A 56,580-nucleotide genomic window follows, 5' to 3' on the forward strand; every position below is an offset into this window, starting at 1 on the left:
CCCCCCTGGGCCCGGCGCGCGTCGCGGCCGCGCCGCTCAGGCGGCGCGCGGCGCGAGCTGCGGCGCGTCCGCCGCGGGCGGCGCGATCGTGGTCAGCGCGCGGCCCGTGTCGCGCCACGCGTCGAGGCCGCCGCGCAGCGCGAGCGCGTTGTCGAAGCCCGCGCGGTTCAGGCGGCGTGCCGTCAGCGCCGCCGTCACTTCGTTCGGGCACGCGCAGTAGATCACGAACTTCTGCGTGAGCGGATAGCGCGCGACGAACGCCTCGAATGCGTGCTCGTCGGGAAACTGCGCGCCCGGAATCGCATACGGATCGAGGCGGCGGTGTTCGGGCGAGCGCATGTCGAAGATCACGGGCGCGGGGTCGCCCTGCAGCAGCTGGTCGAGTTCCTCCACCTCGATGCGCGCGTTGGCGAGCTGGCGGATCAGCGCGCGCCGGCGCGTCCAGCGCACCGCCGCGTACAGCGCGAGCAGCGCGACCACCACCACCAGCGCCACGCGGCCGAGCCGGTTCGCGCCGGCGAACAACCAGTCGATCTGTTTCGAGAACAGCACGCCCACGAGCAGCCCGCAGGCCGCCCACAGCAGCGCGCCCAGCGCGTCATAGCCGGCGAAGGTGCGATAGCGCGTGCCGAGCGCGCCCGCCATCGGCACCGAGATCAGCGACAGCCCCGGGATGAAGCGCGCGACCGCGAGCACGCGCACGCCCCAGCGACCGAAGAAATGCTCGGTTTTACGCACGCGGGTGTCGCGCGACAGCGAGAGCCGGCACAGCGTCTTCAGCGTGCGGCCGCCGAAGCGGCGGCCCGCCACGTACCAGACCGTGTCGCCCAGCAGCGCCGCGACCACCGTGAGCAGCAGCACCGGTACGAGCTGCGCGCCGAGCATGTCCGGATGCAGCGCCGCCATCGCGCCGAACAGCACGAGCGTGGGCATCGCGGGCACCGGCAGCCCGACTGCCGCGGCGAACACGTTGACGAAGACGATGAGCGGCCCGTGGCGGGCGATGAGATCGTGCAGCATGGCGAATCAAATGGATGAGACCGACTGAATGCGCCGATTATCGGCCATTTTCAAGACCACGAAGAGATTGGGGGAAAACCGGACGGACGACGGTGAGCGTGCGCGAAGAACGCACGCTCACCGTGGGGAAGGGGTCAGATAGCGCTGCGGGCGAGCGTGGCGGCGCCGTGGCTTTCGCCCGGCAGCTCGGCGCCGTGTGAACGGATCGCGGCGATCAATTCCGCCGGCGTGATTTCATAACGCACCTCGCGATGAATGCCGGGCTTGCGTTCGTCGACTTCGATCAGCAGCACGCTCTTGCCGTCGCTCGTCGCTTCGAGACGCAGCGAGCGCAATTCGCGGCTGTCGGTCGGGTCGTGTTCGGTGAGCAGGGTCATTGCCCCGGTTGAGCCGGTAGTGCGCATCGAACCTATCCTCGTATCGTTCTTGCCGTAACGTGAAGGTGGGAGAGTCCCTGGTGCAAACAGCTTTGTGCAGTTTAACGCGAACCGGCGACGATTACGGACATTTTCGTGCAGGGTGCGGCGGAACCCCGACCGTGGGCCTTTTCCTTCTGATGTTTCGTGACGATGACACAGTGTCCGTGCACTGCGATTGGGCATCGCGTCGGTGGGGCCGCGTCGCGCATCGCGCGGTGCAGCGCGGCCGCGCGTGCCGATGCCGGGTGCGTGGCGCGCGTGCGCGCTTTCGTTTTCATAACTTCGTCGGTGTGCCGAACCGCATGGTCACGCAAGCGTCACGGCGGAGAAGCGGCGATCGTGTCGCCTGTCGAGATTGCGGGACTGCATGGCGCGCCATGCGATCGGCCTGTGCCGCCCGCGATCTCGATTGGAGAAGTCATGCACGACACGAATCTGCAACACCTCGCCGATAACGCCGCGCTGGACCGTTTCCATCGGCGCCTGCTGATCTGGTGCGCGCTGATGATTGTATGCGACGGCTACGACCTCGCGATCATGGGCGTCGCGCTGCCATCCATGATGGCCGACATGGCGCTGCAGCTGGCCGCCGCCGGGGTGCTGGCGAGCACGGCGCTGGTCGGGATGATGATCGGCAACATCGGCTTCGGCGGACTGGCCGAACGGATCGGGCGGTGCGTGACGATCGTGATTTGCCTCGTGCTGTTCAGCGCGTTCACGGCGCTGGCCGGGCTCGCGGCGGAGCCGTTCGCGTGCGGTGCGAGCCGTTTCGTCGCGGGGCTCGGGATCGGCGGCATGATGCCGAACGTCGCCGCGCAGATGACCGGATACGCACCGCGCCGCGTTCGCGGCACGATGGTTGTCCGGCTCAACTTCGTCGCGATCGCGATCTCGGCGGCGGCCGCCGCCGTGGCGATCGCGCTGATCGATTCGCGCGGCGCGGCCACGCGGCACGCGAAGACGGCGGCCGGCACGGCGTGACGCCAGCGCGTGATCGCGTGATCGCTCGCGCGCTCGAAAAAACGGCCGCCGCTCTCGCGAACGGCGGCCGTCGGGCGAAGCGCGAGCGCGCCGCGCGTCAGACGAGCCCGGTCGCGTAGTACACCGCGATCACGAAGAACACCGCGAGCGTCTTGATCAGCGTGACCGCGAAGATGTCGCGGTACGACTCGCGGTGGGTGAGCCCGGTCACCGCGAGCAGGGTGATCACGGCGCCGTTGTGCGGCAGCGTGTCCATGCCGCCGCTTGCCATCGCGACCACCCGGTGCAGCACGTCCAGCGGGATCTGCGCGGCCTGCGCGCCCTTGATGAACAGGTCCGACATCGCGGCGAGCGCGATGCTCATGCCGCCCGACGCCGAGCCGGTGATGCCGGCGAGCGAACTGACCGACACCGCGGCGTTGACGAGCGGATTCGGAATGCTCTTGAGGGCGTCGCTGACGACGAGGAAGCCCGGCAGCGCGGCGATCACGCCGCCGAAGCCGTACTCGGACGCGGTGTTCATCGCGGCGAGCAGCGCGCCGCCGACGGCCGTCTTGGTGCCGGTCGCGAAACGCGCGCTGACGCGCTTGAACGCGGTGAGCACGACGAGCAGGATGCCGAGCAGGAGCGCGGCCTCGACCGACCAGATCGCGACCACGGTCTTGATCGAGGTGGTGACGGGCGCGTGCACGCCGGGCAGCACCTCGGGCGGCACCGTATACGATGCGCCGCCGTACCACACTGGGATCAGCTTGGTGAGCGCGAAATTCGCGACGCCGACCAGCACGAGCGGCGCGATCGCGAGCGCGGGGTTCGGCAGCGATTGGGTTTCGACGCGCTCCGGCTCGTTGACGAGCGCGGTGCCGTAGCCTTCGCCCTTCGCCATCGCGGCGCGGCGGCGCCATTCGAGATACGACAGGCCGACGATGATGATGAACACCGAACCGATCGTGCCGAGCCACGGCGCGGCCCAGGCGGTGGTCTTGAAGAAGGTGGTCGGGATGATGTTCTGGATCTGCGGCGTGCCCGGCAGCGAATCCATCGTGAACGAGAACGCCCCCAGCGCGATCGCGCCCGGCATCAGGCGCTTCGGGATGTTGCTCTGACGATAGAGTTCGGCCGCGAACGGATAGACGGCGAACACCACGACGAACAGCGACACGCCGCCGTAGGTGAGCAGCGCGCACACCGCGACGATCACCGCGTTCGCGCGCGAGCGGCCGATGTAGCGGATCGCGGCGGCGACGATCGACTCGGAGAAACCCGACAGCTCGATGACCTTGCCGAACACGGCGCCGAGCAGGAAGACCGGGAAATATAGTTTCACGAAGCCGACCATCTTCTCCATGAAGATGCCGGAGAACACCGGCGCGACGGCGGCCGGATCGGTCAGCAGCACCGCGCCGAGCGCGGCGATCGGCGCGAACAGGATCACGCTGTAGCCGCGATAGGCGGCGAACATCAGGAACGCCAGCGCGGCGAGGACGATCACGAATGACAAGAGAGTCTCCTGGTTCTGGTTGTTGTATGGGCGCGGCAACGGCGGACGCGACCCGTCGGCGGCTCGTGCAGGTTTCGTGCCACCGGCCGTCCGGCGGGGTCCGCCCGCCCGCGCGGCGCGCCGCCGGGGCAGGGCGCGGATGATTCTACCGAAAATGTCTCCGGGAAGAGACGACGCGGCGCAAGCCGGCCGCCGCTAAGTGCGCTCCCGCCTTGTGCAGCGTGCCGTGGCGGGCTGTCTCAAAAATGAGATAATCCGTCCCGGTTTGGAGACGACGATGCTGGCGGACGATCAAGACAAGATGATGAACGACTGGGCGGATTGGCCCGCGAATTACGGCGACGTATTGCGGCGCGCGGCCGAGTCGCTGTTCAAGACCTTCGAGCATTCGAGCGCGGGCACGCTGATCGTCGACCGCGACGCGCGCGTCGTGTGGATCAACCAGCGCTATGCGGCGCGCTTCGGCTATGCGGATCCGGGGCAGGCGATCGGGCGCGACTGCGAGGCGGTGATTCCGCAAAGCCTGATGCGCGAGGTGGTGCTCACGGGCCGGCCGATCCTGCTCGACATCATGGAGACCGGGCGCGAGCCGCTCGTCGTCACGCGCCTGCCGCTGAAGGACGAGGCGGGCGTGACGATCGGCGCGATAGGCTTCGCGCTGTTCGACGAGCTGAAGACGCTCACACCGCTGTTCTCCCGCTATCTGCAGGTGCAGCAGGAACTGATCGCGACGCAGCGCTCGCTCGCGCAGGCGCGCCGCGCGAAGTACACGTTCGCGAGCTTCATCGGCACGAGCGCCGCGAGCCTCGAAACCAAGCGGCAGGGACGGCGCGCGGCGCAGGTGGATTCGCCGGTGCTGCTGCTCGGCGAGACCGGCACCGGCAAGGAACTGCTCGCGCATGCGATCCACGCGGCTTCGGCGCGCGCGCTGAAGCCGCTCGTGACGGTCAACGTCGCGGCGATTCCCGACGCGCTGCTCGAAACCGAATTCTTCGGCGCGGCGCCCGGCGCGTATACCGGCGCGGACCGCAAGGGGCGGGTCGGCAAGTTCGAACTCGCGGACGGCGGCACGTTGTTCCTCGACGAAATCGGCGACATGCCGCTGCCGCTCCAGGGCAAGCTGTTGCGCGTGCTGCAGGACAAGGAGTTCGAGCCGGTCGGCTCGAACCGGATCGTGCGGGCCAACGTGCGGATCATCGCGGCGACCTCGGCGGACCTGCCGGCGCTCGTCGACGCGGGACGGTTCCGCGCCGATCTCTACTACCGCCTCAACGTGCTGACGATTCATGCGCCACCGCTGCGCGAGCGCGCGTCCGACATCGAGGCGCTGGTCTACGCGACGCTCGAGGAGCTGGCCGCGCAGCATGGCCGCGCCGCGCATTGCGAACTGACCGACGACGCGCTGCGCGCCCTGTGCGCGCATGCATGGCCGGGCAACGTGCGCGAGCTGCGCAACACGCTCGAACGCGCGCTGATGCTGTCCGAGCATGCGGTGATCGATGCGCGCGCACTCGCGCCTGTCCTGGGCCCCGCGCGCGCGTCGGTCGCGGAGGCGGGCGCGGCCGCGCCGGTCGATGCGGACGCAACGGCCTACGCGGAAGCGTTCGCGGCCTGGGAGCGCGGCTTCCTCGCCGAGGCGCTGAACGCGTGCGACGGGCGGGTCACCGAGGCGGCCGAGCGGATCGGCATCGGCCGCGCGACCTTCTACAAGAAACTGGCGGCGCACGGCCTCGCGCGCTGAGCGCGGCCGCGCCCGTTCCGGGAGACGCGGATGAGACGGATCGGCATCGCATGGTGCGCGTGCGCCTGGTGCGCGGCGCAGGCGTTCGCGCAGGACGGCGCGCCCGAGGCGCTGCGCAATTGGTACGACGATCCGTTCATCGCGCTCTCGCGGTCGTTCGCCGCGTGCCCGACGCCGCTCGGGCCGTTCACGACGCGTCGCCAGATGGAAACCGATGCGCACTACCGCGTCGAGCAGGGCACCTCGTGCTGGCTCGCGCATGAATGCAGCAAGCCGAATTCCTATCTCTACGACGCGCCGATCGCCGCCGCGGCGAAGGCGCGGTTCGCCGCCTCTCCGCTGCTTGCCGGCACGAGCCTCTGGCTGACGATTCAGCGGCGCTTCATTTATGCGGAAGGGTGCGCGGGCGCGTCATTCGACCGCGCCGCATTCCAGCACGGGCTGGAAACGCTGCCCGATGTGCAGCGCGTGTACCTGCGGATTACCGATGATCCGCGCGGCCCCTTGCCTTACCGGACGCATCCCGATCCGAATTGACGCGCGCGCCTGGCCGCATGGCATACTCGCGACGTTCGAAAAGAGATTGACAGGTCAGCCCATGAAACTTTCGCCGGTATCGGCATCCTCGCGGAGTATTACCGTATTGCGGATGTTTTTTTCCATTGCTCTAATGTCGGGGCTTTCGGCCTGCGGCGGCAGCGCGCCGCTGTTCACGTCGGACGGCCGCTCGACGACGCTCGTGCAATGTCCGGCGGGCGGGCCTTGGGAAACCTGCACTCAAAACGCACAGGGTATTTGTGGTGGCGATTTCGACACGATCCAACAATCGGTCGACAATGGAGTCAGGAACCTTCTCTTTGCATGCAAACCAAAAAAAGCGGATTGACACCGGGCTTGCAATGTATGAAAGCCAAAGAAAAAATGCACGGTTGAAGACGTTTTAATTTATATACTTTCTCTATAAATAACGAGACGGAGTTCCACTCTTATGGCGACCTATAGGCAACTGACCGCGCAACTCGAGAAGCTGCAGCAGAAAATCGACAAGGAGCGTGAAAAGGCGATTTCCGACGCGATTGAAGACATCAAGGCGAAGATCGCGGAGTACGACATTACCCCGGAGGAACTGGGTTTCAGGAGTGCCGCGGCGGTCAAGCCGAAGCGCCCGCTGCCGCCGAAGTACCTGAACCCGAAGACGGGCGAGACCTGGAGCGGCCGCGGCCGCGCGCCGGCCTGGCTCGGCAAGAACCGCAACCGTTTCCTGATCAAGGACTGATCCCGAAAACACTCACCTTTGGCGCCTTGAACGACGGTGCGACCGGCAATGCCGCGGGTCGCACCATTTTGTTTTGGGCGGGCCGTCGCACCGGCTGAATCCTTTTTCCGGGCATCCATGATCCGGCGGGCCGGACATAATCCACCGCATATCGCGCTGATTTGACGGGATTTGCGTGCCTTCAGGCGCGCCGCGCGCCAGTTTCGTGCGCAAACCCGCCTGCGCCGATTCGCGCCGGCAACGGTGGGGCGATTAAGCGCTGCACGCTCACTTTCGGGTTTTTTCGGCGACGTCGCGCGAATCCCCGAAAACACTCACCTTGGATCCCGAAAACGCTCACCTTCGCGCGACGCGCGCATGGATCTTGACCTGGCCCGACCGCCGTGCGGGCCACGGATAGGCAGCGTCACGCGCTTCGCCTATGCTTTGGGGGCGGGTATCCGGCCGCGTCCGCCCGCGCGTTCGCCGCCGCGCATGCCATCCGTGTTCTCCCTTTCCCATCCGCTGGAGTGGTCGTGACCGTCCGCAATCTCGATGCGTTGTTTCAGCCGAAATCCGTCGCCGTCGTGGGCGCGTCGTCGCGCGTCGGCAGTATCGGCGCGATGGTATGGGCGCGCGTGCGCGACGGCGGTTTCGGCGGGCCGGTGTGGCCCGTCAATCCGAAGTACGGCAAGCTGGACGGCGAGCGCGTCTATCCGCAGGTCGACCAGCTGCCGCACGCGCCTTCGGTCGCGCTCATCTGCACGCCGCCCGCGACCTGGCCCGGCATCGTGCGCAAGCTCGGCGCGCTCGGCGCGCGCGTCGCGATCATCGTCGGCGAAGCGAAGTCGAGCGCCGGCCAAGCCGCGCTCGAACGCGCGCTCGCGGCCGCCAAGCCGCATGTGCTGCGGATCGTCGGGCCGGGCAGCGTCGGCGTGGTGTCGCCCGTGCTGAACGCGCATTTCGGCGCGCCCGCCTGCACGGTGAAGGCCGGCGGCGTCGCGTGGGTGTCGCAGTCGAACGCGCTGACCAACGCGGTGCTCGGCTGGGCGCGCGCGCGCGGCCTGGGCTTCTCGCATGCGGTCGCGCTCGGCGATGAAGCCGACGTCGACGCCGCCGACGTGCTCGACTATCTCGCGAGCGATCCCGGCACGCGCGCGATCCTGCTCGAACTCGACACCGTCAAATCGGCGCGCAAGTTCATGTCGGCCGCGCGCGCGGCGGCGCGCAACAAGCCGGTGCTCGCGTTGCGCACCGGGCGCGCCGATCCCGGCGACGCGCTGTATACGGCCGCGTTCCAGCGCGCGGGGATGGTGCGCGTCGATGCGCTCGACGATCTGCTCGACGAGATCGAGACGCTGGGCGTCGGCCGCGTCGCGACGAGCGGCGCGGCAACCCTGCTGACGAGCGACGCGGGCGTCGCGAAGCTGGCGGTCGACGCGTTCGACGACGCGGGCGCCGCGCTCGCGCAGTGGCCGCAGACGGCCGTCAATGCGGTGGCCGGCCTGTTGCCGCAGGGCATCGCGGCGGGCAATCCGCTGCTGCTCGGCGACGATGCGCGGCCCGAGTATTTCGGCGCGGTGCTGCAGGCGCTCGCGCCGCATCCGCAGACGGGCACCGTGTTCGTCGTGCACGCGACGTCGCACAGCGCGCCCGTCGACGCGGTCGCGCAGGTGCTGATCGAGGCGCGTCCGTTCGCGCATCGCGGGATCCTCGCGTGCTTCTTCGGCGGGGTGGACGCGGCGACGCGCGATGCGCTGCACGCGCACGGCATCCCGGTGCACACCACGCCGCAGCGGCTCGCGCGCGCCTATGCGCGGCTCGTCGACTATCGGCTCGGGCGCGAGCTGCTGATGCAGACGCCCGAGGGCACGCCGCTGCAGCCGGCCGCCTCGGTATCGGCCGCGCGCGAGGCGGCGCGCGCGGCGCTCGACGGCGGCCGCGCGGCGCTGGACGGCGCGGCGGCGGCGCGCTGGCTCGCGCATTTCGGGCTGGTCGCGGGCGAGGCGGCGAACGACCGCGCGGACGAGGCGATCGTCGACATCGCGGTCGAGCTGTACGACGACGCGAACTTCGGCCCGGTGTTCCGCTATACGGTGCCGCCCGCCGACGGTTATTCCGCACCGTTCGTGGTTTATGGGCTGCCGCCGTTCAACACGGTGCTGGCGCGCGCCGTCGTGCAGCGCTCGCCCTATGCGCGCCGCGAGGCGCCCGAGCCGCTGCTCGCGGCGTTCACCGAGCTGTCGCAGGCCGTGTGCGACGTGCGCGAGCTGGTGGCGCTGTCGGTCACGCTGCGGGTGTTGCCCGGACGCGTGGTGACGGTCGCGCCGCGCGTGCGCTTCGCGGCCGGGCGCAGCCGGCTCGCGATCATGCCGTATCCGCGCCAGCTGGAGCAGAAGCTCGACTGGCGCGGCCGCGCGATCACGCTGCGGCCGATCCGCCCGGAGGACGAGGAGGCGCACAACGAACTGCTCGCGTCGATGACGCCGGACGATCTGCGCATGCGTTTCTTCGGCGCGGTGCGCAGCTTCGATCATTCGCAGGTGGCGCGCATGACGCAGATCGACTATGACCGCGAGATGGCCTTGATCGCGACCGCGGACGACGAGGCGGGCCGCGCGCATACGCTCGCCGTGGTGCGGGCCGTGACCGATCCGGACAACGAAACGACCGAGTTCGCGATCGCCGTGCGCCCCGATCAGAAGGGGCAGGGCCTGGGCCGCCTGTTGATGACGCAGATCATCGACCATGCGCGCTCGCGCGGCACCGCGTGGATGATCGGCGAAGTGCTGCGCGAGAACACGCCGATGATCGCGCTCGCGAAGGCCTGCGGGTTTACGGTGGCGCCGACGGAGGAGCCGTCGGTGGTCGGCGTGCGGATGAAGCTGCAGCCGTGACGGATGGCGTGCGCGTCGAGGTGAGGGTTTTCGGGAGCCGAGGTGAGGCTTTGCGGGAGGTGCGGCCGGCGCTGATGCGCGGCTCACCGCAGCGTGTCGGCGCGGTGGGTCGCTTTCGCGCGCGCCTCGGGCATGCGTCACGCGCGGCGGCGGCCGTAGTCGTCGTCGCGCATGCCCCCGCGCGACGGCGCGGGCCGTCGCGCGGCGGAACTCAGGCGGCGAGCTTGGTCGACGCTTCGTCGACCTGGTCGCGCGAGATCGCCAGTTCGTCGAGCAGCGTGTCCGCGTAGATCGCGCCCGTTTCGCGCTCGAGTCGCGCGATCGTCAGCGCGCAGCGCGCGCCGTCCTTCGGCATCGCGATGAAGCGCTTCACCGATTCGCCGGCCTTGAAGGCGTCGAACAGCGGCCCGCGCACTTCGTCGGGCAGCGTCTTGGTCCATTGATACGGCTTGCCGTTGAAGGTCAGCGTCGGCGGCAGCGCGCGTTCCTTCTTGCTCGCGGTGATGAGGCCGTAGGTGCGCGCGGCTTCGCCGATCTGTTCCGGCGAGAACAGTTCGTCCGGCGTGATCGCGAACTGCTCGATGTGCTGTTCGATCGCCTGCATCGCGGCGGCGCGATCGTCGCGCTTCTTCTGCGCGTGTGCGACGATCTCGCGCAGTTCGTCGGCCTCCTCGGCCGTGATCGTGAAGCTTGCCTGCTTCTGCTGAAGTTCGGAGAAACGCTGGAATTCGAGATCGGTCAGAAGTTTGGCCATGAGATCCGTGAGACGCGCCCGCCGCCGGGCGAGCGGGCGAAGTATTGAAAAGGGCCGCCATTTTAGCGTAACGCGGCGGGCGCGACGTTCGGGCCGGAGGGAGGGGCGGCAGGAGACCTTGCGGCAGGCGTGCGGCTTTGTCGAGCGCGGCGAGCGCGTGGCCGTTGGTCGCGCGCTCGCGTCCCGGCCGCGATCGAGCATGAGCATGAACCCGCGCGGCAGGCGGTCCCGCGGCTTGCCGCCGAGGGTCGCCGGTTGCGCGATTCACGGCCGCCGCCTCAATCCGCGTTGAGCAACAGCCGGTTGAGCGCAGGCGATGGCAAGCAGGCACCAGCCGCTGCCTGCCGTCCCTTCGAACATGAACCCGCCGACCGCCGCCTCAACCCGCGTCGCGCAACAGCCGGTCGAGCGCGCGCGCGATCGCGAGCAGGCGTCGGTCGCTGCCCGCCGGCCCTTCGAGCATCAAGCCGACGGGCGCGGGCGCCTGCGCGACGCGCCCCGCCGGCAGCGACACCGACGGCACGCCCGCGAGCGTCGCCGGGCTGGTCTGCCGCAGCACGCGGGAGAACAGCGCGCCCGCCTGCTCCGGCGCGAGGTCGTGCCGGCTCGCGCTCATGAGCGGCGCGATGCAGGACACCGTCGGCATCAGCAGGCAATCGACGCCGCTATGACGAAATGCCTGGTCGTACCAGTGGATCATCGTGGTGCGCGTGTCGAGCGCGGCCGCGTAGGCCCGGCTCGACGGCGGCGCTTCGAGCAGCCCCTGGAACAGGTTGCGCACGTCGTGGCTCGCGAGCCGCGCGACGAATTCCGCGAACGGCAGCCCGAGCCGGTCCGCGCTGAAGCGCCGCCAGTACGCGTGGGTCTCGAACGCCACGATCGCGAAGCCGCACGCCTCGTCCGCGTCGTGCAGCGCGCGCGCGTCGATCGGCACGAGGCGCGCGCCCGCCTTCGCGAGCCGCGCGTGCGCGTCTTCGACCGCCGCGGCGACGAACGGATCGAAGCCGTCGGCGTAGGGCGTGCCGGGCACGCCGATCGTCAGCCCCGCGAGCGGCGGCGCGGCGGGCTCCGACGCATCGCCGGCGAGCACGCTGTCGAGCAGCAGCAGGTCGTCGAGATCCTGGCCGATCGGGCCGACGGTGTCGCGCGTGTGCGAGAGCGCGAGCACGCCGTCGGTCGAGTAGCGGTGCAGCGTCGGCCGCAGCCCGTAGACGCCGCAGAACGCGGCCGGGATGCGCACCGAGCCGCCCGTGTCGGTGCCGAGCCCGAACGGGATGCCGGCCGCGACGGCGGCCGCGGTGCCGCCGCTCGACCCGCCGGCGACGCGCGCCGGATCGTGCGGGTTGCCCACCGCGCCGTAATGCGCGTTCGCGCTCGTGATGCCGAACGCCAGTTCGTGCATGTTCGCCTTGCCCAGGGGCACCGCGCCCGCGTCGAGCAGCTGCCGCACGGTGGTCGCGTGGCGCGGCGCGGCGAAGCCTTCGAGCGCGGGGCTCGCGCCCGTGGTCGGCTGGTCCGGCGTATAGAGGTTGTCCTTGATCACGAACGGCACGCCGGCGAGCGGCAGCGTGCGGCCCTCGGCGCGCGCCGCGTCGACGCGCGCGGCCGTCTGCCGCGCCAGCGCCGCGTCGACGTGCGTCATCGCGTTGAGCGGCGCGATGCGCGCGAGGCGGTCGAGCGCCGCTTCCGCATGGTCGGCGGCGCGGCTGCGGCCGGCGTTGACGGAGGCGGCGATCGACCGCGCGCTGGCGGTCGAGACAAGGTCGGGCTGAGGTGACGGCATCGATCTCTCTCCAGGTGGCGCGCACCATCCGGATGCGGCGCGCGTTGCGCGTGAACGCAAACCCCGGATCATTTCACATTCCGTCAGATGAAGGCGTTCCTCGACATGGATAAACCGCGCGCGGTGTCGCGCAGGCTCGCCGCGACCGCGTCGAGCGACGGCGCGACGTAGGCGTCGATGCGCCGCAGGTACGGGCAGGTCAGCGCGGCGATCGCATGGCCGGACGGCCCGAGGATCGGGTAGGTGAGATCGGTGACGCCGAAGGTCTGGCGGCTCTCCTGCTGCAGGTGGCCGCGCGCGCGGATCGCCTCGCAGCGGCGCGCGAGCGCATCGGCGTCGAGCGTCGTCTCGCCCTTGACGCGGGTGTGCTCGGCCAGCATGTGGGTGCGCTGGTCGGTGGTCTGGAACGCGAGCATCACCTCGCCGGACGCGGTGTCGACGAGCCCCACCCGCGAGCCGAGCCGGACCGAGATCCCCCAGGTGCCGGGGCCGTCCACCTGCGCGATCACGAGCAGGTTGCCGCGATCGTAGACGGACAGGTGGCACGACTGCTCGGCGGCGTCCACGAAGCGCTGCATCGGCGGCAGCGCCTCGGCGATCAGCCGGCTCATCGGCGGGTGGCGATGCGCGAGCGCGAACAGCTTGAGGCTCAGCGTATAGCGGTCGCCGCCCGGCGAGCGCATCACGTACTGGCGCACGACGAGCCGTTCGAGCATCCGGTAGATCTCGCTCGCGTTGCGGCCGAGTTCCTTGGTGATCTCGGTGCGGGTCAGGCCTTCCTTCTGCTCGGCCAGCAATTCCAGGATGTCGAGGCCCTTGTCGAGCGCGGGCGCGCGGTAGCGCTCGACTTCGTCGCTGTCTTGTTCGTCCTGGTCGTCGGGGCCGGGGGGCTGTGCTTTCGTGGTCTTCATGGGCGTGGGTCAGGGCTAGGGAAAGTCCGGAGTGATGGTGCGCCGCACCTTGCTTGACTTCAAAAAATCCTTCTATGAATAATATGTTCACCCGTGAATGAATTGCATGCGATCCACATAACAATACCGGGGCCATTGCGTAGCGGTTAGGCGTTTCACTCAAGATTACTAAACGCATATAGGAGACAGGCATGACTCCGATCAATCGTCCCCGTTTCTGGGCGGCCTGCGTCGCGCTCGCCTGCGCGCTCGCGGGGCCGCCCGTCCGCGCCGACGCCGGCAAGGTGGGCGTCGACCTGCCCTTGCTGACCTCGCCGTTCTGGCAGTCTTACCACGCCTATCTGCCGCGCTACGCGAAGGCGCTGGGGCTCGACCTGCTCGCGCCCGTCAACTCGAACGGCGATCCGGCGCAGCAGATCACCGACGTCAACACGCTGCTGAACCTCGGCGCGGGCGGCATCGTGGTCGGGCCGCTCGATTCGGCGGCGATCGGCCGGGCGCTCGATGCGGCCGCCGCGCGCAAGGTGCCGGTGGTCGCGGTGGACGTCGCGCCGACCCAGGGCCGGGTCGCGATGGTGGTGCGCGCCGACAACCACGCGTACGGCGAGAAGGCGTGCCGCTACATCGGCGCGCACGTGCCGCGCGGCAAGGTCGTGCAGATCATGGGCGATCTCGCGTCGGTCAACGGGCGCGATCGCTCGGAGGCGTTCCGCGCTTGCCTGAAGGGCTTCCCGCAGCTCGCGCTGCTGGAGATCCCCGCCGCCTGGAAGGGCGATGCCGCCGCGGCCGCGCTCGACAGCCTGCTGGCCGCGAATCCCGACGTGAAGGCGATCTACATGCAGGCAGGCGGGGTCTATCTCGCGCCGACGCTGCAGACCCTGCGCCGCAAGCAGCTGCTGTTCCCGGCCGGCGACCCGCGCCACGTGGTGATCGTCAGCAACGACGGCATTCCTCAGGAGTTCGAGGCGATCCGGCGCGGCGACATCGACGCGACCGTGTCGCAGCCGGCGGACCTGTACGCGAAGTACGGGCTGTACTACCTGAAGGCGGCGCTGGCCGGGCAGACGTTCCGGCCGGGGCCGACCGATCACGGCAGCACGATCGTCGAGCGCGGGCCGGGCGTGCTCGAGGATCAGCTGCCCGCGCCGCTCGTGACGAAAGCGAACGTCGACGACCGGCAGCTGTGGGGCAATACGCTCAAATGAACGCGTCATCGTCCGGCGCGGCGGGCGCGCCCGTCGTCGAGGCGCGCGGCGTCACCAAGCGCTTCGGCCCGCATCTCGCGCTCGCGGAGGTCGAGCTGTGCGTGCGGCCCGGCGAATCGCACGCGCTCGTCGGCCGCAACGGCGCGGGCAAGTCGACGCTGGTGTCGATCCTCACCGGCCTGCGCGCGCCCGACGCGGGCGAGGTGCGGTTTCACGGCGCGGCCGCGCCGCCGCTCGCGGATCGCGACGCGTGGCGCGCGCGCGTTGCGTGCGTCTACCAGCATTCGACGATCGTGCGCGAGCTGAGCGTCGCGGAAAACCTGTTCATCAACCGGCAGCCGCTGCGGCGCGGCGCGATCGACTGGCGCGGCCTGCGCCGCGACGCGCGCGCGCTGCTCGACCACTGGCGCATCGAGGTCGGCGAGGACGCGCGCGCGGGCGACCTGGGCGTCGAGGCGCGCCAGCTGGTCGAGATCGCGCGCGCGCTGTCGTACGGCGCGCGCTTCATCATCCTCGACGAGCCGACCGCGCAGCTCGACGGCGACGAGATCAAGCGGCTGTTCGCGCGGATCCGCGCGTTGCAGCGCGACGGCGTGACCTTCCTGTTCATCTCGCATCACCTGCAGGAGGTGTATGAGATCTGCCAGGCGGTGACCGTCCTGCGCGACGCGCGGCACATCGTCAGCGCGCCGGTGGCGGCGCTGCCGCGCGACGCGCTGATCGACGCGATGACGGGCGAGCGCGGCGGCGTCGCCTCGGTCGATGCGGCGCGCCGCGCGCCGTGCGCGGCCGACGCGCCGGTCGCGCTGCGGGTCGAGCGGATCGCCGGCGACGATTATCGCGAGGTGTCGTTCGAGGTGCGGCGCGGCGAGGTCGTCGGGCTGGCGGGCGCGACGAGCAGCGGCCGCACGGGTGTCGCCGAGGCGGTCGCGGGCCTGCGCGCGCCGCGCCTGGGCGCGATCCGCGTCGACGCGAGCGCGCTGCCGCCGGGCGACGTGCCGGCGGCGCTCGCGCTCGGCGTCGGCTGCGTGCCGAAGGATCGGCATCGCGAAGGGCTGGTGCCCGGCCAGTCGATTGCCGAGAACGCCTCGCTGACCATCGCCGATCGATTCGGCCCGCTGGGCTTCGTGTCGCCCGCGCGTCAGCGCGCGTTCGGCGTGCGCATGATCGAGGCGCTCGGCATCGCCGCGCAGGGGCCGCATCAGCCTGTCGCCGGGCTGTCGGGCGGCAACCAGCAGAAGGTCGTGATGGCGCGCGCGCTCGCGAACGCGCCGCGCGTGCTGGTGCTGATCGATCCGACCGCCGGCGTCGACGTCAAGTCGAAGGCCGCGCTGCTCGCCGTGGTCGAGCAGGTGCGCGCGGCCGGCGCGGCGGTGCTGGTCGCGTCGGGCGAGCTGGACGACCTGCGCGCGTGCGACCGGGTGCTCGTGATGTTTCGCGGCCGCGTCGTCGCGGAACACGCGGCCGGCTGGCAGGACGCGGATCTGATTGCAGGCATTGAAGGAGTCGAACGCCATGAAGCCTGAACTGATGCGTCCCGCGCTTGCCGCGGGGAATCCGACCGTCGGCGCGCGCGGGGCGCCGCGCCGGCACTTCGTGCCCGTGCGCCTGCGCGACCTCGCGCTGGTGCCGGCGCTCGTGCTGCTGATCACGATCGGCGCGCTCGTGAGCCCGAGCTTCCTGACCCGCGCGAACCTGACGAGCGTGCTGGGCGCCTCGGCGGCGCTCGCGCTGGTCGTGCTCGCCGAGGCGCTGATCGTGCTGACGGGCAAGTTCGACCTGTCGCTCGAATCGACGGTCGGCGTCGCGCCGGCGCTCGGCGCGATGCTCGCGATGCCCGCCGCGTCGGCCGGCTTCGGCTTCGAATGGCCGGTCGCGGCGTGCCTCGCGGCGACCGTCGCGGCGGGGGCCGCGATCGGCTGGGTGAACGGCTTCCTGGTGGTGCGGATGCGCCTGAACGCGTTCATCGTCACGCTCGCGATGCTGATCGTGCTGCGCGGCGTGCTGGTCGGCGCGACGCGCGGCGGCACGCTGTTCGACCTGCCGCCCGCGTTCCTCGCGCTCGCGACCCTGTTGCTGCTCGGGCTGCCGCTGTCGGTGTGGCTCGCGGCGGCGGCGTTCGGCGCGGCCGCGTTCATGCTGCGCTATCACCGGCTCGGCCGCGCGCTGTATGCGATCGGCGGCAACCCGGAGGCCGCGCGGGCGGCGGGGATCCGCGTCGAACGCATCACCTGGGCGGTGTTCGTGCTGGGCGGGGCGCTCGCGGCGCTCGGTGGGCTGGTCGTGACCGGCTATGTCGGCGCGATCAACGCGAACCAGGGCAGCGGCATGATCTTCACGGTGTTCGCGGCAGCGGTGATCGGCGGCATCTCGCTCGACGGCGGCAAGGGCAGCCTGCTCGGCGCGCTCACGGGCGTGCTGCTGCTCGGCGTCGTGCAGAACCTGCTGACGCTCGCGCAGGTGCCGTCGTTCTGGATCCAGGCCATCTACGGCGCGATCATCCTCGGCGCGCTGATGGTCGCCCGCATCGCGGGCGCGGATGCGCCGGCATGAGCGCGCCGCCGACCGATCCGCGCCTCCTGCTGTTGTCGCCCGACGACAACTGCCTGATCGCGGCGACCCGGCTCGACGCCGGCACGCGCGTGCTGATCGACGGCGAGCCGGTGGCGCTCGCGCAGACGGTCGAGCTGGGCCACAAGGTCGCGCGCCGCGCGCTCGCGGACGGCGACAAGGTGCGGCGCTACGGCGCGCCGATCGGCCACGTGGTCCGGGCGGTCGCGCGCGGCGAGCATCTGCATACCCACAATCTCGTCAGCGACTACCTGCCGACCTATACGCACGACGCGGGCCAGGCCTTCGTCGAACGGTGACGCGCGGCCGCGCGCCCGAAGGAGGACGCATCATGACCATGGCAGCATCCATCGACGCCCGGCCCGGCGTCGCCGCCGCGATCCTGGCCGGCTATCCGCGCAGCGACGGGCGCAAGGGCATCCGCAATATCGTCGCGGTGGCCTATCTGGTCGAGTGCGCGCATCACGTCGCGCGGGAGATCGTCGCGAGCTTCCGCGCGCCGCCGCGCGCGACGGAGACGCCCGAATGCGCCGCGCCGCCCGTGCACCTGATCGGTTTTCCGGGCTGCTATCCGAACGCCTATGCGGAGAAGATGCTCGCGCGGCTCGCGACCCATCCGAACGTCGGCGCGGTGCTGTTCGTGTCGCTCGGCTGCGAGAGCATGAACAAGCACTATCTGGTCGACGCGGTGCGCGCGAGCGGCCGGCCGACCGCGGTGCTGACGATCCAGGAGGCGGGCGGCACGCTGGGCACGATCGACGCGGGCGTCGCCTGGGTGCGCGATGCGCGCGCGCGGCTCGCCGCGCAGCGCAAGGCGCCGATGACGCTCGACGAACTGGTGGTCGGCACCATCTGCGGCGGCTCGGACGGCACGAGCGGGATCACCGCGAACCCGGCCGTCGGCCGCGCGTTCGATCTGCTGATCGCGCAGGGCGCGACCTGCCTGTTCGAGGAGACGGGCGAGCTGGTCGGCTGCGAGCCGCACATGGCGCAGCGCGCCGCGCGTCCCGAGCTGGGGCGCGAGATCGTCGGGGCGGTGCGCAAGGCCGAGCGCTATTACGCCGCCCTCGGCCACGGCAGCTTCGCGGTCGGCAACGCCGACGGCGGCCTCACGACCCAGGAGGAGAAGTCGCTCGGCGCGTATGCGAAGAGCGGCGCGTCGCCGATCGTCGGCCTCGTGAAACCCGGCGACCTGCCGCCGACCTCGGGGCTGTATCTGCTCGACGTCGTGCCGGACGGCGAACCGCGCTTCGGCTTTCCGAATATCAGCGACAATGCCGAGATCGCCGAACTGATCGCGTGCGGCGCGCACGTGATCCTGTTCACGACGGGGCGCGGCTCGGTGGTGGGTTCGGCGCTCGCGCCGGTGATCAAGGTGTGTGCGAATCCCGCCACCTTCCGCAAGCTCGCGGGCGACATGGATATCGACGCGGGCCGCATCCTCGACGGGCGCGCGACGCTCGACGAAGTCGGCCGCGAGGTGTTCGCGAAGACGCTCGCGGTCGCGAGCGGCGGCGCATCGAAATCGGAAGCGCTCGGTCATCAGGAGTTCATCTTGACGTACAAGGCATTCGAACCGATCGGCCCGGCCTGCCTGCCGGCCGGCGTCTCGCGGGGGCCGCGCGCATGACGGCGGCGGATGCGCGGCCGTCGCCGCGCGCCTCGGCCGCGCTCGGCCCGCGCCGCCCGGTGGGCGCGTGCGGCCTGACGCTGACGGCGCTCGGCCTCGGCACCGCGCCGCTCGGCGGCCTGTACCGCGACCTGTCGGACGCCGACGCGCAGGCCACCGTCGACGCCGCCTGGCAGGCCGGCATCCGCTATTTCGATACCGCGCCGCACTACGGCCACACGCGCGCCGAGCATCGGCTCGGCGCCGCGCTGCGCGCGTATCCGCGCGCCGACTACGTGCTGTCGACCAAGGCGGGGCGTCGCTACGTGCCGCGCACGACGCCCTACGACGGCAGCGAGGGCTGGCGGCAGCCGCTGCCGTTCGAGGCGGTGTACGACTACAGCCATGACGGCATCCTGCGCGCGTTCGAGGACAGCCAGCAGCGGCTCGGCATGCCCGGGATCGACATCCTGCTCGTGCACGATATCGGCCGTCTCACGCATCGCGACCGGCACGCGCACTACTGGGCGCAGCTGACGACGGGCGGCGGCTTTCGCGCGCTCGACGCGTTGCGCGCGTCGGGCGCGGTGAAGGCGGTCGGCCTGGGCGTGAACGAAAGCGCGGTGATTCTCGATGCGCTCGCCGAGTTCGACATCGACTGCGCGCTGCTCGCGGGCCGCTACACGCTGCTCGAACAGGGGCCGCTCGCCGACCTGCTGCCGGCCTGCGCGCAGCGCGGCGTGGCGCTCCTGCTCGGCGGCGCGTTCAATTCGGGCATTCTCGCGCGCGGCGTGAAGGGCGACCTCAAGTACGACTACGGCGCGGCGCCTGCCGCGGTGATCGAACGGGTCGCGCGGATCGAGACGGTGTGCGACGCCTACGGCGTGCCGCTCGCCGCCGCCGCGCTGCGCTTTCCGTATGCGCATCCGGCGGTCGCGACGGTGCTGACGGGCGCGGCGTCGGCGCACGAGGTGCGCGAGAACGTCGAGGCGTTCGCGACGCCGATCCCGCCCGCGTTCTGGGACGCGCTGCGCGACGCGGGGCTGCTCGATCCCGCCGCGCCGACGCCGCGCGCATGAGCATGAACGCGACGGCGCGCTCGATCGACGCGCACCAGCATTACTGGGACCCCGCGCGCGGCGACTACGGCTGGCTCACGCCCGCGCTCGCGCCGCTGTACCGGCCGTATGGGCCCGCCGACCTCGCGCCGCTTCGCGCGGCGGCCGGCGTGACCCGCACGGTCGCGGTGCAGGCCGCGCCGACGCTCGCCGAAACCCACCGGCTGCTCGCGCTGGCGCGCGCCGACGCATCGCTCGCGGGCGTGGTCGGCTGGGCGCCGCTGCGCGCGCCCGACGCGCCCGGCATCATCGCCGCGCTGGCTTGCGCGCCGTGCTTCAAGGGCGTGCGGCCGATGCTGCAGGATCTGCCGGACGACGCATGGATCGCCGATCCGGCGCTCGCGCCCGCGATCGACGCGCTGCTCGCGCACGACCTCGCGTTCGACGCGCTCGTGCAGCCGCGCCACCTCGCGCCGCTCGTCGTGTTCGCGCGGCGCTTTCCGCGCTTGCGGATCGTGGTCGACCACGGTGCGAAGCCGCCGATCCGCGCGGGGCGCGAGGCGTGGCAGCCGTGGGCGGACGGCATCGCGCAGCTCGCCGCGCTGCCCAACGTGTGGTGCAAACTATCGGGGCTCGCGACCGAGGCCGCGCCGGGCTGGTCGGACGCGACGCTCGCGCCCTACGTCGCGCATCTGGTGGCGTGCTTCGGCGCGACGCGGCTGATGTGGGGCAGCGACTGGCCGGTGCTGAACCTGAACGGCGATTACGCGGGCTGGCGCGCGAGCGCGTCGCGCCTGACCGACGTGCTGGGCGGCGCGGCGCAGGACGCGATCTTCGGCGGCAGCGCCGCGGCTTTCTATCGGCTGACAGCGGCCGAGGCGGACGCGCCCGCGCAGTGAATGCTCCAATACTCGTTATGTCGTTGCTGTCATTTCATCGGGAGTCGCAGATGGTAAAAAGACTGGCAGGCAAGCTCGCGCTCGTGACCGCCGCCGCGCAGGGCATCGGCCGCGCGACGGCGGAGCGGTTCGCGCACGAGGGCGCGCGCGTGATCGCCACGGATCTGCGCATCGACGCGCTGCGCGATGCGCCGTTCGAGTCGCGTCCGCTCGACGTGCGCGACGGCGCGGCGATCGACGCGCTCGCGCGTGAGCTGGGCGCGCTCGACGTGCTGTTCAACTGCGCGGGCTTCGTGCACGCGGGCACGGTGCTCGAGGCGAGCGAGGCGGATTGGGATTACGCGTTCGACCTGAACGTGAAGTCGATGTATCGGACCATCCGCGCGTTCCTGCCGGCGATGCTGGAGCGCGGGCGCGGCTCGATCATCAACATGGCGTCGGCGGCGTCGAGCGTGAAGGGGGTGCCGAACCGATGCGCGTACGGCGCGTCGAAGGCGGCGGTGATCGGGCTCACGAAGGCGGTCGCGGCGGATTTCGTCACGCACGGGATCCGCTGCAATGCGATCTGCCCGGGCACGGTCGAATCGCCGTCGCTCGATGCGCGCATCGTCGAGCAGGCGCATGCGCAGCATGCGACCGTCGACGCGGTGCGCGCCGCGTTCGTCGCGCGCCAGCCGATGGGCCGCATCGGCACCGCCGACGAGATCGCGGCGCTCGCGCTGTATCTCGCGTCGGACGAATCCGCATTCACGACCGGGCACGCGCACGTGATCGACGGCGGCTGGTCCAACTGATGCCGGCGGCGGGGCCGCCGGCGCTGCAATCCCTGGAGGGAACACGTCATGAAGTTGCTGCGTTACGGCCCGGTGGGCCAGGAGAAGCCGGGCATCCTCGACGCGCAGGGCGCGCTTCGCGACCTGTCGGCGCGGGTGTCCGACATCGCGGGCGAGGCGCTGACCGACGCGGGCCTCGCGCGGCTGCGCGCGATCGATCCGGCGACGCTGCCGCGCGTGCCGGGCGAGCCGCGCATCGGGCCGTGCGTGGGCGCGATCGGCAAGTTCGTCTGCATCGGGCTGAACTACGCGGATCACGCGGCCGAGGCCGGGCTGCCGGTGCCGACCGAGCCCGTGGTGTTCGCGAAGTGGACGAGCGCCGTGTGCGGGCCGAACGACGGCATCGAGATTCCGAAGGGTTCGCTCAAGACCGACTGGGAAGTGGAGCTGGGCGTCGTGATCGGCAAGGCCTGCAAGGACGTCGACGAGGCGCATGCGCTTGAGCACGTGGCCGGCTATTGCGTGGTCAACGACGTGTCGGAGCGCGAGTGGCAGCTGGAGCGCGGCAGCCAGTGGGACAAGGGCAAGGGTTTCGACACCTTCGGGCCGATCGGGCCGTGGCTCGTCACGCGCGACGAGATCGCCGATCCGCAGCAGCTGGATCTGTGGCTCGACGTGGACGGGCATCGCTTCCAGAACGGCAATACCCGCACGATGGTGTTCACGGTCGCGCAACTGATCGCGTATCTGTCGCGCTGCATGAGCCTGCAGCCCGGCGACGTGATCTCGACCGGCACGCCGCCGGGCGTCGGGATGGGCGTGAAGCCCGCGCCGGTGTATCTGAAGGCGGGCCAGACGCTGCGTCTCGGGGTCGCCGGGCTGGGCGAGCAGTTCCAGCGCACGCGCGCGGCGCGGTAGAGGCCGGGCGGCCGCGCGGCATCGGCATGACGCAGCCGAGGCCGGGCGGCCGCTTGCGCCGTCGCCGCGAACGCGCGGCGGCATGCGCCGTCGGGCGGGACGATCAGCGCGTCGCTTCCGCCGCCGCATGCTCGGCCGGCTTGCCGCCGCGCGTCAGGTAGCCGTAGCGGCGCGCGAATTCCCACTCGTAGCGGCGGCCGCTCGCATCGACGCCGTCATCCCAGTTGGCCGACCAGGTCATGAGCCCCCGGATCGGGTGGCCCGCCTTGTCCAGTCGCGCCAGTGCGCGGATCGCATGCTGCGCATCGATCACATAGCCCGTGGCGGCGGCGTTGGCGTTGCTCGGCAGGCCGATCGCGAATTTATCGGATGGAATCCGCGTGAAGTTGCGCGTACCGGTCACGAGGCTGTCGGTCAGGTAGTACAGGAAATCCTCTCGCGTCGCGTCGTTGCTGCACGCGAGCCAGCCGACGTTGTCGACCCAGACGCCGTCGCCCCCCTGGTTGTAGTATTGCGGCGCGATGAAGTCGTAATAGCCTTCGAGCGCCGTGATGTACGGCACGTAGCGGCCGCCGACGTTCAGATACGGAAATTCCGGCGCCATCGAGATGATGAAGTGCTGGCCTTCCTTGGCGTAGTGGTCCTTGACCGAGCGCAGCGCGGCCGGGATCACCGTCGCGTTGTCGGCGGAGGTGATCGCCGACTGTTCGAGATCGATGTCGAGCCCGTCGAAGCCGTAGGTCTCGACGAGGCGGATGATTTCGTACGCGAGCGCGTCTTCCTGTCCGGCGTGCAGTTCGATGTGCGCATCGGCGCCGCCGAGCGAGATCAGCACGGCGCGCCCCTGTGCGTTGAGCGCGCCGACCTGCGCGCGGAACTCGGCGTCCGAGCCTGTGTAGGGCTTGAAGGTCGGCACGCCGCTGCCTTTCATGAAGGCGACCGCGATCACGTTATAGGCGTCGTCGATCCTGGTCAGCGCCATGTCGGCGAATGCGCCGCCCTGGTAGCCTTGGCCGGGGCTGCTCGCCCAGTTTTGCCAGTAGCCCACCAGGAGGTTCTTGCCGGCCAGGCTCGGCATCTGCGAGGCGTCGTCCGGGGTGAGGTTCTTGAGTTGGCGAAGTATTTGCGGATCCAGCATGGGAATCTCCTAGAGGTGCGCAACACCGTGAGTCAGTACGCGATCCGGCGGCTTCGCGCCGGCGCTGAAGGCCGCGCATCGCGCGGACGCAGTGCCCGCGGCATCCGGACAGCACGAATCGCCCGTCAATGGATTCGAATGCCGGGCGACGGGTTGGGAGTGGCTGTGTTCGTCCCGCCGAAGAGGACGCGGCGACGCCCGGGCTGTGACGCATGGGCGCGAATGCGTGTCGATGGGCGCGCGGCGGCGTGAGGGTCTGGTTGATCGAAACGGCAGTGCGGTTCCGGCCCGTCCAAACCAGTCTCGAGTCGTGCGGAACCGAACAATCGACCGCGGCGTTCACCGGGGCGCTACGCGGCCTTCGCCGATGCCTGGCCCGATGGCGAATTTGCGCAACCGATCGTTGCCCAATTGCCCCGGGGCATGACGTCAGCCGTCTCGATACCGTCAAGGCATTCGAGGCGTGTGCGTGGAGCACGCGGCAGGCCATCGAACCCGACAACGGCTCGTTTGGACATCAAGGCCGCTTTGCCGGTCAACCCAAGGACGACATGCACATGCCGATCGACATCATCATCGCAAGCGAAGCGGACCAGCCGCGGCTGAGAAACTGGCTGTCGGCCTACCTGCGCGAGCTTGGCGCGGACGAGGACTATCCGTACTTCGACGCCTACTGGCAGGCAGGCGAGCCGCGCTGGCCCTATCTCATCCGCGACGCGGGCGAACCGATCGGGTTCGCCTTCGTGCGCGCGCCGGGCGACGCAGGCGTGGATTTCTCGATGGCGGAGTTCTACATCGTGCGCGCGGCGCGGCGCGGCGCGCGGGTTGCGGCGTAGCGGCCGCGCTCGCGTTGTTTCGCGCGCATCCGGGGCGGTGGGAGATCGCCGTCATGCGCGACAACGCGCCCGCCCGGCGATTCTGGCCGAAGGCGATCGCGGCGGCGCGCGCGTCGGCGATCCGCGAAGTCGGGACGGCGGACGGCACGGCCTGTCTCTGGCGGATCGAATCGACGCCCGACGCGGATGCGCCGCCCATGAAACAAGGGGGCCGCGCGGCCCCCTCGTCATGCGTGATGCGCGCTGCGCGTCAGCGTGCCGCGAGCGCCTGATCCAGATCCGCGAGCAGGTCGTCGATATGCTCGATCCCGATCGACAGCCGAACCGTTTCCTCGCGCACGCCGGCCTTCGCGAGTTCGTCCGGCGACAGCTGCCGGTGCGTGGTCGACGCGGGGTGGGTCGCGAGCGATTTCGCGTCGCCGATGTTGACGAGCCGCGTGAACAGCTTCAGCGCATCCTGGAACGCCGCGCCGCCCGTGCGGCCGCCCTTCACGCCGAAGGTCAGGATGCCGGGGCCGCGACCCGACAGGTAGCGCTTCACGAGCGCGTGGTCGGGATGGTCGGGCAGCCCCGAGTAGTTGACCCATTCCACCTTCTCGTGCCGCGCGAGATGCTGCGCGACCTTCAGCGCGTTCTCGCTGATCCGGTCGAGGCGCAGCGCGAGCGTCTCGATGCCTTGCAGGATCTGGAACGCGTTGAACGGCGAGATCGCCGCGCCGGTGTTGCGCAGCGGCACGACGCGCGCGCGGCCGATGTACGCGGCCGGGCCGAACGCCTCGGTGTACACGACGCCGTGATAGCTGACGTCGGGCTGGTTGAGCCGCTTGAAGCGATCAGCGTGCTCGCTCCACGGGAACCTGCCGGAATCGACGATCGCGCCGCCGAGGCTCGTGCCGTGGCCGCCGAGATACTTGGTCAGCGAGTGCACGACGATGTCCGCGCCATGCTCGAACGGCCGCAGCAGGTAGGGCGAGGGCACCGTGTTGTCGACGATCAGCGGTATCCCGTGGCGATGCGCGATGTCCGCGAGCGCGGCGATGTCGGTGATGTTGCCGAGCGGATTGCCGACCGATTCCGCGAAGATCGCCTTGGTGCGCGCGTCGATCAGCGCCTCGAACGAGGCCGGGTCGCGCGGGTCCGCGAAGCGCGTGGTGATGCCGTACTGCGGCAGCGTATGCGCGAGCAGGTTGTAGGTGCCGCCGTACAGCGTGCTCGACGAGACGATGTTGTCGCCGGCCTCGGCGATCGTCAGGATCGAATAGGTGACGGCCGCCTGGCCCGAGGCGAGCGCGAGCGCGCCCACGCCGCCCTCGAGCGCGGCGACGCGCTGTTCGAGCACGTCCTGGGTCGGATTCATGATCCGCGAATAGATGTTGCCCTGCACCTTCAGGTCGAACAGGTCGGCGCCGTGCTGGGTGTCGTCGAACGCGAACGCGACGGTCTGGTAGATCGGCACGGCGACCGCGCGCGTGGTCGGGTCGGGACTGTAGCCGCCGTGGACGGCAATCGTTTCGAGGCGCCACTCGGGGGCGGTCGTGTCGGTCATCGCTGCGCTCCTGTCTCCGTGTTGGGGTCGACCGATTATAGGAGTGCGGCGCGAGGCGCCTTAGCTTGTTTGGTGACTAGCTTATGCCGCGTGCGCATGGATTTCGAGTCAACGTCGCTCTCTGTTTACAACGATGCAACGATCGATGCGCGCGGACGCGGGCGAACCCGGATTCGGATCTATTGTCATCGGCGAAGCGCGGCGATATATATAGCCGATCCTGGTTGTTCGGCGGTCCGGAAACCGGGAAACGGACGGCGTGCACCGTCACGATACGAACCCGGCGGCGCGGCGCGCCGACCGGGCGCGGCGCGGAGACCTGAGGGACACGGAAATCATGGACGCATTTCCAGCGGAATTTGCCGACCTGCTGAACCGGCGCGGGCGCCGCCTGCTCGAACGCGGGCCCGACTCGCGGGCGGGCGGCCCCGCGCCGCGGCTCGATTTCTTCACCGACCTGATCGATCCCGCCGTCGCGGCGCGCTGCCATGCGCTGCTCGACACCCATCTGCGCCGCCACGTGAAGCCGCTGGTCAAGGCGATTCCATCCGACAGCATCTGGGGCATGACGCGCGACTACAGCGAGACGCTCGGCAAGGCGATGCGGCAGAAGACGATCTATTTCACGTCGGCGCGCACCGAGGCGTACCGGCAGGCGCAGCGGATCGGACTGATCGCGATGCTGCGCTCCGCGTCGCTCGCCGCGTTCGCCGAGGCGGCCACCGGGTTCCGGCTGGAGCGCGGCAACGGCGTGCAGGCCACGCTGTACGAACACGGCGACTACGTCGGGCCGCACAACGATCACCACCCGGAGGAGGCGCACCTGCGCGACGGCTATGTCGACGTGCACCTGTCGTTCGTCAACGCGTCGGTCGGATCGCAGCTGCTGATCTGCGAAAGCGCCGACGGTCATCTGAACGTGCCGTTCGATGCGACCTGCAACGGCAGCATCGCGGTGTACCGGCTGCCGTTCTGGCATCAGGCGACGCCGATGCAAGGCAAGCGGCGGCGCGAGCGCGACGCGCGGCGCTGGCTGCTGATGGCGTCGTATTGCGTGGAAGCGTGAGGGGCGGCCGGCCGTGTCGAGATCCGGCGCGCGCCGCGCCGATACCGTGGTGCCGGCCGCGCGCGCCGCATGGCCTCCTGCGTGGCACGCGGCCGCCCGCCCGGCCGGATCGCGCGGATGCCGGGCGTTTCCGGGCTGTCGCGCGCGTGTCGCGAGTGGATCGCCTGCACGCCGTCGAAACGTCGCGCGGGTGCGCGGGGAATCCGCCGTCTCGGGCGCCGAGCCTATCCGCGCTCAGGCCGCCGTGGTCAGCGCCGTCGCCAGCCGGTGCGAGGCGATCGCATGCGCCTCGTCGAGCGTCGCGACGACCCGATAGGGCACGCCCGACGCATGCATCGCCGCGCGGCAACGCGTGATCGCGGCGGCGCGCCGCGCCGCATTGAACTCCACGAAGATCCGCACCTTGCAGAGCGGTTGCAGCGCCTCCTGGCGCTGGCCCAGCCAACGCGCGCGCCGTTGGCGTTCGTCTTCGCCTTCGTCGAGCGGCGTGCCGTGATGGATCACCGCGAACGGCAGGGCCTGCGCGATCAGCAGATCCATCTCGGTTTCCCACTGCGGCGCGAAGCCGGGCGGGAGCGCATCCAGCCGCACGCTGACGAGCGGAAAGCGGCTGATGTCGTGCACCACGAAGGCGGCGGAATCGAGGGCCATCGTCGTGTCGCTCAGTGGGTGGGGGGCGAGGCGGGCCGCGCGTCGGCGAACGTCGCGTTCTTGGCCGACAACTGCGTGATCAGGCCGTCGATGCCGTCGCGCCGGATCGTCTCGCTGAACTGCTGCCGATACACCTGCACGAGCCACACGCCGAGCAGGTTCAGATCGTAGACGCGCCAGCCGGCCTGCGTGCGATACAGCCGATAGTCGATCTCGACGGGCTGGCCGTTGTACATCGCGATGGTGCGGACCACGCAGTCGTCGGCGGTCGCGCTCACGTTGGACGGCGGGTACTGGAATTGCAGGCTCGGCGTCAGGAGGCCGAGCGCGCCCGAGTAGGTGTGGACCAGCAGCTGCGTGAACTCGCGGATCAGCGCGGCCTGCTGCGCCGGTGCCGCCGTGCGCCAGTGCTGGCCCATCACGAGCCGCGTGGTGCGCGGCAGGTCGGTGTACGGCAGGATGTCGCGATTGACGATCTCCATGATCCGCGCGGTGTCGGTCGGATCGATCGCGCGCGCGGCGACCTCGCTCTGCACCTGGGTCGTGATCGTCTGGATCAGCGCGGCCGGCGCGGATTGATCGTCGATGCGCACGGCGGCCTGCGGATCGGCGGCGCGGGCCCCGACGCTCAGGGTCAGTCCGCCGAAAGCGACGAGCGCGACGAGCGCGTGGGCGAGGCGGTGGCGCGGGGTCGGTTTCATCGGCGTTCCGAGGGTCGGGTGGGGGGCGTGCACGCCGGCCGGCAGCGCGCGCTCAATACTTGCATTCATCAGTCGACGCATCGGTGTCCTGGGGGCCGTGGTTCCGGCGGGCCGGCCTGCCGGGACGGTGCAGCCTGCGCATGGCCGTGCGGCCGATTGTACGCGGATCCCGCCCCGGGCGTCGGCGGCGCGGCTTCAGCCGGTGATCAGCGTCACGCCCCGCGCGCGCAGCGCCGGCACGACTTCGTCGGCGAACCACGGGTGACGCTTGAACCAGGCCTGGTTGCGCGGCGAAGGGTGAGGGAGGGGCAGGCATGCGGGGCCGAGGGTGGACCAGGCGCGGACGGTGCCGGTGACCGACTTCGCCTGCTCGGGGGCGAGGAAATGGCGCTGGGCGTATTGGCCGATCAGGAGCGTCAGTTCGATCGCGGGCAGTTCGCGCAGGAGCCGCGCCATCCAGAGCGGCGCGCATTCGGGGCGCGGCGGCAGGTCGCCGCTTGGTCCGCGCCCCGGATAGCAGAAGCCCATCGGGACGAGCGCGAAGCGCGTTTCGTCGTAGAAGGTGTCCCGGTCGACGCCGAGCCAGCGGCGCAGCCGCTCGCCGCTCGCATCGTCCCACGGGACCCCGGACGCGTGCACGCGCGCCCCCGGCGCCTGGCCGACGATCAGGATCCGCGCGCGCGGATGCGCGCGCACCACGGGGCGCGGGCCGTGCGGCAGGGACGGCGCGCAGACGGTGCAGGCGCGGATCTCGGTGAGGAGGGCGGCGAGGGAGGCGGGGCTCAAACCGATGCGCTTCTCATGGGCTGATGGGCGGGAAGCGCCATTATCGGCCATGCGAGGGGCATGTGGCCCGGCAGCGCCGCCGTGCGAGCGGCGAGGCTCATTGCCGCGCCACACCGGATTCGCGGGAACCCGCCCCGCTCATGCCTCGACCCTCACTCCCGCTTGCGCGGCCGCCTCGTGATACAACGCGGTCTGCGCGACCCCCGCCGCGATCGCGGCGTCATCGCCCCCGCCCGCCAGCATCCCCCAGCGCCGATACTGCGCGAGGAACCAGCGCCCGTCCGCCGCGCGCGGCGGATTGACCGCGCCGCCGTCGAAGAACATCAGCGGCCGGGGCGGCCGCGCATACGGCCCCGGCCCCCAGTCGCCGAGCAGGCGCGGGGCGATGTGCTCGCGCGGCACGCCGATCACGCCCGGCTCCGCGAGCCAGTCCGCCGCCTCGCGCCGGTGCGCATCGTCGTCGAGCCAGCGGCATGCATCGAGCACGGTGCGGATCAATGCGCGCGCCGTGTTCGGATACAGCGCGACAAATTCGCGCCGGCACGCGAGCGCCTTCTCGGGATGATCGGGCCATACTTCGCTCGTCGCCGCGACGGTGCGGCCCGCGCCGTGCGCCTCGGCCACCGCGTTCCACGGCTCGCCCACGCAGAAGCCGTCGATCTCGCCGTCCGCGAGCGCGGCGGCCATGCCCGGCGGCGGAATCACGATGCTGCGGATCTCCTCCAGCGGCCGCACGCCGTGATCGGCGAGCCAGTGATACAGCCACATCGCATGGGTGCCGGTCGGGAAGGTCTGCGCGAACACCGGCTTGCGTCGCAGCGACGCGAGCGCGGCCGGCAGGCTGCCGCTCGCGCGATAGGCCGCGGCGAGCCGGTTCGACAGCGTGATCGCCTGCCCGTTGCGGTTCAGCACCATCAGCGCGGCCATTTCGGCGCGCGGTCCGCCGAGCCCCAACTGCACGCCGTAGATGAGCCCGTACAGCGCGTGCGCGGCGTCGAGTTCACCGGACAGCAGCTTGTCGCGCACGGCCGCCCACGACGGCTGTCGGCACAGTTCGAGCGTGAGGCCGTGGCGCGCGCCGAGCGCGAGCTGCTCGGCGGCGACGAGCGGCGCGGCGTCGCTCAGCGCGACGAAGCCGACGCGGAGATGGGGTCGTTCGGGCGGCGCGAAAGTCGGGCGTGTCATGGTCGTGTGCGGGAGTCGTGAGTGTCGAGCAGCCGGCGGGCCGCGTCGACGATGCGGATGCCCTGGTCCATCGCGCTGCGGCGCAGGCACGCATAGGCCTCCTGTTCGGACAGCCGGCGGCGGTCCATCAGCGCGCGCTTCGCGCGATCGATCAGCTTGCGATCGGCCAGCTCGCGCTCGACTTCCGCGAGCCGTTGTCGCAGGTGCGCGTCGTGCGAGAAGCGCGCGAGCGCGACGTCGAGGATCGGCGCGAGCCGCGCGGCGGACAGGCCCTCCACGAGATACGCGCTGACCCCCGCGCCCACCGCCGAGCGGATCAGCTGCTGGTCGGCGTCGTGGCTGAACAGCAGCACCGGGCGCGGCGCGCGCGCATGCATCACGGCGAGCTGTTCGAGCGTGTCGCGCGACGGCGACTCGGTATCGATGATCACGACGTCGGGACGATCCTCCTCGATCGCGACGGCGAGCCGCGCGGGCGTCGCGACCTCGGGCAGCATCGCATAGCCGAGCCGCGCGAGCGCGTCGCGCAGGTCGCCGATCGGCTTGTCGGTGTCGGCGACGAGCAGCACGCTCAGCATGGCGACATCCGCCACGACCGGCCGGTCACGACGTGCGCCGCGCGCGTCATGCCGCGCACGGCACGCGGCCGGCGTCGCTGGTCGCGCAGGCGGGCTCGACGTGCGCGCCGGGCGCGTGCCGGACCTGCGCATCCGCTTCCCGCGCGCACGCGGCGAGCGCCGCGCCGACCAGGATCACCGCCGGACTGCCGAGCGCGGCCGCATCGGCGAGCTGCGCGAGCGCGCCGCGCCAGCATTGTTCGCCGGGCTGGCCGACGCCATGCGCGACCGCCGCCGGCGTGGCCGCGGGCAGCACGTCGAGCAGCGCATCGCGAATCCGCGCGAGGCGGCTCATGCCCATGTAGATCGCGAGCGTCGTGCCGCTCGCGGCGAGCCGCGCCCAGTCGGGCTCGCCGTCGTCGTGCCGGTGCGCGGTCACGAAGGTCACGCCCGCGCAATGGTCGCGATGCGTGAGCGAGACGCCGAGCGCCGCCGCCGCCGCGAAGCCCGACGAGATGCCGTTGACGATCGCGACCGGGATCCGCGCGGCGCGCAGCGCGGCCAGTTCCTCGCCCGCCCGGCCGAACAGCAGCGGATCGCCGCCTTTCACGCGCACCACGTGCGCGCCTTGCCGCGCGTAGCGGCGCATCAGCCGTTCGATGAAGGCCTGCGGCGTGGAGCGGCAGCCGCCGCGCTTGCCGACGCGGATCACGCGCGCGCGCGGCGCGAGCGCCGCCACGGCGGGATCGACGAGATCGTCGAGCAGCACCACGTCGGCGCTCGCGAGCGCGCGCGCCGCTTGCAGCGTCAGCAGGTCGGGGTGGCCGGGGCCCGCGCCCAGCAGGGTGACTTGACCGGTCGTCATGATTCGATGCTCCAGTGCCGCAGGCAGGCGGCGCGTGACGCGGCGCGCCGCTGCGCCGACGAAAAACGGCATCCGCCGCGCCGGGGCGCGAGGGGACGCCGTTGTCCTGTGACCCGGGGGCTGCCCGGGCGAACCGTCTGTACTCCGCACCGACGTCGTTGCCGATGACATGCGAGGTTCAGCAATATCCGGGCCATCACGGCCCGACGGCGCGCCTGGCCGCGCCGCGACGTGGATCGCCGACCGCGCGCCGATCTCGCCGCACGCGCGCGGTGCTGCGACGCACCAGCGCTGTGCGCCGCTGCGTCATCGCGTATCGCGCGGCCGTGCGCCCAGGCGGCGCGCCGCCGGCGGCCCGGGCCCGCCGGTCAAGGTCGACGAGCCGATGCGCGCAATCTGGCATATACCTTGCGTTGCAGCGAACGGACGAGTCAACGTCGATTCGTCCGGTATCCGGAATTTCGATCGGCCCGGCAACGGGCTTTTCCTGGGCAACGGCGTCCTTCGCACCTGGTCATCCGACCGGGTTCGCAGGACGCCGTTTTTGTTTGGTGGAAACGACATGCTCGACAAGGCAACCCGCATCGATCTGTTCAGCCTGCGCAGCGTCCCGATGCGCGCGTTTCATCTGACCTGGCTGGCTTTCTTCATCTGCTTCTTCGCGTGGTTCGCGTGCGCGCCGCTGATGCCGGTGATCGCGCGCGAGTTCGCGCTGACCCCGGACCAGATCGCCAACATCAACATCGCGGCGGTCGCGGCGACCATCGCCGTGCGGCTGCTCGTCGGTCCGCTCTGCGATCGCTACGGGCCGCGCCGCGTGTACACCGGCCTGCTGGCGATCGGCGCGCTGCCGGTGATCGCGGTCGCGTTCAGCCACGACTACACGAGCTTCCTGCTGTGCCGGCTCGGCATCGGCGCGGTCGGCGCGAGCTTCGTGATCACGCAGTACCACACCTCGGTGATGTTCGCGCCGAACGTCGTCGGCACCGCGAACGCGACCACCGCGGGCTGGGGCAATGCCGGCGCGGGCGCGGCGCAGGCGCTGGTGCCGCTGCTGTTCGCGGCCGCGCTGCTGCCGGGCTTCGGCGCGTCGTTCGCCTGGCGCTCGGCGCTGATCGTGCCGGGCCTCGCGATGCTCGGCATGGCGTGGCTCTACTGGCGCCATGCGCAGGACGGCCCGCAGGGCGACTTCGCGACGCTGCGCGCGCAGGGCGTCGCGATCGACAGCGGCAAGAAAGGTGGCTGGGCGAGCTTCACGTCCGCCTGCCGGAATTATCGCGTCTGGATGCTGTGCGTCACATACGGTGCGTGTTTCGGCGTCGAGGTGTTCATGCACAACATCGCGGCCCTCTACTATGTCAACCACTTCCACCTGTCGCTGCGCGACGCCGGGCTCGCGGCCGGAATGTTCGGCCTGCTCGCGCTGTTCGCGCGCGCGTTCGGCGGCTGGCTGTCGGATCGCACGGCCGCGCGCTTCGGCCTCGAGGTGCGCGCGCCGCTGCTCGCCGTGCTGATCGTCGGCGAAGGGCTCGGCCTGCTCGCCTTCGCGCACGCGGGCGGCGTCGCGCAAGCGCTCGCCGCGATGCTCGTGTTCGGCCTGTTCACGCACATGGCCTGCGGCGCGACCTATGCGCTCGTGCCGTTCGTCGACCGGCGCGCGCTCGGCGGGGTGGCAGGCATCGTCGGCGCGGGCGGCAACGCGGGCGCGGTCGCCGCCGGGTTCCTGCTCAAGGGCCTCGGCGACGTGCAGCAGACGCTCACGCTGCTCGGCATCTGCGTGAGCGTCACGGCGCTGTGCGCGCTCGTGGTGCGCTTCAGCGCCGAGCACCGGGCGCGCGAGGCCGAACTGCATGCGCACGCGTTGGCCGTCGGCGCCGGCTCCCGATAACCCATTGAGGAGAGGCACCATGAAGATCGTTGTCATCGGCCACGGGATGGTCGGCCACAAGCTGCTCGAATGTCTCGCGGCGTCGCCGGTCGACGCGCAGCAGATCACCATCGTCGGCGAGGAATCGCGTCCCGCCTACGACCGCGTCCACCTGTCCGAGTTTTTCGCGGGACGCGGCGCGGAGACGTTGTCGCTCGTCGCCCCCGGCTTCTTCGCGCGCGACGACATGCGGCTGCTGCTCGACACGCGCGCCTGCGCGATCGATCGCGCCGCGCGCACGGTCGCGCTGTCGGACGGCGCGACGCTGGAATACGATCAGCTGGTGCTCGCGACCGGCTCCGCGCCGTTCGTGCCGCCGGTGCCGGGCCATGATCGCCCGGGCTGCTTCGTCTATCGCACCCTCGACGATCTCGACGCCTTGCGCGCGTACGCGGCGCATGCGCGCAGCGGCGCGGTGGTGGGCGGCGGGCTGCTCGGGCTCGAATGCGCGAAGGCGTTGCGCGATCTCGGGCTCGACACGCACGTGGTGGAATTCGCGCCGCGCCTGATGGCCGCGCAGCTCGACGACGAAGGCGCGCGCATGCTGCGCGGGCGCATCGAGGCGCTCGGCGTGCACGTGCACACGGGCCGCGACACGCGCGCGATCATCGACGGCGAGACCGCCGCGCATCGCATGGCTTTCGCGGACGATACCCATCTCGACGTCGACCTGATCGTGTTCTCGGCCGGGATCCGGCCGCGCGACGAGCTGGCGCGTGCGTGCGGGCTCGCGCTCGGCGGGCGCGGCGGCGTCGCGATCGACGGGCGCTGCCGCACGAGCGACGAGGCGATCCACGCGATCGGCGAATGCGCGGCGTGGCAGGACCAGGTGTTCGGGCTCGTCGCGCCCGGCTACGAGATGGCGCGCGTGGCCGCGAAGCAGTTGCGCGGCGAAGCAGCCGCGTTCGCCGGCGCGGATCTGAGCACGAAGCTGAAGCTGCTCGGCGTCGACGTCGCGAGCATCGGCGACGCGCAGGGCCGCACGCCGGGCAGCCGCGCCTACCGTTATGGCGACGAGCGCGCGCAGGTCTACAAGAAGCTCGTGGTGTCGGCATGCGGCAGCCGCCTGCTCGGCGCGATGCTGGTCGGCGACGCCGCCGACTACGGCACGCTGCAGCAGATGATGCTGAACGGGATGCCGCTGCCCGACGCGCCGGAAGCGCTGATTCTGCCCGCGCACGACGGCGCGGCGCCGCTCGCGATCGGCGCGGGCGCGCTGCCCGACGCCGCGCAGATCTGCTCGTGCAACAGCGTGACGGCCGCGCAGATCCGCGCGGCGGTCGGCGAGGGCGCGACCAGCATCGGCGCGCTCAAGCGCTGCACGGGCGCGGGCGCGTCATGCGGCGGCTGCGTGCCGCTCGTCACGCAGGTGATGAACGCGACGCTGGAACAGCAGGGGCTCACCGTCGATCGTCACCTGTGCGAGCACTTTCCGTATTCGCGCCAGGCGCTGTACCACCTCGTGCGCGTCGAGGGCATCCGCACCTTCGGCGCGCTGCTCGGCAAGCACGGCCAGGGTCTCGGCTGCGAGATCTGCAAGCCGGCAGTCGCGGGCATTCTCGCGTCGTGCTGGAACGAGTTCGTGCTGAAGGAGGAGCATGCGGGCCTGCAGGACTCGAACGACTACTACCTCGCGAATCTGCAGCGCGACGGCAGCTATTCGGTCGTGCCGCGCATGCCGGGCGGCGAGGTCACGCCGGACGGCCTGATCGCGGTCGGCCGCATCGCGAAGCGCTACGGGCTCTATACGAAGATCACGGGCGGCCAGCGCATCGACCTGTTCGGCGCGCGCGTCGAGCAACTGCCGCCGATCTGGGAGGAACTGATCTCGGCTGGCTTCGAATCGGGGCACGCGTACGGCAAGGCGCTGCGGACCGTGAAGTCGTGCGTCGGCTCGACCTGGTGCCGCTACGGCGTGGGCGATGCGGTCGGGCTCGCGATCGCGCTGGAGAACCGCTACAAGGGGCTGCGCGCGCCGCACAAGCTCAAGTTCGGCGTGTCGGGCTGCACGCGCGAGTGCGCCGAGGCGCAGGGCAAGGACGTCGGCGTGATCGCGACCGAGCGCGGCTGGAACCTGTACGTGTGCGGCAACGGCGGCATGAAGCCGCGCCATGCGGAACTGCTGGCCACGGATCTCGACCGCGACACGCTGGTGCGCTACATCGACCGCTTCCTGATGTTCTACGTGCGCACCGCCGACCGGCTGCAACGCACGAGCGTCTGGCGCGACAACCTCGAAGGCGGGCTCGACTACCTGAAGGGCGTGGTGGTGCGCGACAGCCTCGGCATCGCGGCCGAGCTGGAAGCGGAGATGGGGCGCGTGGTCGACACCTATGCGTGCGAGTGGCAGCGCGCGGTGTCCGATCCGGCGGTGCGTCGGCGCTTCCGCCACTTCGTCAACAGCGACGCGGCCGATCCGACCATCGCGTTCGTGCCGGAGCGCGGCCAGATCCGGCCGGCGGCGCCGGACGAGCGCGAGGCGCCGCGCGAACTCGCCGTCGACGAGACCGCCTGAGGGCCGGCTCGATCTCGCCTCATTTCGATTTCGACCAGACAAGGAGCCTCTCATGAACGACGACCGTATTTCCCCCACGTGGATCGAAGTGTGCCCGCTCGACGAGATCGTGCCCGACACCGGCGTGTGCGCGCTCGTCAACGGCGAGCAGGTGGCGGTGTTCCGGATCGGCGCGGACCGCGTGTACGCGATCGACAACCTCGATCCCGCCTCGCATGCGGCGGTGCTGTCGCGCGGCTTGATCGGCAGCGTCGGCGCGCGCGTGGTGGTCGCGTCGCCGCTCTACAAGCAGCATTTCGATCTCGCCACGGGCGAGTGCCTGGAGACGCCGGAGCAATCGGTGCGCGCGTATCCGTCGCGGGTCGCGGACGGCGTCGTGTGGATCGCGTCGTGACCGGCGACGCACCGGACCGGGAACGGCGATGACGCGCCACAGCGTGAAGACCGCGTGCCCATATTGCGGCGTGGGCTGCGGGATGGTGCTGCAGGTCGAGGACGGCGAAGTGGTCAAGGTGTCCGGCGATGCCGCGCACCCGGCCAACGCCGGCCGGCTGTGCACCAAGGGCCTGTCCGCGCATCTCGCGCTGCGCCGCTCGGGGCGGCTCGAACGCGCGTTCGCGCGCGCGGCGCGCGACCGGGACCCCGCGCCGCTGCCGCTCGATCGCGCGCTCGCCGACACCGGGCGGCGGCTGCGCGCGATCCTCGACGAGCACGGCCCCGACGCGCTCGCGTTCTACGTGTCGGGGCAGATGTCGATCGAGGCGCAGTACCTCGTCAACAAGCTCGCGAAGGGCTATGTGCGCACCAACCAGATCGAGTCGAACTCGCGCCTGTGCATGGCGAGCGCGAGCAGCGGCTACAAGCTGTCGCTCGGCGCGGACGGGCCGCCCGGCTCGTACGAGGATTTCGAGCGCGCCGATCTGTTCCTCGTGATCGGCTCGAACATGGCGGACTGCCATCCGATCCTGTACCTGCGCATGATGGCGCGCGTGAAGGCGGGCGCGAAGCTGATCGTGGTCGATCCGCGCCGCACCGCGACCGCCGAGCACGCGGACCTCTTCCTGCCGCTGCGGCCCGGCAGCGATCTCGCGCTGCTCAACGGGCTGCTGCACCTGCTGCACCGGGACGGCGCGACCGACGCGGCCTTCATCGGGGCCTTCACGCAAGGCTGGGACGCGATGCCGGCGTTCCTCGACGACTACCCGCCGGAGCGGGTCGCGGCGCTGACCGGGATCGCGGAGGCGGACCTGCGGCGCGCGGCCGCATGGCTCGCGGCGGCGCCCGAATGGATGAGCTGCTGGACCATGGGCGTGAACCAGAGCACGCACGGCACCTGGACCAGCAATGCGATCTGCAACCTGCATCTCGCGACCGGCCGCATCTGCCGTCCGGGCAGCGGCCCGTTTTCGCTGACCGGGCAGCCCAACGCGATGGGCGGGCGCGAGATGGGTTATCTCGGCGGCGGCCTGCCGGGCCAGCGCTCGGTGCAGGATGCGGCGGACCGCCGCTTCATCGAGGACGCATGGGGCCTGCCCGAGGACACGTTGCGCGCCGAGCCGGGGCCGGGCGCGGTCGAGTTGTTCGCGCGCATGGCGGCGGGCGCGATCAAGGCGTGCTGGATCATCTGCACGAACCCGGTCGCGACCGTGCCGAACCGGCGCAGCGTGATCGCGGGGCTCCAGGCCGCCGAGCTGGTGGTCGCGCAGGATGCGTTCCTCGACACCGAGACCAACCGCTACGCGGACATCCTGCTGCCCGGCGCGCTGTGGGCCGAGGCGGATGGCGTGATGATCAACTCGGAGCGCAACCTGACGCTGACGCGGCAGGCGATCGCGCCGCCGGGCGAGGCGCTGCCGGACTGGCTGATCATCGCGCGCATCGCGTCCGCGATGGGCTTCGCGGACGCGTTCGACTACGCGTCGGCCGAAGCGGTGTTCGAGGAGATCACGCGCTTGTCGAATCCCGCGACGGGCTACGACCTGCGCGGCGCGAGCCATGCGCGGCTGCGCGACGGACCATTGCAATGGCCGTGTCCGCCCGACGACGCGCGCGACCGCCATCCGCTGCGCTACCTGAACGACGGCGTGAGCCAGACGCTGCGGATCGACGCCGACGGACAGCGTCCGAGACTCGCGTTTCCGACTCCGGACGGCCGCGCGCGTTTCTTCGCGCGGCCGCACGTCGAGCCCGCGGAACGGCCGGACGCCGCGTTTCCGTTCGTGCTGAACACGGGGCGCGTGCAGCATCAGTGGCACACGATGACCAAGACCGGGAAGATCCCGATGCTCAACAAATTGAATCCCGAACCGTTCGTCGAGATCCATCCGGACGATGCGGCCACGCTCGGCATCCAGGCGCGCGACAGCGTCGAGATCCGTTCGCGGCGCGGCCGCGCGGTGCTGCCCGCGATCGTGAGCGAGCGGGTGCAGGCGGGCAGCTGCTTCGCGCCGATGCACTGGAACGACGTGTTCGGCGACGCGCTGTGCATCAACGCGGTGACGAGCGACGCGGTCGATGCGGTGTCGCTGCAGCCGGAGCTGAAGTGTTGCGCGGTCGCGCTGGCGCGGGTCGCGCGCGCGCCGGAAGGCGACGAGGCGGACGTCGGCGCACCGGAGGCGTCCGCGACGGCGGAGCAGGCGCATGCCGACGCCGATCCGGCGCTGGCCGCGCTCGATACCTTCGCGACGCTGCTCGGCGTGCGCGACGCGCTGAGCGCACCGCCGCTCGACGACGACGAACGGCGTTATGTGGCGGGTTTCGTCAGCGGCCTGCGCACGGCCGAGGGGCGGCGCGCGGCGGGCGTGCCGGTGTTGCCGGCGAGCGCGCCGCTGTCGGCCGACCGGCGTTTGTGGATCGACGGGCTGCTGGCCGGCCTGTTCAGCCGCGCGCCGGCGGGCGGCGCGGCCGATGCGCGCGCGCCGGACGCCGCGAGCCGGGCCGGCGACGGCGCCCGGACCTTGCGGACGCGCCCGAAGGTGGTGCTGCTGTGGGCGTCGCAGACCGGCAACGTCGAATCGCTGACGGAACGCTACGCGACCCGCCTGATGGAATCCGGCTTCGAGATTCGCACCGCCTGCATGGCGGACTGCGCGCCAGCGACGCTGGCGGGCGCGCAATACGCGCTGCTGATGACGAGCACGTTCGGCGACGGCGATCCGCCCGACAACGGCCAGCCGTTCTGGCGCGCGCTGCGGGCCGACGCGGCGGCGCGGCTCGACGGCCTGCGCTACGCGGTGCTCGCTTTCGGCGACCGCAACTACGAGCAGTTCTGCGGCCACGGCCGCGCGCTCGATGCGCGGCTTGCCGCGCTCGGCGCGACGCCGCTGTGCGCGCGCGTCGATTGCGACGCCGACTACCAGCCCGCGGCCGACGCATGGCTCGACGCGGTGATCGCGCGGATCAAGGCGTCGGGCGGCGACGCGCGCGCGACGTCGGCCGCCGCCGCGCCGCCGACCAAGGCGCGGCCGGCCGCCGCGCGTCTCGTCGCGAACCGGCGGCTGAACGCGGCGGGCGCGACCGGCGTGTCAGGTGTGTCAGGCGCGGCGAAGGACACGCGCTTCCTCGCGCTGGCGACCGCTGAAACCGGCCTCGATTACGAAGCGGGCGATGCGCTCGGCGTCTGGCCGAGCAATTGCCCGGCGCTGGTCGACGAACTGCTGGCGCTCGCGGGCGTGCGCGCGGACGCGCCGGTGGAGGTGCCGGGCGTCGGCGCGCTGCGCGTGGCCGATGCGCTGGCATGCCACTACGACATCACGCGGCCGCATCCCGACGGCCTGGCGTCGCTCGCGGCGCGCGGCGGCCATGCGGCGCTGGACGCCTTGCTGTCGGACGCGCACAAGGCCGACCTGAAGCGCTGGCTGTGGGGCCGGCAGTTCGCCGACGTGCTCCACGCGTTTCCGACGGCGCTGGCCGCGGACGAACTGATCGGCATGCTCAAGCGCATGCAGCCGCGCCTGTATTCGATCGCGTCGAGCCCGGCCGCGCACGCGGGCGAGGTGCACCTGACCGTCTCGGCGCTGCGCTACCGCAACGGCGAGCGCGATCGCAAGGGCGTCGCCTCGACCTTTCTCGCGGATCGCGCCGATGCAGCGACGGTTCCGGTGTTCGTGCAGAAATCCGCGCATTTCCGCCTGCCCGCGCGCGGCGATGCGCCGGTCGTGATGATCGGCCCGGGCACGGGCGTCGCGCCGTTCCGCGCCTTCCTGCACGAGCGTCGCGCGCGCGGCGCGAGCGGGCGCAACTGGCTGTTCTTCGGCGAGCGGCACGAGGCGACGGATTTCTACTATCGCGACGAGCTGACCGCGATGCGCGACGACGGCTTCCTGACCCGTCTCGACCTCGCGTTCTCGCGCGACCGGCGCGACAAGGTCTACGTGCAGGACCGCATGCGCGAGCAGGGCGCGGCGTTGTGGGCCTGGCTGGAGGAGGGGGCACATGTCTACGTGTGCGGCGATGCGGCGCGCATGGCGAAGGATGTCGATGCGACCCTGCGCGAAGTGGTCGCGGTGCACGGCGGCCTGGCCGACGAGGCCGCGCACGCCTACGTCGACGGACTTGCGCGGTCGCGCCGCTACCTGCGCGACGTGTACTGACCGGCGCGATACCGTTCGGGGTCAGCCAGGGTCGTGGCGTCTGAAGTGTTCGATCACGTGGTCGATGAAGAGCCGCGTCTTGCGCGGGAAATGCCGCCGGCTCGGGTAGGCGATGTTCATCTCCAGCTCCGGGATGCTGAAGCTTTCGAGCACCGGGATCAGCTGGCCGGCGCGCAGGTCGTCCTGGATCAGGAAGTCCGGCAGGATCGCGATGCCCATGTCGTTCAGCGCGAGCTGGCGGATCAGCCCGAGATTGTTCGACGAGGCGCTTTTCTGCGGATGCACGGTGATGCTCGCCTCGTCGTCGTCGAACGACAGCACGTCGCCCACGTAGTCCGACTGGAACAACAGGCACGAATGGAGTTCCAGCTCGCTCGGATGGCGCGGGCAGCCGTGCTTCTCCAGGTAGGCGGGGGTGGAGCACGCGACCATGTCGAGCCGGGTCAGCATGCGCTTGATGGTGTTCGCGCCGCTGATTCGTTGCGTGAGCATCAGTCCGACGTCGAAGCCTTCCGAGACCAGGTCGACGTGCCGGTCGACGATGGTGATTTCCGGGATCACCTTGGGATGCAGGTGCTTGAACGAACCGATCACCGGCGCGAGCAGGTGCATGCCGAACATGACGGGCGCGACGATCCTCAATGAACCGATCGGTTCGTGGTTGAGCGAGGCCAGCACGGCCTCTGCGTTATCGATGTCCTCGATCACCCCGCGCATCTGCTTCAGATAAAGCTGTCCCGATTCCGTCAGCGACAGGCTGCGCGTGGTGCGGTTCAGCAGACGGGTGCCGAGCCGGTTCTCCAGGCTCATGATGAGTCGCGTGGCGGTCGGATTCGAGACGTTCAGGTCCGCCGCGGCCCGGGCGAAGCTTTGCAGGTCGGCAACCTTGATGAAGAGGCGGATCGATAACAGTTCGTCCATTTTCTTTTTTAAATTAAATGATTTAGGTGTTCTAAAATGTATCAGTTGTATGCATGTTATTTCCACGCGAGGTTGGGAAATAATATCTTTTGCGAGTCGGAATAATTATCTTTAAATATTTTTAATTCTATGTGGTTTTAAAGGGCCGCTAATTTATGTAGAAATTCTGAATGATTAAGTGTGCGCGACAGGGCGCGCGCGTCGCACCGGAATGGGGCGCGGGCGTCGGGGCGGGAGCGGTGGGGGGCGTGGGGCAAGGCTGCGCGGCAGACGCGCATGCCGCAAGCATGGGCGCGTGACATGCTAACGACACTGCCCGCGCGTTTGCGCGGGCAGTGTCGCTTGAATCGCGTGCGCGACGGCTTCGTCGTGGTTGCGGTATCGCGCGCGTCAGCGCGGTTTATCGCCGTGCGTGTCCGATACGGTATCGGATGCCGCGAGTTTGCGCCATAACGTCGTCTTGCTGATGCCGAGTTGCGCACAGGCGCGCTCGCGGTCGCCGTCGCAGGCGTCGAGCACGGCGCGGATTTCGGCCGCCTCGACGTGGCGGCGGCGTTGCCGCAGCGTCGCCGGCGATGCCGGGCCGCCAGGCTCGGTAGGCGGGGCGTCGAACACCTCGGGCGCGATCGCGCGCAGCGCGGCCGGGTTCAGCGCGGCGACGGGCGCGCCTGATTCGGGCGCGTCGGCCAGCTCCACGGCGATCCGCTCGATCACGTTCTGCAGTTCGCGCACATTGCCGGGCCAGCCATAGCGCATCAAGGTCGCATGCGTGTCGGCGAGCAGGCGCGCCGCGTCGTGCGCGTCGCGCACGTGCTCCGCGAGCCGCGCCTCGCGCTTCGCGGCGCGCGCGAGCAGATCGGCCGCGAGCGCGGGGATGTCGGTGGGGCGCTCGCGCAGCGGCGGCAGGCCGATGTTCAGGATGTTGAGCCGGTAGTACAGGTCGGCGCGGAACGTGCCGGCCTCGACGGCCGCGCGCAGCGGGCAATGGGTGGCGGCGACCACGCGCACGTCGATGCGGATCGGCTCGGTCGATCCGAGCCGCACCACCTCGCGCTCCTGCAGCACGCGCAGCAGGCGGCTTTGCAGCGACGGCGGCATCTCGGCGATTTCATCGAGGAACAGGGTGCCGCGATGCGCGGCCTCGAACAGGCCCGCTTTGCCGCCGCGCCGCGCGCCGGTGAACGCGCCTTCCTCGTAGCCGAACAGCTCGCTTTCGAGCAGCGCCTCGGGAAACGCGCCGCAGTTCACCGCGACGAACGGGAACTTGCGCCGCACGCTCAACGCATGCAGGCTCTGCGCGATCATTTCCTTGCCCGTGCCGCTCTCGCCGAGGATCAGCACCGTCGCATCGGATTTCGCATAGCGACGCGCGAGCTCGCGCACGCGCGCCATCGGCGCGGATGCGCCGATCACGTCGTCGAGCCGGTAGCGCGCGGTGAACTGCTGCGCGCGCTGTTGCGAGCGCAACGTCCGGTCGAGGCGCTCGACCGCGCGCGATTCCTGGAACGTCAGCACGCTGCCCGCCGCGCCGCCGCTCGCGGCGAGCGGGCCGCGATGCACGACGTAGCGCACGCCGCGCACGGTCGCGAGCGTATCGCCCTCGTCGTCGCGCAGCGTGCGCAGCTCGGGCGTGAGATCGAGCAGCGCGCGGCCGACCGCCGCCGTCGCGTCGAGCCCGAGCGCATCGGCGAGCCGCGCGTTGATCGCCTCGACGCGGCCCTGTGCATCGAGCGCGACCACGCCGTCGCGCAGGTGCTGCAACAGGTTGTCGAGCCGCTGGCGGCGCAATGCCTCGCCGTGGGTGGCGTGCGCGACTTCCAGGGCGGTGTCGACGGCCGCGCGCACCGAGGCGTGCGAGTACAGGAACACGGCGCCCATCCCGGCGGCGGCGGCCAGCTCGGTGACGAGGCCCGGCCCGACGATCGTCTCGACGCCGCGCGCCTGCAGTTCGCGCACCCGCGCCTCGGCCTCCTGCGCGGTCTGGTAGGACGCGAACGTGATGTCGAGGCCATACGCGGCCATGAAGCTGCGGATCTCGGCCGGCGTCTCGCCGTAGCTGACGAGCGCGACCCGGCCCGCGTCGCGGCGCGCGCGGGCGAGCGCGTGCATCACGTCGAACCCGGTCGGATTGACCAGCACCACCGGCACCCGCACGCGCGTCTTCAGGTAGGTGCCGTTCGAGCCGGCCGCGACGATCGCGTCGGGGCGGTCGCGGCCCGCGGTAGCGAGCGCGGTGATCGCCTCCTCGTAGCCGCGCGCGACGATGCGCAGCTCCGCGCGCTCGTCGTATTCGTCGGCGATGTCGCGGAACAGCGCGCGCAGCTGGCTGATGCCGACCGCCCAGATGCGGGGTCGGATAAGGGACTCGGTGGGCAGGTTCATCGACGGCCGGATGGACGGGAGGAGGTCGCCATTATCGCGCACGAATTGCAGAACTGGAATCTGGAATGTCGAAAATGAAATGAAATGAAATGTGCGATCAAGGTGGATCGGGTTAATAATCAGCGGGTTAGCCGGGCGGGCAGCGGCTGGCCCGCTCCTTGCTGAATAAGCCCCATTCTTCAGGAGACGAACGATGGGCAATCCACAACTCCACAGCGCCGGTGCGAAGTTCCGCGCGGCGGTCGCGGCCGAGCAGCCGCTGCAGGTGGTCGGCGCGATCACCGCGTACGCGGCCAAGATGGCCGAGGCGGTCGGCTTCAAGGCGGTCTATCTGTCGGGCGGCGGCGTGGCCGCGAATTCGCTGGGCATCCCCGATCTCGGCATCAGCACGATGGACGACGTGCTGATCGACGCGGGCCGCATCACCGACGCCACCCAACTGCCGCTTCTCGTCGACATCGACACGGGTTGGGGCGGCGCATTCAACATCGCGCGCACGGTCCGCTCGTTCATCAAGGCGGGCGTCGCGGCCGTGCACCTGGAGGACCAGGTCGGCCAGAAGCGCTGCGGCCACCGGCCGGGCAAGGAATGCGTGCCGACGGGCGAGATGGTCGACCGCATCAAGGCGGCCGTCGACGCGCGCACCGACGATCAGTTCGTGATCATGGCGCGCACCGACGCGGCGGCGGCCGAAGGGCTCGACGCGGCGATCGAGCGCGCGGTCGCGTACGTCGAGGCCGGCGCGGACATGATCTTCCCCGAGGCGATGAAGTCGCTCGACGACTACCGGCGCGTGAAGGAAGCGGTCAAGGTGCCGATCCTCGCGAACCTCACCGAATTCGGTTCGACGCCGTTCTTCACGGTGGACGAGCTGCACGCCGCGAACGTCGACATCGCGCTGTATTGCTGCGGCGCGTATCGTGCGATGAACAAGGCCGCGCTCAATTTCTACGAGACGGTGCGCCGCGACGGCACGCAGAAAGCCGCGGTGCCGACCATGCAGACGCGCGCCGAACTGTACGACTATCTGGGCTACTACGCGTATGAAGAGAAGCTCGACAGCCTCTTCAGCGAAGGCCGCAACTGATACCGACATACCGAAACCCAGGAGAGAGCAAGGATGAGCGAGACGAAGGAAGCAGCGGCGACGGGCTTCAAGCCGAAGAAATCGGTGGCGCTGTCGGGCGTGACGGCCGGCAACACCGCGCTGTGCACGGTCGGCCGGACCGGCAACGACCTGCACTACCGGGGCTATGACATCCTCGACATCGCGAGCACCAGCGAATTCGAGGAGGTCGCGCACCTGCTCGTGCACGAGACGCTGCCGACCGTCAGCGAACTGGCCGCGTACAAGACCCGCCTGCGCGCGCTGCGCGGCCTGCCGGCCAACGTCAAGGCCGCGCTCGAATGGGTGCCGGCGTCGGCTCACCCGATGGACGTGATGCGCACCGGCGTGTCGGTGCTCGGCACCGTGCTGCCGGAGAAGGACGACCACAACCTGCCGGGCGCGCGCGACATCGCCGATCGCCTGATGGCGTCGCTGGGCTCGATGCTGCTGTACTGGTATCACTACTCGCACAACGGCAAGCGGATCGAGACCGAGACCGACGACGATTCGATCGGCGGGCACTTCCTGCACCTGCTGCACGGCAAGGAGCCGTCGAAGTCGTGGGTCGCGGCGATGCACGCGTCGCTGAACCTGTACGCGGAGCACGAGTTCAACGCGTCGACCTTCACGGGCCGCGTGATCGCGGGCACCGGTTCCGACGTCTATTCGGCGATCACGGGCGCGATCGGCGCGCTGCGCGGGCCGAAGCACGGCGGCGCGAACGAAGTCGCCTTCGAGATCCAGAGCCGCTACCGCACGCCGGACGAGGCGGAAGCCGACATCCGCCGGCGCGTCGAGAACAAGGAAGTGGTGATCGGCTTCGGCCACCCGGTATACACGATCTCCGATCCGCGCAACAAGGTGATCAAGGAGATCGCGCGCAAGCTGTCGAAGGAAGCGGGCAACATGAAGCTGTTCAACATCGCCGAGCGCCTCGAAACGGTGATGTGGGACGCGAAGAAGATGTTCCCGAACCTCGACTGGTTCAGCGCGGTGTCGTATCACATGATGGGCGTGCCGACCGCGATGTTCACGCCGCTGTTCGTGATCGCGCGCACCTCCGGCTGGAGCGCGCACATCATCGAGCAGCGGATCGACAACAAGATCATCCGCCCGAGCGCGAACTACACGGGCCCCGAAGACCTGAAGTTCGTGCCGATCGAGAAGCGCTGAGCACACACCGGGGGCGCTGCGGCGCCCCTTGTTCGTCATACCAAGCCAGTCCCATCCCCATGAATACCGCCTACCGCAAACCCCTGCCCGGCACCCGCCTCGACTACTTCGATGCGCGTGCGGCCGTCGACGCGCTCGCGCCGGGCGCCTACGACACGCTGCCGTACACCTCGCGCGTGCTCGCCGAGAACCTGGTGCGCCGCTGCGAGCCCGCGCGGCTCGACGACGCGCTGCGCCAGCTCGTCGAGCGCAAGCGCGAGCAGGATTTCCCCTGGTTTCCCGCGCGCGTCGTGTGTCACGACATCCTCGGCCAGACCGCGCTCGTCGATCTCGCCGGGCTGCGCGACGCGATCGCCGACCAGGGCGGCGATCCGGCGCAGGTGAACCCGGTCGTGCCGGTGCAGCTGATCGTCGACCACTCGCTCGCGGTCGAATGCGGCGGCTTCGAGCCCGACGCGTTCGCGAAGAACCGCGCGATCGAGGATCGCCGCAACGAAGACCGCTTCCACTTCATCGACTGGACCAGGAAGGCGTTCCGCAACGTCGACGTGATCCCGCCCGGCAACGGCATCATGCATCAGATCAACCTGGAGAAGATGTCGCCCGTGGTGCAGGTGAGCGACGACGGCGTCGCGTATCCGGACACCTGCGTCGGCACCGACAGCCACACGCCGCACGTCGACGCGCTCGGCGTGATCGCGATCGGCGTGGGCGGGCTGGAGGCCGAGAACGTGATGCTCGGGCGCGCGTCGTGGATGCGGCTGCCCGACATCGTCGGCGTCGAGCTGAGCGGCCGTCGCCAGCCGGGCATCACCGCGACCGACATCGTGCTCGCGCTGACCGAGTTCCTGCGCAAGGAGAAGGTGGTCGGCGCGTACCTGGAGTTTCGCGGCGAGGGCGCGGCGAGCCTCACGCTCGGCGATCGCGCGACGATCTCGAACATGGCGCCCGAATACGGCGCGACGGCCGCGATGTTCTTCATCGACGGCCAGACGATCGACTACCTGCGCCTGACCGGCCGCAGCGACGAGCAGGTGGCGCTCGTCGAGACCTACGCGAAGCAGGCGGGCCTGTGGGCCGACAGCCTCGCCGGCGCGCAGTACGAGCGCACGCTGCGCTTCGACCTGTCGAGCGTGGCGCGCAACATGGCCGGCCCGTCGAACCCGCACAAGCGGCTGCCGACGGCGGACCTCGCCGCGCGCGGCATCGCCGGCGCGTGGGAAGAGACGCCGGGCCGGATGCCGGACGGCGCGGTGATCATCGCGGCGATCACGAGCTGCACGAACACCAGCAACCCGCGCAACGTCATCGCGGCGGCGCTGCTCGCGCGCAACGCGAACGCGCGCGGCCTCACGCGCAAGCCGTGGGTGAAAAGCTCGCTCGCGCCGGGCTCGAAGGCGGTCGAACTGTATCTGAAGGAAGCGAACCTGCTGCCGGAGCTGGAGCGGCTCGGCTTCGGCATCGTCGCGTTCGCGTGCACGACCTGCAACGGCATGTCGGGCGCGCTCGACCCGGCGATCCAGCAGGAGATCGTCGAGCGCGATCTGTACGCGACCGCGGTGCTGTCGGGCAACCGCAACTTCGACGGCCGGATCCATCCGTACGCGAAGCAGGCGTTCCTCGCCTCGCCGCCGCTCGTGGTCGCCTATGCGATCGCGGGCACGATCCGCTTCGACATCGAGAAGGATGCGCTGGGCATCGACCCCGAGGGCCGGCCGGTCACGCTGAAGGACATCTGGCCGAGCGACGAGGAGATCGACGCGATCGTCGCGACGAGCGTGAAGCCCGCGCAGTTCAGGCAGGTGTACGAACCGATGTTCGCGCGCGCGGCCGATGCGGGCGAGCGCGCCGCGCCGCTGTACGACTGGCGGCCGCAGAGCACCTACATCCGCCGCCCGCCATACTGGGAAGGCGCGCTCGCGGGCGAACGCACGCTGCGCGGCATGCGTCCGCTCGCCGTGCTCGGCGACAACATCACGACCGACCACCTGTCGCCGTCGAACGCGATCCTCGCGAACAGCGCGGCGGGTGAATATCTCACGAAGATGGGCCTGCCGGAAGAGGACTTCAATTCCTACGCGACCCATCGCGGCGATCACCTGACCGCGCAGCGCGCGACCTTCGCGAACCCGACGCTCGTCAACGAGATGGCGACGGTCGACGGCGAGACGCGCAAGGGCTCGCTCGCGCGCGTCGAGCCGGACGGCACGGTGATGCGCATGTGGGAAGCGATCGAAACCTACATGGCGCGCAAGCAGCCGCTGATCATCGTCGCGGGCGCGGACTACGGCCAGGGTTCGTCGCGCGACTGGGCGGCGAAGGGCGTGCGGCTCGCGGGCGTCGAGGTGATCGTCGCGGAAGGCTTCGAGCGGATCCACCGCACGAACCTGATCGGGATGGGCGTGCTGCCGCTGGAGTTCAAGCCCGGCGTCAATCGCACGACGCTTGGCCTCGACGGCACCGAGGTGTACGACGTGATCGGCGCGCGCACGCCGCGCGCCGACCTCACGCTCGTGATCCGGCGCCGGAACGGCGAGCAGGTCGAGGTGCCGGCCACGTGCCGGCTCGATACCGCGGAAGAGGTGTCGATCTATGACGCGGGCGGCGTGCTGCAACGCTTCGCGCAGGACTTCCTCGCCGCCTCGAAGGCGGCCTGACGGCGGCGGCCGTCGGCAGCGGGCGGCGCGGTGACGCGCCGCCCTTCGTCACTTACAGGACACGAACAGATGACTCACGTAGCTCAGATCAAGATTCCCGCGACCTATCTGCGCGGCGGCACCAGCAAGGGCGTGTTCTTCCGCCTGCAGGATTTGCCGGAGCCGGCGCGCGTGCCGGGCGCGACGCGCGACGCGCTGCTGCTGCGCGTGATCGGCAGCCCGGATCCGTACGGCAAGCAGATCGACGGGATGGGCGGCGCGACCTCTAGCACGAGCAAGACGGTGATCGTCGCGAAGAGCAGCCGCGCCGATCACGACGTCGATTATCTGTTCGGGCAGGTGTCGATCGATCGCGCGTTCGTGGACTGGAGCGGCAACTGCGGGAACCTGTCGGCGGCGGTCGGGCCGTTCGCGATCGGCGGCGGGCTGGTGGATGCGAGTCGGGTGCCGGAGAACGGCGTCGCGGTGGTGCGGATCTGGCAGGCGAACATCGGCAGGACGATCGTCGCGCACGTGCCGATCACGAACGGCGCGGTGCAGGAGACCGGCGATTTCGAGCTGGACGGCGTGACGTTTCCGGCGGCCGAGGTGCAGCTGGAATTCATGGACCCGGCGGCCGATGAAGACGGCGCGGGCGGCGCGATGTTCCCGACCGGGCAGGTCGTCGACGATCTGGAGGTGCCCGGCGTGGGCACGCTGAAGGCGACGATGATCAATGCGGGCATTCCGACGATCTTCGTCGAGGCGGCGGCGATCGGGTACACCGGGGCCGAGCTGCAGGACGCGATCAACGGCGATCCGGCCGCGCTTGCCCGGTTCGAGACGATTCGCGCGCATGGGGCGCTGCGGATGGGGCTGATCAAATCGCTCGATGAAATCGCGACGCGGCAGCATACGCCGAAGGTCGCGTTCGTCGCGCCGCCGGCGGCGTATGTCGCGTCGAGCGGCAAGACGGTGGCGGGGGAGGATGTGGATCTGCTGGTGCGGGCGTTGTCGATGGGCAAGCTCCATCACGCGATGATGGGAACGGCGGCGGTGGCGATCGGCACGGCGGCGGCGATTCCGGGCACGCTCGTCAATCTCGCGGCGGGCGGCGGTGAGCGGCAGGCGGTGCGCTTCGGGCATCCGTCGGGGACGCTGCGGGTGGGGGCGGAGGCGGTGCGCGCGGACGGGGAGTGGGTCGTGAGGAAGGCGATCATGAGCCGCAGCGCGCGGGTGCTGATGGAAGGGTGGGTGCGGGTGCCGGGGGAGGTGGTTTGATGGGGTACAGGTGGCTGACTGCTGACGGCGAGACCTCGCCCCTCGGTGGAGCGACCATGTTTGTCGTGACTTTTCCCGTGTCAATGAAAGACGCGCTTCGTATCTTCGATTAGGTGGGCCCTGTCCGGCTTTGCCGGACCACTCGCTCACCTGCCTGACGAGCGGCCTCTGGGTCGGGCGGGTAAGCCGACCGTCGATGGATACGATTGCTATCCTCGGCACTCGACGCATCGGCACTCGAATTCAACGAAGGCCGATGCGACGAAGAAGAGGGCTTCACGTGGAGAAGAGCTTTCTGCGCAGTTCCTGCCTTGCTTTTACGGTCCCGATTTTCTGGGTGCCGGTAATTTTCTTGATCAGATGTCTTCCATATTGCCAGAGGAATTTGTCGATTTCGTAGTTGGAGTATTCCGAGAGGTCGAATTCATGCTTGAAAATAGTGTATCGATCGTGAAAGTCGGAATATTTTCCTGGATTTCCGATGGATAGGGTTTTGTGATTCTTTCGCAGATAGGCTGTTATCAGCATCCAGACGTAGCTGTCGTAGATGGGCGCTTCTTTGTTGCTCTGAAAGTGCATGTACTTCGACGCAAAGGAGAGATTTTTGCGCTGATGGCTGCGCTCCGATGTGTTGTTGACCCAATGCGCCGTTGCAATCAGGTCGACGATATTTTCTGGATTTTTCTTTATCGTGTTCTTGTAATTTTCATTTGAAAATACCTCGTTTATTTTTTCTACAACGGGGTCGATGTACTGGATCGATGTGTTGTATATGGTGTTGATGACGGAGACTTTGATTTTTACATCGTTGCGACAGGTGTTGTCGGGAAAGTGCTTGAATAGCCTTGAAATTTTCTCATTGATTAGGTTGCCGCCACTTGCGTCATGCTCCTTGTGGAATCGGTCTATAAGGTCCGGTGTGATTTTGTTTAGCATGTAATTTGTGGTGTCGTTCGATGGGTTGAAGGTTTTGTGTTTTTGATAGAGGGTGTCGGGTGGAGTGTTTTTTTGGGCTGATGCTGGAATGATTGTTTCCAGGGCTTGTTGGTGTGTTGTCGGCTGAGAACGAGAAAAGTTGAGTGCGGAGAATCACGGGCTTGGGGCCGGTCCCGTCTCGATGGCTGAATCGTGTTTGTGCGGGTTGCGATGAAGCATGCCGGAGCGATGTCCGGATTCATGGCTCAGGTTCTCTTGAGGTATCGAGTGGTTGCGATACGCGTCATGATGGTTTGCTGCGCGAACAGTGGCATCGATGGCGTGCTGTAGCGATGGCGTGCGCCGCGTCGAAGCGGCGTGGGTCAACTGTTTCGCGGCGCCCTTCGTTTGCGCATGCCCGGGTGGATAATCAGTCGGTGGACGGCAATCCCTCGTAACGTCCATTCACCGAGGTGTGCGATGAATCCCGGCGCGTCCATTCCTTGTTTCTCGCGCACGAATCCGACGTCGACCCGGTCAGGTGCGAGTGGATTAATTTATTCTCCAGCGGGCACCCGGGCGAGTCCTTGCCCGGCGCGATGCCGTTGACGCTCGGCACTTCCACTTTCTTGATCCACGTGCAACGGAAGATCGGCGATTATCCGTCTCGGGAAGCTGCGCTCGCGCTTATCCGCGAGCATATCGGGAAGAGCCATATCCATGGCTGCGATCGTGGCTTCACGAGATGGGTGATCGTCGCGCAGAACGGCATGGCGGCGACATGGCCTCCGCAGGAGGGGGCGGCGGCGATGTCGGCCGGGTCCATTGTCTGACATTCGAATCGAGCACAAGGATGCAAATACCAACTTCATTCGGCCTGGTTCAAATCATGAATGAGCCGGCCTATTCGTTCGGCTCGGCCGATAACGCGCGCACCTATCCGATCGAGGTACGTCTGTTGGCGGGCCACCCGACTTCCGCGCATGCCGTGGTGTTGGATGGGCGGGGCGCGATGATCGTGGGCGCGGGGGGAGGATGCTCCGCCGTACACGCGCGTTCGGCCGTCGCGATCGACGATCGGTTGTATCTGGCCGTGGGCGATCATATCGCCTGCCTGTCCCTGAGTCTGCCGCATCGCCTGGTCTGGGCTACTCAGGTCGACGTCGCGACCTGTTTCGGCATTCTCTGGGACGGCACGCGTGCCGTGCTCATCTCGCATGGGGAATTGGAAATCGCACGCCTGTCACTGCAGGGTGAGGTGATGTGGACGACGTCCGGCGCCGACATATTCACTGGCGTTTGCAGCTTGCAACCCGACCATGTCGCGGTCGTCGACTTCAACGAGACCCACTACCGGCTGGACTACGAAACCGGCATGTTGTTGGCCTGAAGACAGCGGGGCCGACTGTCGTATCGAAACCTATCGTCACCTCATGGCGCGCGCGCCGTATCATCGATCCGGTGCGCGCGGCTTCCCGGCGTCAGCCGGACCGCCCGACCGCCCGACCGCCGCGCCGTGCAACGAGGAGGAGGCCGATATGCCGCTGCATGCCCCGCTGGCCGGCGTGACCGTCGTCGAATTCGAAGGGCTCGGCCCCGCGCCGCTGGCCGGCCGGATCCTGGCCGGCATGGGCGCGCAGGTCACCCTGATCGCCCGCCCCGCCGCGCGCGCGAGCGCGCCCGAGGTGCTGCGCGGTCGCGACGACGATCCGCTGCGCGACGGCAAGACCGTCATCGAACTCGACCTGAAGACGCCCGCCGCCCGCGACGCGGCGCTCGCGCGCGCGGCGGCCGCCGATGCGCTGATCGAGGGCCTGCGGCCCGGCGCGATGGAACGGCTGGGCCTCGGCCCCGACGCGTGCGGCGCGCTCAATCCGCGCCTCGTCTACGCGCGTATGACGGGCTGGGGCCAGCACGGGCCGCTCGCGCATTGCGCGGGCCACGATCTCAACTACGTCGCGCTCACGGGCCTGTTGTCGCTGTCCGCGTCACGCGGCGCGGCGCCGATGATTCCACCGACCGTCGTCGGCGACGCGGGCGGCGCGCTCGGGCTCGCGTTCGGGATCGTCAGCGCGCTGCTCGACGTGCGGGCGGGCGGCCCGGGGCGCGTGGTCGACGGCGCGATCGTCGACATCACGGCGATGCTCGGCACGCTCGCGCTGTGGGCGCGCGCCCGGGGCCAGCTCGATACGCCCGGCCCGGGGCTGTTCCTCGACGCGCCGTTCTACGCGGTCTACCGCTGCGCGGACGGCGAGCAGATCACGGTCGGCGCGCTGGAGCCGGCGTTTTATGCAGTCCTGCTCGACCGGCTCGGGCTCGCGGACGTCGATCCGGCTGCGCAGTACGCGCGCGACGCGTGGCCCGCGTTGAAGACGCGCTTCGCCGCGCTGTTCGCGACCGCGCCGGCCGCGCACTGGCGCGCGCGGCTGGAGGGCAGCGACGCATGTTTCGCGCCGGTGCTGAGCGTGGCCGATGCCGCCGGCCACCCGCACAACGTCGCGCGGGCGATCTATCGGGAACGCGGGGATGGGATGCTGGACGTGCGTGTCGCGCCGCGCTTCCTGCCGCTGCGCGAAGGGGATGCCTAGCGGGGTGGGATGAGGCGTCGGGGCTGGCGGGAGGGCTGGCGAGGAGACAGGCGAGGAGACAGGCGGCAGAACCGGCAGGGAGGCCGGCGCGCCCGGCGGATGGCGGTCCGGCCTCAGGAACCGCGCCATCCGCCTCCATCACGCGCCGCGCTTCGCGCCGGACAGCACACCCGGGCCATGACCGGCGCGGTTTCGCGTGCTTCAGGCCCGCTCATCCACCCCATCGACCGCCTTGCCGTCGCCGATCTTGTTGATGGTGCCTTGCGCGACCGCGACGAGCCGTTCGTGCGTGTCGTCTATCACGAACACGTGGCACTGGCAGGTTGCCTGATAACGGCCGCCGTACAGCAGCCGCGCCCGCGCGAGGAGCGTGCCGCTCACGGCCGGCCGCAGGTAGTTGAGCTTGTATTCGCCCGTCACGACGCGCGGCCCGAGCGCGAGCGCGCCGGCGAAGGTCAGCGCGTTGTCGACCAGATAGCCGATCACGCCGCCGTGCACGAAGCCGTGCTGCTGCCTCAGCTCGTCGCGGATCGGCAGGCACAGCGACGCCTCGTCCCCTCCGATGTACACGAGTTCGGTGCCGAGCAGCATGCTGAACGGCTGGGCCCGGAGCGCGCCGCGCGCGTGATCCACGATGTCGGTCATCGACGTTCCTTGGAGGGCGGCGGGCGGCCCGATGCAGCCCGCTTGCGCTTCACTCTAGGAAGGGGGCGCTCGATGCGCAAGCTAATTCGTTGCGGGTTTTGCGACAAATGATGTGATGCATACATGATTGTTGCGGCCGACGCGGTCCAAATGAGATTTCCGGACTGATATCTCAAGTCCACGGGCGAAATGCCGCTAACGCCCTGAGCGTCACTTCTCTATTTGCTCTCCCCAGGAAACGCATGTTCAGCAAAATCAAGCTCGCGTCGAGTCTGCTCGCCGTTTTGACCGTCTTCTGCCTGTTCCAGCTCGCAGTCGAGGGGCTCGGCTTCTGGTCGCTCTCGACCACGCGCCACGGCATCGACGATCTGTCGACCGTGGCGCTCGTGCAGTCGGGCGTCGTCAACGAGGCCACCCAGCGTCTGCTCGACGCCCGCATCAACCTGTCGCGGGCCGGCACGCGGATGGTGCGCGGCGGCCCGAAGCCGACCGACATCATCCAGCACGCCGCCGAGCAGCTGGCGCTCGCCGACAAGGCGTTCGCGGCGCTTGCGAACGCGCCCTCGATCGGCGACGAGAATCGCGCACGCACGGCCGCGCTCGCCGAGCGTTACAGGAAGCTGCACGACGCGCTCGCGGAACTGGTGCAGTTCCTCCAGGCCGACAACATCCAGGCGTTCCTGGACCAGCCCACCCAGTCGATCCAGGACGCGTATCTCGCCGAGTTGCGCAACTTCGTCGATTTCAGCGGGCATGCGAGCCGCGACGCGTTCGACACGATCGACACCGCGAGCGCGTGGTTCCGCGGGGTCGCGATCGTGCTGCTGCTCGCGATGCTCGCGAGCAGCGCGGCGATCTACGCGGCCGCGCGCCGCGCGGTGGTCGAGCCGCTGGCGGAGGTGGGACGTCATTTCGAGGAAATCGCGGAGGGGCGTCTCGACGCGCGCGTGACGCCGCGCGGCGTGTTCGAGATCGATCACCTGCTGCGCGGCCTCGCGACGATGCAGGCGAGCCTCGCGCAGACCGTCGGCATCGTGCGTCAGGCGTCGGACGCGATCCACCTGGGCGCGGGCGAGATCGCGAGCGGCAACGCGGACCTGTCGGGGCGTACCGGCAGCCAGGCGGCCTCGCTCGAGGAAACGGCGGCGAGCATGGAGCAACTGACCGCGACCGTGCGCCAGAACACCGACAGCGCGCGCGCCGCGAGCACGCTCGCGGACGAGGCGCTGGGCGTGACGAGCCACGGCAGCGGGGTGGTCGACAGCGTGATCGACAAGATGCGCGGCATCGCGCAAAGCTCGGGCCGGATCGCGGAAATCATCTCGGTGATCGACGGCATCGCATTCCAGACCAACATCCTGGCGCTGAACGCGGCGGTCGAGGCGGCGCGCGCGGGTGAGCAGGGCAGGGGCTTCGCGGTGGTGGCGGGCGAGGTGCGTTCGCTCGCGCAGCGCAGCGCGCAGTCGGCGAAGGAGATCAAGGCGCTGATCGAGGAATCGGTGGCGCAGATCGACGGCGGCTCGGAATTGGTCGAGCGGGCCGGCGCGGCGATGCGCAGCGTGTCGACGTCGATTTCGCGGGTCGCGCAGACGATGGCGGAGATCACCGCCGCGTCGGTCGAGCAGAGCGCGGGGATCGAACAGGTCAACCAGGCGGTCACGCAGATGGACCAGTTGACCCAGCAGAATGCGGCGCTCGTCGAGCAGGTCGCGGCGGCGGCTTCGTCGCTGAACGACCAGACCCAGCAGCTGCTGCGCTCGGTCGCGGTGTTCGAGTTGGGCGACCGGCGTGGCGCGGCGGCCGGCCACGGCCACGCGGTGAAGGCGGAGGCCCATGGTGTGTTTGAGCCGGCCTGAGCCTGGGCGCTGGGCGGCGTGACGCGGGTGTAGGACGCCTGCGGGGCGGTTGAATTGAAGTGATGCGAGGCCGGGGGCGGGGAGCATGTCGCGCCGCTCGGCCATGCGCGTGCGACTGTCGAGGAATACCTCGGCTCCGTCGAAACGAGCGAAAGCCCGTCCATGCCGGCTTGGTCCTCCGCGTTCCGAGGCATGCCTCAATCGGTTGCGCTGCCGGAAACCGGAGAAAAACTGACGCCTCACGCCGCCGGCAGTCCGCGCAGGCGGCGCGCCGCACGCCTAACGCGCTCGCAGGCAGCGTCGCGTAAGCGGTCGCGGGGGAAACAATCGAAGAAACATCCGCCTCACGGTTCCGGCAGTCCGCGCAGGCGGCGCGCCGCACGCCTCACGCGCTCGCAGGCAGCGTCGCGTAAGC

At 69.9% G+C, this 56,580-nt stretch carries 48 protein-coding genes; 30 read left to right on the plus strand and 18 right to left on the minus strand.

The features are described 5' to 3' along the window. Positions 1-36: 36 nt before the first annotated feature. Both AC1RQF_RS01530 and AC1RQF_RS01535 read right to left on the minus strand, forming a co-directional pair. Positions 37-1,020, minus strand: a complete 984-nt coding sequence (locus AC1RQF_RS01530; protein ID WP_492871143.1) for a DedA family protein/thiosulfate sulfurtransferase GlpE — start codon at positions 1,018-1,020, stop codon at positions 37-39. 134 nt (positions 1,021-1,154) lie between these two features. Next, on the minus strand, positions 1,155-1,424 hold the full coding sequence (locus tag AC1RQF_RS01535) for a hypothetical protein (RefSeq protein WP_492871144.1): 270 nt from the start codon (positions 1,422-1,424) through the stop codon (positions 1,155-1,157). 435 nt (positions 1,425-1,859) lie between these two features. Here AC1RQF_RS01535 and AC1RQF_RS01540 point away from each other — a divergent pair, with 435 nt between their 5' ends. Then, a complete protein-coding gene (locus AC1RQF_RS01540; RefSeq protein WP_492871145.1) occupies positions 1,860-2,420 on the plus strand; it encodes an MFS transporter in 561 nt (186 codons plus the stop codon). A 97-nt stretch (positions 2,421-2,517) separates the two neighbouring features. Here the strand turns inward: AC1RQF_RS01540 and AC1RQF_RS01545 are convergent, their stop codons facing one another. Further along, positions 2,518-3,921, minus strand: coding sequence for a GntP family permease (locus AC1RQF_RS01545; protein WP_492871146.1), 1,404 nt, complete (start codon positions 3,919-3,921; stop codon positions 2,518-2,520). Positions 3,922-4,222: 301 nt separating this feature from the next. Between AC1RQF_RS01545 and AC1RQF_RS01550 the strand changes: the two genes are divergently transcribed. The 5 genes from AC1RQF_RS01550 to AC1RQF_RS01570 all read left to right on the plus strand — a co-directional run bounded on the left by AC1RQF_RS01550 (position 4,223) and on the right by AC1RQF_RS01570 (position 9,814). Continuing rightward, positions 4,223-5,662, plus strand: a complete 1,440-nt coding sequence (locus tag AC1RQF_RS01550; RefSeq protein WP_273998292.1) for a sigma-54 interaction domain-containing protein — start codon at positions 4,223-4,225, stop codon at positions 5,660-5,662. 30 nt (positions 5,663-5,692) lie between these two features. Further along, positions 5,693-6,199, plus strand: coding sequence for a BON domain-containing protein (locus AC1RQF_RS01555; protein ID WP_492871147.1), 507 nt, complete (start codon positions 5,693-5,695; stop codon positions 6,197-6,199). Positions 6,200-6,260: 61 nt separating this feature from the next. After that, positions 6,261-6,548 (plus strand): hypothetical protein, encoded by a 288-nt coding sequence (locus AC1RQF_RS01560; RefSeq protein ID WP_443111473.1) that lies wholly within the window; start codon positions 6,261-6,263, stop codon positions 6,546-6,548. A 102-nt stretch (positions 6,549-6,650) separates the two neighbouring features. Next, on the plus strand, positions 6,651-6,938 hold the full coding sequence (locus tag AC1RQF_RS01565; protein WP_273997294.1) for an H-NS histone family protein: 288 nt from the start codon (positions 6,651-6,653) through the stop codon (positions 6,936-6,938). 515 nt (positions 6,939-7,453) lie between these two features. Further along, positions 7,454-9,814 carry a bifunctional acetate--CoA ligase family protein/GNAT family N-acetyltransferase gene (locus AC1RQF_RS01570; RefSeq protein WP_492871148.1) on the plus strand — a complete coding sequence of 787 codons (2,361 nt, stop codon included), beginning with the start codon at positions 7,454-7,456 and terminating at the stop codon, positions 9,812-9,814. A 211-nt stretch (positions 9,815-10,025) separates the two neighbouring features. Here the strand turns inward: AC1RQF_RS01570 and AC1RQF_RS01575 are convergent, their stop codons facing one another. From AC1RQF_RS01575 to AC1RQF_RS01585, 3 genes are all read right to left on the minus strand, one after another. Continuing rightward, positions 10,026-10,568 carry a hypothetical protein gene (locus AC1RQF_RS01575; RefSeq protein WP_273997296.1) on the minus strand — a complete coding sequence of 181 codons (543 nt, stop codon included), beginning with the start codon at positions 10,566-10,568 and terminating at the stop codon, positions 10,026-10,028. A gap of 379 nt (positions 10,569-10,947) precedes the next feature. Next, on the minus strand, positions 10,948-12,351 hold the full coding sequence (gene iaaH / locus AC1RQF_RS01580; RefSeq protein WP_492871149.1) for an indoleacetamide hydrolase: 1,404 nt from the start codon (positions 12,349-12,351) through the stop codon (positions 10,948-10,950). 83 nt (positions 12,352-12,434) lie between these two features. Beyond that, complete coding sequence (locus AC1RQF_RS01585; protein ID WP_273997297.1) at positions 12,435-13,262, minus strand: IclR family transcriptional regulator; 828 nt, start codon at positions 13,260-13,262, stop codon at positions 12,435-12,437. Between the two features lie 191 nt (positions 13,263-13,453). Here AC1RQF_RS01585 and AC1RQF_RS01590 point away from each other — a divergent pair, with 191 nt between their 5' ends. From AC1RQF_RS01590 to AC1RQF_RS01630, 9 genes are read left to right on the plus strand one after another with little or no spacing between them, the layout of a single operon-like run. Further along, positions 13,454-14,467, plus strand: coding sequence for a sugar ABC transporter substrate-binding protein (locus AC1RQF_RS01590; protein WP_273997298.1), 1,014 nt, complete (start codon positions 13,454-13,456; stop codon positions 14,465-14,467). Further along, entirely contained in the window at positions 14,464-15,993 is a 1,530-nt protein-coding gene (locus AC1RQF_RS01595; protein WP_492871150.1) for a sugar ABC transporter ATP-binding protein, read from the plus strand. Before AC1RQF_RS01590 ends, AC1RQF_RS01595 begins: the two co-directional genes overlap by 4 nt. After that, positions 15,983-17,020 (plus strand): ABC transporter permease, encoded by a 1,038-nt coding sequence (locus AC1RQF_RS01600; RefSeq protein ID WP_273997299.1) that lies wholly within the window; start codon positions 15,983-15,985, stop codon positions 17,018-17,020. Before AC1RQF_RS01595 ends, AC1RQF_RS01600 begins: the two co-directional genes overlap by 11 nt. Next, on the plus strand, positions 17,017-17,337 hold the full coding sequence (locus AC1RQF_RS01605) for a UxaA family hydrolase (protein ID WP_273997300.1): 321 nt from the start codon (positions 17,017-17,019) through the stop codon (positions 17,335-17,337). Before AC1RQF_RS01600 ends, AC1RQF_RS01605 begins: the two co-directional genes overlap by 4 nt. Positions 17,338-17,369: 32 nt before the next feature. Continuing rightward, positions 17,370-18,668 carry a UxaA family hydrolase gene (locus AC1RQF_RS01610; protein ID WP_492871151.1) on the plus strand — a complete coding sequence of 433 codons (1,299 nt, stop codon included), beginning with the start codon at positions 17,370-17,372 and terminating at the stop codon, positions 18,666-18,668. Then, positions 18,665-19,726, plus strand: coding sequence for an aldo/keto reductase (locus AC1RQF_RS01615; RefSeq protein WP_492871152.1), 1,062 nt, complete (start codon positions 18,665-18,667; stop codon positions 19,724-19,726). The genes AC1RQF_RS01610 and AC1RQF_RS01615 overlap by 4 nt, the downstream gene beginning before the upstream one ends. A 2-nt stretch (positions 19,727-19,728) precedes the next feature. After that, positions 19,729-20,604, plus strand: coding sequence for an amidohydrolase family protein (locus AC1RQF_RS01620; RefSeq protein WP_492871263.1), 876 nt, complete (start codon positions 19,729-19,731; stop codon positions 20,602-20,604). A 50-nt stretch (positions 20,605-20,654) separates the two neighbouring features. After that, complete coding sequence (locus tag AC1RQF_RS01625; protein WP_273997303.1) at positions 20,655-21,398, plus strand: SDR family oxidoreductase; 744 nt, start codon at positions 20,655-20,657, stop codon at positions 21,396-21,398. A 48-nt stretch (positions 21,399-21,446) separates the two neighbouring features. After that, entirely contained in the window at positions 21,447-22,295 is an 849-nt protein-coding gene (locus tag AC1RQF_RS01630) for an ureidoglycolate lyase (RefSeq protein ID WP_273997304.1), read from the plus strand. Positions 22,296-22,398: 103 nt separating this feature from the next. On the opposite strand, the gene AC1RQF_RS01635 is transcribed toward AC1RQF_RS01630, so the two are convergent. After that, on the minus strand, positions 22,399-23,433 hold the full coding sequence (locus AC1RQF_RS01635; protein ID WP_492871153.1) for a chitinase: 1,035 nt from the start codon (positions 23,431-23,433) through the stop codon (positions 22,399-22,401). A 212-nt stretch (positions 23,434-23,645) separates the two neighbouring features. Here AC1RQF_RS01635 and AC1RQF_RS01640 point away from each other — a divergent pair, with 212 nt between their 5' ends. Both AC1RQF_RS01640 and AC1RQF_RS01645 read left to right on the plus strand, forming a co-directional pair. After that, positions 23,646-24,269, plus strand: a complete 624-nt coding sequence (locus AC1RQF_RS01640) for a hypothetical protein (RefSeq protein WP_492871154.1) — start codon at positions 23,646-23,648, stop codon at positions 24,267-24,269. A 53-nt stretch (positions 24,270-24,322) separates the two neighbouring features. Further along, the gene (locus tag AC1RQF_RS01645) at positions 24,323-24,541 is read left to right on the plus strand and encodes a hypothetical protein (RefSeq protein ID WP_492871155.1); all 219 of its coding nucleotides are present in this window, start codon (positions 24,323-24,325) and stop codon (positions 24,539-24,541) included. Here AC1RQF_RS01645 and AC1RQF_RS01650 read toward each other — a convergent pair. Then, positions 24,520-25,815 carry an O-acetylhomoserine aminocarboxypropyltransferase/cysteine synthase family protein gene (locus AC1RQF_RS01650; RefSeq protein WP_273997307.1) on the minus strand — a complete coding sequence of 432 codons (1,296 nt, stop codon included), beginning with the start codon at positions 25,813-25,815 and terminating at the stop codon, positions 24,520-24,522. The genes AC1RQF_RS01645 and AC1RQF_RS01650 overlap by 22 nt on opposite strands. Positions 25,816-26,152: 337 nt before the next feature. Between AC1RQF_RS01650 and AC1RQF_RS01655 the strand changes: the two genes are divergently transcribed. Continuing rightward, entirely contained in the window at positions 26,153-26,881 is a 729-nt protein-coding gene (locus tag AC1RQF_RS01655; protein ID WP_273997308.1) for a hypothetical protein, read from the plus strand. 234 nt (positions 26,882-27,115) lie between these two features. Here the strand turns inward: AC1RQF_RS01655 and AC1RQF_RS01660 are convergent, their stop codons facing one another. From AC1RQF_RS01660 to cobA, 6 genes are all read right to left on the minus strand, one after another. After that, positions 27,116-27,532 carry a hypothetical protein gene (locus AC1RQF_RS01660; protein WP_273997309.1) on the minus strand — a complete coding sequence of 139 codons (417 nt, stop codon included), beginning with the start codon at positions 27,530-27,532 and terminating at the stop codon, positions 27,116-27,118. An 11-nt stretch (positions 27,533-27,543) separates the two neighbouring features. After that, positions 27,544-28,233 (minus strand): MlaC/ttg2D family ABC transporter substrate-binding protein, encoded by a 690-nt coding sequence (locus tag AC1RQF_RS01665; protein ID WP_273997311.1) that lies wholly within the window; start codon positions 28,231-28,233, stop codon positions 27,544-27,546. A gap of 195 nt (positions 28,234-28,428) precedes the next feature. Then, positions 28,429-29,070 (minus strand): uracil-DNA glycosylase family protein, encoded by a 642-nt coding sequence (locus AC1RQF_RS01670; protein ID WP_492871156.1) that lies wholly within the window; start codon positions 29,068-29,070, stop codon positions 28,429-28,431. A gap of 87 nt (positions 29,071-29,157) precedes the next feature. Continuing rightward, the gene (locus AC1RQF_RS01675; protein ID WP_273997313.1) at positions 29,158-30,204 is read right to left on the minus strand and encodes a CmpA/NrtA family ABC transporter substrate-binding protein; all 1,047 of its coding nucleotides are present in this window, start codon (positions 30,202-30,204) and stop codon (positions 29,158-29,160) included. Continuing rightward, on the minus strand, positions 30,201-30,782 hold the full coding sequence (locus AC1RQF_RS01680) for an ANTAR domain-containing response regulator (RefSeq protein WP_273997314.1): 582 nt from the start codon (positions 30,780-30,782) through the stop codon (positions 30,201-30,203). The genes AC1RQF_RS01675 and AC1RQF_RS01680 overlap by 4 nt, the downstream gene beginning before the upstream one ends. A gap of 46 nt (positions 30,783-30,828) precedes the next feature. Continuing rightward, positions 30,829-31,626: a uroporphyrinogen-III C-methyltransferase gene (gene cobA, locus AC1RQF_RS01685; RefSeq protein WP_492871157.1), complete on the minus strand. Its 798-nt coding sequence runs from the start codon at positions 31,624-31,626 to the stop codon at positions 30,829-30,831. Between the two features lie 562 nt (positions 31,627-32,188). Here cobA and AC1RQF_RS01690 point away from each other — a divergent pair. Genes AC1RQF_RS01690 through AC1RQF_RS01705 form a run of 4 tightly spaced genes read left to right on the plus strand, consistent with a single transcriptional unit; the run spans position 32,189 to position 40,660 of the window. Next, positions 32,189-33,514: an MFS transporter gene (locus tag AC1RQF_RS01690; protein WP_273997316.1), complete on the plus strand. Its 1,326-nt coding sequence runs from the start codon at positions 32,189-32,191 to the stop codon at positions 33,512-33,514. Between the two features lie 19 nt (positions 33,515-33,533). Next, positions 33,534-36,068 (plus strand): nitrite reductase large subunit NirB, encoded by a 2,535-nt coding sequence (nirB, locus tag AC1RQF_RS01695; RefSeq protein ID WP_492871158.1) that lies wholly within the window; start codon positions 33,534-33,536, stop codon positions 36,066-36,068. Positions 36,069-36,120: 52 nt separating this feature from the next. Further along, entirely contained in the window at positions 36,121-36,462 is a 342-nt protein-coding gene (gene nirD / locus AC1RQF_RS01700; protein WP_273997318.1) for a nitrite reductase small subunit NirD, read from the plus strand. 28 nt (positions 36,463-36,490) lie between these two features. After that, on the plus strand, positions 36,491-40,660 hold the full coding sequence (locus AC1RQF_RS01705) for a bifunctional nitrate reductase/sulfite reductase flavoprotein subunit alpha (protein WP_492871159.1): 4,170 nt from the start codon (positions 36,491-36,493) through the stop codon (positions 40,658-40,660). Positions 40,661-40,681: 21 nt separating this feature from the next. On the opposite strand, the gene AC1RQF_RS01710 is transcribed toward AC1RQF_RS01705, so the two are convergent. Both AC1RQF_RS01710 and prpR read right to left on the minus strand, forming a co-directional pair. Further along, positions 40,682-41,581: a LysR family transcriptional regulator gene (locus AC1RQF_RS01710; protein ID WP_273997320.1), complete on the minus strand. Its 900-nt coding sequence runs from the start codon at positions 41,579-41,581 to the stop codon at positions 40,682-40,684. Positions 41,582-41,971: 390 nt separating this feature from the next. Beyond that, positions 41,972-43,963 (minus strand): propionate catabolism operon regulatory protein PrpR, encoded by a 1,992-nt coding sequence (gene prpR, locus AC1RQF_RS01715; RefSeq protein ID WP_273997321.1) that lies wholly within the window; start codon positions 43,961-43,963, stop codon positions 41,972-41,974. Positions 43,964-44,156: 193 nt separating this feature from the next. Between prpR and prpB the strand changes: the two genes are divergently transcribed. The 4 genes from prpB to prpF all read left to right on the plus strand — a co-directional run bounded on the left by prpB (position 44,157) and on the right by prpF (position 50,161). Continuing rightward, the gene (prpB, locus tag AC1RQF_RS01720) at positions 44,157-45,050 is read left to right on the plus strand and encodes a methylisocitrate lyase (RefSeq protein WP_273997322.1); all 894 of its coding nucleotides are present in this window, start codon (positions 44,157-44,159) and stop codon (positions 45,048-45,050) included. Between the two features lie 33 nt (positions 45,051-45,083). Then, a complete protein-coding gene (gene prpC, locus AC1RQF_RS01725) occupies positions 45,084-46,244 on the plus strand; it encodes a bifunctional 2-methylcitrate synthase/citrate synthase (protein ID WP_273997323.1) in 1,161 nt (386 codons plus the stop codon). A gap of 59 nt (positions 46,245-46,303) precedes the next feature. Then, entirely contained in the window at positions 46,304-48,901 is a 2,598-nt protein-coding gene (gene acnD, locus AC1RQF_RS01730; RefSeq protein ID WP_273997325.1) for a Fe/S-dependent 2-methylisocitrate dehydratase AcnD, read from the plus strand. Between the two features lie 69 nt (positions 48,902-48,970). Further along, positions 48,971-50,161 (plus strand): 2-methylaconitate cis-trans isomerase PrpF, encoded by a 1,191-nt coding sequence (gene prpF, locus AC1RQF_RS01735; protein WP_492871160.1) that lies wholly within the window; start codon positions 48,971-48,973, stop codon positions 50,159-50,161. A gap of 276 nt (positions 50,162-50,437) precedes the next feature. On the opposite strand, the gene AC1RQF_RS01740 is transcribed toward prpF, so the two are convergent. Next, complete coding sequence (locus AC1RQF_RS01740) at positions 50,438-51,097, minus strand: HI_0787 family protein (RefSeq protein ID WP_492871161.1); 660 nt, start codon at positions 51,095-51,097, stop codon at positions 50,438-50,440. Between the two features lie 482 nt (positions 51,098-51,579). On the opposite strand from AC1RQF_RS01740, the gene AC1RQF_RS01745 reads away from it, so the two are divergent. The 3 genes from AC1RQF_RS01745 (at position 51,580) to AC1RQF_RS01755 (ending at position 53,664) form a co-directional block, all read left to right on the plus strand. After that, positions 51,580-51,909: a hypothetical protein gene (locus AC1RQF_RS01745; RefSeq protein WP_492871162.1), complete on the plus strand. Its 330-nt coding sequence runs from the start codon at positions 51,580-51,582 to the stop codon at positions 51,907-51,909. 56 nt (positions 51,910-51,965) lie between these two features. Then, positions 51,966-52,466: a hypothetical protein gene (locus AC1RQF_RS01750; protein WP_273997328.1), complete on the plus strand. Its 501-nt coding sequence runs from the start codon at positions 51,966-51,968 to the stop codon at positions 52,464-52,466. 148 nt (positions 52,467-52,614) lie between these two features. Further along, positions 52,615-53,664 (plus strand): CoA transferase, encoded by a 1,050-nt coding sequence (locus AC1RQF_RS01755; protein ID WP_492871163.1) that lies wholly within the window; start codon positions 52,615-52,617, stop codon positions 53,662-53,664. A 201-nt stretch (positions 53,665-53,865) separates the two neighbouring features. Here AC1RQF_RS01755 and AC1RQF_RS01760 read toward each other — a convergent pair whose 3' ends face one another. Next, a complete protein-coding gene (locus tag AC1RQF_RS01760; protein ID WP_273997330.1) occupies positions 53,866-54,309 on the minus strand; it encodes a PaaI family thioesterase in 444 nt (147 codons plus the stop codon). A 242-nt stretch (positions 54,310-54,551) separates the two neighbouring features. On the opposite strand from AC1RQF_RS01760, the gene AC1RQF_RS01765 reads away from it, so the two are divergent. Continuing rightward, on the plus strand, positions 54,552-56,165 hold the full coding sequence (locus tag AC1RQF_RS01765) for a methyl-accepting chemotaxis protein (protein ID WP_273997331.1): 1,614 nt from the start codon (positions 54,552-54,554) through the stop codon (positions 56,163-56,165). Positions 56,166-56,580: the final 415 nt, after the last annotated feature.

This window comes from Burkholderia sp. GW821-FHT14F03 (assembly GCF_058803765.1).

What these genes read in the sequence shown, in the direction of transcription:
- AC1RQF_RS01530 (WP_492871143.1), bottom strand. Translation starts at nt 1,020, where the DNA reads ATGCTGCACGATCTCATCGCCCGCCACGGGCCGCTCATCGTCTTCGTC.
- AC1RQF_RS01535 (WP_492871144.1), bottom strand. Translation starts at nt 1,424, where the DNA reads ATGCGCACTACCGGCTCAACCGGGGCAATGACCCTGCTCACCGAACAC.
- AC1RQF_RS01540 (WP_492871145.1), top strand. Translation starts at nt 1,860, where the DNA reads ATGCACGACACGAATCTGCAACACCTCGCCGATAACGCCGCGCTGGAC.
- AC1RQF_RS01550 (WP_273998292.1), top strand. Translation starts at nt 4,223, where the DNA reads ATGATGAACGACTGGGCGGATTGGCCCGCGAATTACGGCGACGTATTG.
- AC1RQF_RS01555 (WP_492871147.1), top strand. Translation starts at nt 5,693, where the DNA reads ATGAGACGGATCGGCATCGCATGGTGCGCGTGCGCCTGGTGCGCGGCG.
- AC1RQF_RS01560 (WP_443111473.1), top strand. Translation starts at nt 6,261, where the DNA reads ATGAAACTTTCGCCGGTATCGGCATCCTCGCGGAGTATTACCGTATTG.
- AC1RQF_RS01565 (WP_273997294.1), top strand. Translation starts at nt 6,651, where the DNA reads ATGGCGACCTATAGGCAACTGACCGCGCAACTCGAGAAGCTGCAGCAG.
- AC1RQF_RS01575 (WP_273997296.1), bottom strand. Translation starts at nt 10,568, where the DNA reads ATGGCCAAACTTCTGACCGATCTCGAATTCCAGCGTTTCTCCGAACTT.
- iaaH (WP_492871149.1), bottom strand. Translation starts at nt 12,351, where the DNA reads ATGCCGTCACCTCAGCCCGACCTTGTCTCGACCGCCAGCGCGCGGTCG.
- AC1RQF_RS01585 (WP_273997297.1), bottom strand. Translation starts at nt 13,262, where the DNA reads ATGAAGACCACGAAAGCACAGCCCCCCGGCCCCGACGACCAGGACGAA.
- AC1RQF_RS01590 (WP_273997298.1), top strand. Translation starts at nt 13,454, where the DNA reads ATGACTCCGATCAATCGTCCCCGTTTCTGGGCGGCCTGCGTCGCGCTC.
- AC1RQF_RS01595 (WP_492871150.1), top strand. Translation starts at nt 14,464, where the DNA reads ATGAACGCGTCATCGTCCGGCGCGGCGGGCGCGCCCGTCGTCGAGGCG.
- AC1RQF_RS01600 (WP_273997299.1), top strand. Translation starts at nt 15,983, where the DNA reads ATGAAGCCTGAACTGATGCGTCCCGCGCTTGCCGCGGGGAATCCGACC.
- AC1RQF_RS01605 (WP_273997300.1), top strand. Translation starts at nt 17,017, where the DNA reads ATGAGCGCGCCGCCGACCGATCCGCGCCTCCTGCTGTTGTCGCCCGAC.
- AC1RQF_RS01610 (WP_492871151.1), top strand. Translation starts at nt 17,370, where the DNA reads ATGACCATGGCAGCATCCATCGACGCCCGGCCCGGCGTCGCCGCCGCG.
- AC1RQF_RS01615 (WP_492871152.1), top strand. Translation starts at nt 18,665, where the DNA reads ATGACGGCGGCGGATGCGCGGCCGTCGCCGCGCGCCTCGGCCGCGCTC.
- AC1RQF_RS01620 (WP_492871263.1), top strand. Translation starts at nt 19,729, where the DNA reads ATGAACGCGACGGCGCGCTCGATCGACGCGCACCAGCATTACTGGGAC.
- AC1RQF_RS01625 (WP_273997303.1), top strand. Translation starts at nt 20,655, where the DNA reads ATGGTAAAAAGACTGGCAGGCAAGCTCGCGCTCGTGACCGCCGCCGCG.
- AC1RQF_RS01630 (WP_273997304.1), top strand. Translation starts at nt 21,447, where the DNA reads ATGAAGTTGCTGCGTTACGGCCCGGTGGGCCAGGAGAAGCCGGGCATC.
- AC1RQF_RS01635 (WP_492871153.1), bottom strand. Translation starts at nt 23,433, where the DNA reads ATGCTGGATCCGCAAATACTTCGCCAACTCAAGAACCTCACCCCGGAC.
- AC1RQF_RS01640 (WP_492871154.1), top strand. Translation starts at nt 23,646, where the DNA reads ATGGGCGCGAATGCGTGTCGATGGGCGCGCGGCGGCGTGAGGGTCTGG.
- AC1RQF_RS01645 (WP_492871155.1), top strand. Translation starts at nt 24,323, where the DNA reads ATGCGCGACAACGCGCCCGCCCGGCGATTCTGGCCGAAGGCGATCGCG.
- AC1RQF_RS01650 (WP_273997307.1), bottom strand. Translation starts at nt 25,815, where the DNA reads ATGACCGACACGACCGCCCCCGAGTGGCGCCTCGAAACGATTGCCGTC.
- AC1RQF_RS01655 (WP_273997308.1), top strand. Translation starts at nt 26,153, where the DNA reads ATGGACGCATTTCCAGCGGAATTTGCCGACCTGCTGAACCGGCGCGGG.
- AC1RQF_RS01660 (WP_273997309.1), bottom strand. Translation starts at nt 27,532, where the DNA reads ATGGCCCTCGATTCCGCCGCCTTCGTGGTGCACGACATCAGCCGCTTT.
- AC1RQF_RS01665 (WP_273997311.1), bottom strand. Translation starts at nt 28,233, where the DNA reads ATGAAACCGACCCCGCGCCACCGCCTCGCCCACGCGCTCGTCGCGCTC.
- AC1RQF_RS01670 (WP_492871156.1), bottom strand. Translation starts at nt 29,070, where the DNA reads ATGGCCGATAATGGCGCTTCCCGCCCATCAGCCCATGAGAAGCGCATC.
- AC1RQF_RS01675 (WP_273997313.1), bottom strand. Translation starts at nt 30,204, where the DNA reads ATGACACGCCCGACTTTCGCGCCGCCCGAACGACCCCATCTCCGCGTC.
- AC1RQF_RS01680 (WP_273997314.1), bottom strand. Translation starts at nt 30,782, where the DNA reads ATGCTGAGCGTGCTGCTCGTCGCCGACACCGACAAGCCGATCGGCGAC.
- cobA (WP_492871157.1), bottom strand. Translation starts at nt 31,626, where the DNA reads ATGACGACCGGTCAAGTCACCCTGCTGGGCGCGGGCCCCGGCCACCCC.
- AC1RQF_RS01690 (WP_273997316.1), top strand. Translation starts at nt 32,189, where the DNA reads ATGCTCGACAAGGCAACCCGCATCGATCTGTTCAGCCTGCGCAGCGTC.
- nirB (WP_492871158.1), top strand. Translation starts at nt 33,534, where the DNA reads ATGAAGATCGTTGTCATCGGCCACGGGATGGTCGGCCACAAGCTGCTC.
- nirD (WP_273997318.1), top strand. Translation starts at nt 36,121, where the DNA reads ATGAACGACGACCGTATTTCCCCCACGTGGATCGAAGTGTGCCCGCTC.
- AC1RQF_RS01705 (WP_492871159.1), top strand. Translation starts at nt 36,491, where the DNA reads ATGACGCGCCACAGCGTGAAGACCGCGTGCCCATATTGCGGCGTGGGC.
- AC1RQF_RS01710 (WP_273997320.1), bottom strand. Translation starts at nt 41,581, where the DNA reads ATGGACGAACTGTTATCGATCCGCCTCTTCATCAAGGTTGCCGACCTG.
- prpR (WP_273997321.1), bottom strand. Translation starts at nt 43,963, where the DNA reads ATGAACCTGCCCACCGAGTCCCTTATCCGACCCCGCATCTGGGCGGTC.
- prpB (WP_273997322.1), top strand. Translation starts at nt 44,157, where the DNA reads ATGGGCAATCCACAACTCCACAGCGCCGGTGCGAAGTTCCGCGCGGCG.
- prpC (WP_273997323.1), top strand. Translation starts at nt 45,084, where the DNA reads ATGAGCGAGACGAAGGAAGCAGCGGCGACGGGCTTCAAGCCGAAGAAA.
- acnD (WP_273997325.1), top strand. Translation starts at nt 46,304, where the DNA reads ATGAATACCGCCTACCGCAAACCCCTGCCCGGCACCCGCCTCGACTAC.
- prpF (WP_492871160.1), top strand. Translation starts at nt 48,971, where the DNA reads ATGACTCACGTAGCTCAGATCAAGATTCCCGCGACCTATCTGCGCGGC.
- AC1RQF_RS01740 (WP_492871161.1), bottom strand. Translation starts at nt 51,097, where the DNA reads ATGCTAAACAAAATCACACCGGACCTTATAGACCGATTCCACAAGGAG.
- AC1RQF_RS01750 (WP_273997328.1), top strand. Translation starts at nt 51,966, where the DNA reads ATGAATGAGCCGGCCTATTCGTTCGGCTCGGCCGATAACGCGCGCACC.
- AC1RQF_RS01755 (WP_492871163.1), top strand. Translation starts at nt 52,615, where the DNA reads ATGCCGCTGCATGCCCCGCTGGCCGGCGTGACCGTCGTCGAATTCGAA.
- AC1RQF_RS01760 (WP_273997330.1), bottom strand. Translation starts at nt 54,309, where the DNA reads ATGACCGACATCGTGGATCACGCGCGCGGCGCGCTCCGGGCCCAGCCG.
- AC1RQF_RS01765 (WP_273997331.1), top strand. Translation starts at nt 54,552, where the DNA reads ATGTTCAGCAAAATCAAGCTCGCGTCGAGTCTGCTCGCCGTTTTGACC.